The organism is Pseudomonas sp. B21-012, from assembly GCF_024749305.1.
Taxonomy (GTDB): domain Bacteria; phylum Pseudomonadota; class Gammaproteobacteria; order Pseudomonadales; family Pseudomonadaceae; genus Aquipseudomonas.
This window is the reverse complement of sequence record NZ_CP087197.1, coordinates 5,588,552-5,645,132: the sequence shown is the minus strand read 5'-3', so window position 1 is coordinate 5,645,132 and position 56,581 is coordinate 5,588,552. Positions and strand designations below refer to the sequence as shown.

47 protein-coding genes (2 of these 47 cut by a window edge) are annotated in these 56,581 nt (G+C 63.1%); 17 read left to right on the top strand and 30 right to left on the bottom strand.

Features of this window, described 5'->3' with window-relative positions:
* From LOY37_RS25965 to LOY37_RS25940, 6 genes are all read right to left on the bottom strand, one after another.
* A protein-coding gene (locus tag LOY37_RS25965) for a response regulator transcription factor (protein WP_026001197.1) crosses the window boundary here: on the bottom strand, positions 1 to 643 show its 5' portion. 14 nt of this gene lie to the left of the window's left edge; the window shows 643 of its 657 coding nt (coding positions 1-643); its start codon is at positions 641 to 643; the stop codon falls past the left edge of the window.
* Positions 644 to 764: 121 nt separating this feature from the next.
* Positions 765 to 1,577, bottom strand: a complete 813-nt coding sequence (locus LOY37_RS25960) for a protein-glutamate O-methyltransferase CheR (protein ID WP_258716019.1) — start codon at positions 1,575 to 1,577, stop codon at positions 765 to 767.
* Between the two features lie 287 nt (positions 1,578 to 1,864).
* Complete coding sequence (locus tag LOY37_RS25955) at positions 1,865 to 2,344, bottom strand: glycine zipper domain-containing protein (RefSeq protein ID WP_176794206.1); 480 nt, start codon at positions 2,342 to 2,344, stop codon at positions 1,865 to 1,867.
* 210 nt (positions 2,345 to 2,554) lie between these two features.
* The gene (locus tag LOY37_RS25950; RefSeq protein WP_258716018.1) at positions 2,555 to 4,891 is read right to left on the bottom strand and encodes an FdhF/YdeP family oxidoreductase; all 2,337 of its coding nucleotides are present in this window, start codon (positions 4,889 to 4,891) and stop codon (positions 2,555 to 2,557) included.
* Positions 4,888 to 5,727, bottom strand: a complete 840-nt coding sequence (fdhD, locus tag LOY37_RS25945; protein ID WP_045201171.1) for a formate dehydrogenase accessory sulfurtransferase FdhD — start codon at positions 5,725 to 5,727, stop codon at positions 4,888 to 4,890. The genes LOY37_RS25950 and fdhD overlap by 4 nt, the downstream gene beginning before the upstream one ends.
* A 95-nt stretch (positions 5,728 to 5,822) precedes the next feature.
* Positions 5,823 to 6,710 (bottom strand): LysR family transcriptional regulator, encoded by an 888-nt coding sequence (locus LOY37_RS25940; protein WP_045201172.1) that lies wholly within the window; start codon positions 6,708 to 6,710, stop codon positions 5,823 to 5,825.
* An 84-nt stretch (positions 6,711 to 6,794) separates the two neighbouring features.
* On the opposite strand from LOY37_RS25940, the gene lysM reads away from it, so the two are divergent.
* A complete protein-coding gene (gene lysM, locus LOY37_RS25935) occupies positions 6,795 to 7,235 on the top strand; it encodes a peptidoglycan-binding protein LysM (RefSeq protein ID WP_258608515.1) in 441 nt (146 codons plus the stop codon).
* Here lysM and yrfG read toward each other — a convergent pair whose 3' ends face one another.
* Positions 7,236 to 7,898, bottom strand: coding sequence for a GMP/IMP nucleotidase (gene yrfG, locus LOY37_RS25930; protein ID WP_258608513.1), 663 nt, complete (start codon positions 7,896 to 7,898; stop codon positions 7,236 to 7,238). It lies immediately after the preceding gene.
* Between the two features lie 79 nt (positions 7,899 to 7,977).
* Between yrfG and nudE the strand changes: the two genes are divergently transcribed.
* Both nudE and cysQ read left to right on the top strand, forming a co-directional pair.
* A complete protein-coding gene (nudE, locus tag LOY37_RS25925) occupies positions 7,978 to 8,544 on the top strand; it encodes an ADP compounds hydrolase NudE (RefSeq protein ID WP_038998207.1) in 567 nt (188 codons plus the stop codon).
* Positions 8,541 to 9,368: a 3'(2'),5'-bisphosphate nucleotidase CysQ gene (gene cysQ, locus LOY37_RS25920; RefSeq protein WP_093378418.1), complete on the top strand. Its 828-nt coding sequence runs from the start codon at positions 8,541 to 8,543 to the stop codon at positions 9,366 to 9,368. Before nudE ends, cysQ begins: the two co-directional genes overlap by 4 nt.
* On the opposite strand, the gene LOY37_RS25915 is transcribed toward cysQ, so the two are convergent.
* The 7 genes from LOY37_RS25915 to rfbB are packed head-to-tail and all read right to left on the bottom strand — an operon-like array spanning position 9,357 to position 16,433.
* On the bottom strand, positions 9,357 to 9,812 hold the full coding sequence (locus LOY37_RS25915) for a YiiD C-terminal domain-containing protein (protein ID WP_045201176.1): 456 nt from the start codon (positions 9,810 to 9,812) through the stop codon (positions 9,357 to 9,359). The two genes, cysQ and LOY37_RS25915, sit on opposite strands and share 12 nt — an antisense overlap.
* Positions 9,809 to 11,218, bottom strand: a complete 1,410-nt coding sequence (locus LOY37_RS25910) for a sigma-54 dependent transcriptional regulator (protein WP_093378425.1) — start codon at positions 11,216 to 11,218, stop codon at positions 9,809 to 9,811. Before LOY37_RS25910 ends, LOY37_RS25915 begins: the two co-directional genes overlap by 4 nt.
* Positions 11,215 to 13,029 (bottom strand): ATP-binding protein, encoded by a 1,815-nt coding sequence (locus LOY37_RS25905; protein WP_258716017.1) that lies wholly within the window; start codon positions 13,027 to 13,029, stop codon positions 11,215 to 11,217. The genes LOY37_RS25910 and LOY37_RS25905 overlap by 4 nt, the downstream gene beginning before the upstream one ends.
* A 35-nt stretch (positions 13,030 to 13,064) precedes the next feature.
* Positions 13,065 to 13,940 (bottom strand): dTDP-4-dehydrorhamnose reductase, encoded by an 876-nt coding sequence (gene rfbD / locus LOY37_RS25900; protein ID WP_258716016.1) that lies wholly within the window; start codon positions 13,938 to 13,940, stop codon positions 13,065 to 13,067.
* On the bottom strand, positions 13,937 to 14,482 hold the full coding sequence (gene rfbC / locus LOY37_RS25895) for a dTDP-4-dehydrorhamnose 3,5-epimerase (protein ID WP_045201180.1): 546 nt from the start codon (positions 14,480 to 14,482) through the stop codon (positions 13,937 to 13,939). Before rfbC ends, rfbD begins: the two co-directional genes overlap by 4 nt.
* Entirely contained in the window at positions 14,482 to 15,354 is an 873-nt protein-coding gene (rfbA, locus tag LOY37_RS25890) for a glucose-1-phosphate thymidylyltransferase RfbA (RefSeq protein ID WP_045201181.1), read from the bottom strand. Before rfbA ends, rfbC begins: the two co-directional genes overlap by 1 nt.
* Positions 15,351 to 16,433, bottom strand: coding sequence for a dTDP-glucose 4,6-dehydratase (rfbB, locus tag LOY37_RS25885; RefSeq protein WP_045201182.1), 1,083 nt, complete (start codon positions 16,431 to 16,433; stop codon positions 15,351 to 15,353). The genes rfbA and rfbB overlap by 4 nt, the downstream gene beginning before the upstream one ends.
* Before the next feature lie 214 nt (positions 16,434 to 16,647).
* On the opposite strand from rfbB, the gene LOY37_RS25880 reads away from it, so the two are divergent.
* From LOY37_RS25880 to LOY37_RS25865, 4 genes are all read left to right on the top strand, one after another.
* Positions 16,648 to 19,557, top strand: coding sequence for an aminotransferase (locus LOY37_RS25880; RefSeq protein WP_258716015.1), 2,910 nt, complete (start codon positions 16,648 to 16,650; stop codon positions 19,555 to 19,557).
* Between the two features lie 170 nt (positions 19,558 to 19,727).
* Positions 19,728 to 20,606, top strand: a complete 879-nt coding sequence (gene aguB / locus LOY37_RS25875; protein ID WP_093378447.1) for an N-carbamoylputrescine amidase — start codon at positions 19,728 to 19,730, stop codon at positions 20,604 to 20,606.
* A gap of 20 nt (positions 20,607 to 20,626) precedes the next feature.
* On the top strand, positions 20,627 to 21,733 hold the full coding sequence (gene aguA / locus LOY37_RS25870; RefSeq protein WP_195885252.1) for an agmatine deiminase: 1,107 nt from the start codon (positions 20,627 to 20,629) through the stop codon (positions 21,731 to 21,733).
* A gap of 184 nt (positions 21,734 to 21,917) precedes the next feature.
* A complete protein-coding gene (locus LOY37_RS25865) occupies positions 21,918 to 22,118 on the top strand; it encodes a hypothetical protein (RefSeq protein ID WP_045201186.1) in 201 nt (66 codons plus the stop codon).
* Positions 22,119 to 22,189: 71 nt separating this feature from the next.
* Here LOY37_RS25865 and LOY37_RS25860 read toward each other — a convergent pair whose 3' ends face one another.
* Entirely contained in the window at positions 22,190 to 24,292 is a 2,103-nt protein-coding gene (locus tag LOY37_RS25860) for a TonB-dependent siderophore receptor (RefSeq protein WP_258716014.1), read from the bottom strand.
* 246 nt (positions 24,293 to 24,538) lie between these two features.
* On the opposite strand from LOY37_RS25860, the gene LOY37_RS25855 reads away from it, so the two are divergent.
* Together LOY37_RS25855 and LOY37_RS25850 are read left to right on the top strand one after the other, a co-directional pair.
* Complete coding sequence (locus tag LOY37_RS25855; RefSeq protein WP_123565248.1) at positions 24,539 to 25,228, top strand: DsbA family protein; 690 nt, start codon at positions 24,539 to 24,541, stop codon at positions 25,226 to 25,228.
* 228 nt (positions 25,229 to 25,456) lie between these two features.
* Complete coding sequence (locus LOY37_RS25850) at positions 25,457 to 26,758, top strand: OprD family porin (RefSeq protein WP_045201189.1); 1,302 nt, start codon at positions 25,457 to 25,459, stop codon at positions 26,756 to 26,758.
* 30 nt (positions 26,759 to 26,788) lie between these two features.
* On the opposite strand, the gene LOY37_RS25845 is transcribed toward LOY37_RS25850, so the two are convergent.
* Both LOY37_RS25845 and LOY37_RS25840 read right to left on the bottom strand, forming a co-directional pair.
* Positions 26,789 to 28,453 carry an FMN-binding glutamate synthase family protein gene (locus tag LOY37_RS25845; RefSeq protein ID WP_258716013.1) on the bottom strand — a complete coding sequence of 555 codons (1,665 nt, stop codon included), beginning with the start codon at positions 28,451 to 28,453 and terminating at the stop codon, positions 26,789 to 26,791.
* A gap of 114 nt (positions 28,454 to 28,567) precedes the next feature.
* Entirely contained in the window at positions 28,568 to 29,470 is a 903-nt protein-coding gene (locus LOY37_RS25840; RefSeq protein WP_213602969.1) for a LysR family transcriptional regulator, read from the bottom strand.
* Positions 29,471 to 29,567: 97 nt separating this feature from the next.
* Between LOY37_RS25840 and LOY37_RS25835 the strand changes: the two genes are divergently transcribed.
* The 3 genes from LOY37_RS25835 to LOY37_RS25825 all read left to right on the top strand — a co-directional run bounded on the left by LOY37_RS25835 (position 29,568) and on the right by LOY37_RS25825 (position 32,943).
* Positions 29,568 to 30,770: an MFS transporter gene (locus LOY37_RS25835; RefSeq protein WP_045201192.1), complete on the top strand. Its 1,203-nt coding sequence runs from the start codon at positions 29,568 to 29,570 to the stop codon at positions 30,768 to 30,770.
* An 8-nt stretch (positions 30,771 to 30,778) separates the two neighbouring features.
* Positions 30,779 to 31,603: a hypothetical protein gene (locus LOY37_RS25830; RefSeq protein WP_045201193.1), complete on the top strand. Its 825-nt coding sequence runs from the start codon at positions 30,779 to 30,781 to the stop codon at positions 31,601 to 31,603.
* A gap of 125 nt (positions 31,604 to 31,728) precedes the next feature.
* Entirely contained in the window at positions 31,729 to 32,943 is a 1,215-nt protein-coding gene (locus tag LOY37_RS25825; protein WP_258608490.1) for an MFS transporter, read from the top strand.
* Here the strand turns inward: LOY37_RS25825 and LOY37_RS25820 are convergent.
* The 13 genes from LOY37_RS25820 to tssA form a co-directional block, all read right to left on the bottom strand.
* Entirely contained in the window at positions 32,914 to 34,068 is a 1,155-nt protein-coding gene (locus LOY37_RS25820; protein ID WP_258716012.1) for a lysozyme inhibitor LprI family protein, read from the bottom strand. The two genes, LOY37_RS25825 and LOY37_RS25820, sit on opposite strands and share 30 nt — an antisense overlap.
* A gap of 86 nt (positions 34,069 to 34,154) precedes the next feature.
* Positions 34,155 to 34,490 carry a hypothetical protein gene (locus LOY37_RS25815; RefSeq protein ID WP_093378468.1) on the bottom strand — a complete coding sequence of 112 codons (336 nt, stop codon included), beginning with the start codon at positions 34,488 to 34,490 and terminating at the stop codon, positions 34,155 to 34,157.
* 2 nt (positions 34,491 to 34,492) lie between these two features.
* Entirely contained in the window at positions 34,493 to 38,788 is a 4,296-nt protein-coding gene (locus LOY37_RS25810; protein WP_258716011.1) for an RHS repeat-associated core domain-containing protein, read from the bottom strand.
* A gap of 12 nt (positions 38,789 to 38,800) precedes the next feature.
* Positions 38,801 to 39,235: a DUF1795 domain-containing protein gene (locus LOY37_RS25805; protein ID WP_258716010.1), complete on the bottom strand. Its 435-nt coding sequence runs from the start codon at positions 39,233 to 39,235 to the stop codon at positions 38,801 to 38,803.
* Between the two features lie 15 nt (positions 39,236 to 39,250).
* Positions 39,251 to 41,194, bottom strand: coding sequence for a type VI secretion system tip protein VgrG (locus LOY37_RS25800; protein ID WP_258716009.1), 1,944 nt, complete (start codon positions 41,192 to 41,194; stop codon positions 39,251 to 39,253).
* A gap of 23 nt (positions 41,195 to 41,217) precedes the next feature.
* On the bottom strand, positions 41,218 to 43,896 hold the full coding sequence (gene tssH / locus LOY37_RS25795; RefSeq protein WP_258716008.1) for a type VI secretion system ATPase TssH: 2,679 nt from the start codon (positions 43,894 to 43,896) through the stop codon (positions 41,218 to 41,220).
* Positions 43,889 to 44,938, bottom strand: a complete 1,050-nt coding sequence (tssG, locus tag LOY37_RS25790) for a type VI secretion system baseplate subunit TssG (protein WP_258608479.1) — start codon at positions 44,936 to 44,938, stop codon at positions 43,889 to 43,891. The genes tssH and tssG overlap by 8 nt, the downstream gene beginning before the upstream one ends.
* Positions 44,902 to 46,761, bottom strand: a complete 1,860-nt coding sequence (gene tssF / locus LOY37_RS25785) for a type VI secretion system baseplate subunit TssF (RefSeq protein ID WP_258716007.1) — start codon at positions 46,759 to 46,761, stop codon at positions 44,902 to 44,904. Before tssF ends, tssG begins: the two co-directional genes overlap by 37 nt.
* Complete coding sequence (gene tssE, locus LOY37_RS25780) at positions 46,758 to 47,273, bottom strand: type VI secretion system baseplate subunit TssE (protein WP_093378493.1); 516 nt, start codon at positions 47,271 to 47,273, stop codon at positions 46,758 to 46,760. Before tssE ends, tssF begins: the two co-directional genes overlap by 4 nt.
* Before the next feature lie 106 nt (positions 47,274 to 47,379).
* Positions 47,380 to 47,868 carry a type VI secretion system tube protein Hcp gene (locus LOY37_RS25775; RefSeq protein ID WP_038998241.1) on the bottom strand — a complete coding sequence of 163 codons (489 nt, stop codon included), beginning with the start codon at positions 47,866 to 47,868 and terminating at the stop codon, positions 47,380 to 47,382.
* 81 nt (positions 47,869 to 47,949) lie between these two features.
* A complete protein-coding gene (tssC, locus tag LOY37_RS25770; protein ID WP_010221276.1) occupies positions 47,950 to 49,443 on the bottom strand; it encodes a type VI secretion system contractile sheath large subunit in 1,494 nt (497 codons plus the stop codon).
* A 15-nt stretch (positions 49,444 to 49,458) separates the two neighbouring features.
* The gene (gene tssB, locus LOY37_RS25765) at positions 49,459 to 49,974 is read right to left on the bottom strand and encodes a type VI secretion system contractile sheath small subunit (protein WP_010221277.1); all 516 of its coding nucleotides are present in this window, start codon (positions 49,972 to 49,974) and stop codon (positions 49,459 to 49,461) included.
* 95 nt (positions 49,975 to 50,069) lie between these two features.
* On the bottom strand, positions 50,070 to 51,101 hold the full coding sequence (tssA, locus tag LOY37_RS25760) for a type VI secretion system protein TssA (protein ID WP_258716006.1): 1,032 nt from the start codon (positions 51,099 to 51,101) through the stop codon (positions 50,070 to 50,072).
* A 393-nt stretch (positions 51,102 to 51,494) separates the two neighbouring features.
* Between tssA and tagH the strand changes: the two genes are divergently transcribed.
* The 5 genes in view from tagH to tssM are tightly spaced (at most 36 nt apart) and all read left to right on the top strand, a layout consistent with a single transcriptional unit that may run on beyond the window.
* Entirely contained in the window at positions 51,495 to 52,826 is a 1,332-nt protein-coding gene (tagH, locus tag LOY37_RS25755; RefSeq protein ID WP_258716005.1) for a type VI secretion system-associated FHA domain protein TagH, read from the top strand.
* A 36-nt stretch (positions 52,827 to 52,862) separates the two neighbouring features.
* The gene (gene tssJ, locus LOY37_RS25750) at positions 52,863 to 53,360 is read left to right on the top strand and encodes a type VI secretion system lipoprotein TssJ (protein WP_258716004.1); all 498 of its coding nucleotides are present in this window, start codon (positions 52,863 to 52,865) and stop codon (positions 53,358 to 53,360) included.
* 15 nt (positions 53,361 to 53,375) lie between these two features.
* Positions 53,376 to 54,710, top strand: a complete 1,335-nt coding sequence (gene tssK / locus LOY37_RS25745; protein ID WP_093378512.1) for a type VI secretion system baseplate subunit TssK — start codon at positions 53,376 to 53,378, stop codon at positions 54,708 to 54,710.
* A 6-nt stretch (positions 54,711 to 54,716) separates the two neighbouring features.
* Complete coding sequence (locus LOY37_RS25740; RefSeq protein WP_258716003.1) at positions 54,717 to 56,027, top strand: DotU family type VI secretion system protein; 1,311 nt, start codon at positions 54,717 to 54,719, stop codon at positions 56,025 to 56,027.
* Positions 56,024 to 56,581, top strand: partial view of a type VI secretion system membrane subunit TssM gene (gene tssM, locus LOY37_RS25735; protein WP_258716002.1) — the 5' portion only. Its footprint extends 2,946 nt past the window's final position; 558 of the gene's 3,504 nt are visible here — the first part of the coding sequence; the start codon lies at positions 56,024 to 56,026; its stop codon lies beyond the right edge, outside the window. Before LOY37_RS25740 ends, tssM begins: the two co-directional genes overlap by 4 nt.

The window sequence follows — 56,581 nt, the reverse complement described above, 5'->3', positions numbered from 1 at the left end:
GGATGATGCCTTCGCGTACGGCAAACAGCACCAGGCCGGGTACATCGTGAATCTGCAGGCGATGCATGATCTGCGAGCGGTGCGCCTCGATAGTCTTCACGCTCAGGCCGAGGCCGTCGGCAATCGAGCGGGTCGACTCGCCGCGGGCAATCAAGCGCAGGATTTCCAGCTGGCGCGCAGTCAACTGCATCGTGGTGCTGCCGCTGGGACGCTTGCGGCTGTGCTTCACCGCCTGGCCAATGACCATCGGCAGCACCGCTGACGACAGGTACTGGCCGCCGTTTTTCAGTGCCTGCAGGGCTTGCTCCAGCTCCAGTACGGTGGCGCTCTTGAGCAGAAACCCGTGAGCACCCAGCTGCAGGCAACGCATGACGAAGTCCAGCTCCGAGCGCGACGAGAGCATCAATACATGGCTTGAGGGCACGCGCAAAAACAGCTCACGCAGGATCTGCTCGCTGTCGAGGGTGTCGGCGGTCATGTCCAGCAGGATGATGTCGGGCTTGAGCTTCTCGGCCAGGGCGACAGCGGTCATGCCGTCGCCTGCGTCACCGACTACGGCGTATTGTTTTTTTTGTTCGAGCAGCGCTCGCAGGCCCGCTCGAAAGAGCGGCGAGTCATCGGCAAGTAGTATTCGGCAAAGCATGGGTTCGAGCCTGTTTCGCAAAAGAAGAGGGGCGGCAGGTTTGCTCGGTCCGGATGAGCGCTGCCGCGCGGTGGCGCGATCAGTATCGGGGGCCTGCCGCAGGTCCCGACAGCGCCGGCCATCATAGGCGTTCGAACACCGAGGGCAGGATCGGCCGCAAGGGCAGGTCGAGGCCGTGGATGCTCTCGCTATGCCCGATCAGCAGCAGGCCACCCGGGCGCAGGCAGGCCAGCAGGCGATGAACCACGCGCTGCTTCTCATCCTGACTGAAGTAGGTCAGCAAATTGCGCAGAAAAATCACATCGAACAGGCCCAGGTCGGTGGGCAGCGACTGGATCAAGTTGATCGGGCGAAACCGCAGGCGCTCGCGCAGGGACGTAATCATGCGCATGCGCCCGGCCATTTCGCCGACGCCGCACAAGCAGTAGCGTTGCAGCCAGCCTTCGGGAAAGTAACGGGCCTGGGTGACGTCATAGATGCCTTCGCCTGCCTGCTCGAGCAGGTTGCGGCTGACGTCGCTGGCCAGCACGCTCCAGTCGTCGTTCACGGCGTGTTCGCTGGCGACCATGGCCAGGCTGTAGGCTTCTTCGCCAGAGGCGCAGGCAGCGCTCCAGAGCCTTAGCGGGCGGGGCATGTCGCGCAGCCACTGGGCGAGGAACTCGAAATGGCGATGTTCGCGGAAGAAGTAGCTGTCGCGAGCAACCAGCAGGTCGAGCACCCGCTGTTGTTCCTGCTGCTGATCAGGCTGTTCGACCAGATGCAGGTACTGTTCGAAGGAGGCCAGTTGCAGGTGCCGCAGGCGCTTTCCCAGGCGCGCTGCCACGGCGGCGCGGCGGTCGGCGGCGAGGAACACGCCGGTGCGCTGGCTGACCAGGGTGCGAAAGCGCAGGAACTGGGCTTCGCTCAGCAACGGAGGGCGGCTGCCGGCAGGCATCTCACACCCCTCGTGCACAGGGCAATCGGGCCGTCTTTGCGTGATAGCTGCGCATTCCCTGCGTCCATTGGCTGATTGGGAACGGCCGATGATAGCTACTGGCTATAACCGCCAGAATCGGGGTTGCCCCTAGGCCACAGGTGGCTGGCAAGCAGAAGGGCATTCAGGGCCTGCCGGGACTGGCCGGAAGATCGGCCTGCAGGGCTTGATCGGTAACGCGCGGGGTGATGCAGCGATCCCTGCCCATGGGGGCAGGGACTAGGAGTTTGGCTTAAGCCCGAAAGGCTTCAGCGGTGACGCCAGTGCTTTTTGTGCTTGCGGTGGCCGTAGTGGTGGCCACGGTCGTAGTAACGACGGTCGTCGTAGCCGCGACGGTAGCGACGGTCATCGCGCTCGTCTTCATCGGCCTTGTTGCCCATGTAGTTACCCAGCGCGCCGCCGGCACCACCGCCTGCGGCCGCACCGATATAGCTACCGGTGGTGCCGCCCATGCTGCGGCCGACCACGTTGCCGCCGGCTGCGCCCAGGGCACCACCGATTGCGGCTTCACCGCGCTGGCGCTTGTCGGCACCGACCGCACTGCCGGCTGCGCCACCCAGGCCCGCACCGATTGCACCGCCGGTGCTGCCGCCGATCGACTGACCGACCACCGAGCCCAGTACCCCACCCAATGCGCCGCCAATACCGGCTTCGGTGGTGCCACCTGCCGAGGCAACGCCGCTGAGCAGGCCAAGAGACAACAACAGAATCGAGGAGTACTTCATCAAGAAAGCCTCATAGGGATGACGAGGCGATCCTGAGGCTGGGGAGGGGGGCTGGCAAACGAAATCCGACGAGTAACACGAGTTGTACACAATTTTCTAAGTTACTGTTTTCACTGTGAAACTTTATCGTTTTTTGCGTGTCTGAGCTTACTTGGAACGCGGCCCTGACAGTGATGTCAGGGCCTTTTTTGTGCCTGTTTGCCGCCGATTCTGTCAGAGGATCCGGGCGTTGTCGCTGGCAGGTTGCAACTGGATCGCGACGAACTTGGAGGTCGGCGTGTGGCTGCCATCGCCCACGCTCTCCAGCGGTACCAGCGGGTTGACCTCCGGATAGTAGGCCGCCGCCTGGCCGGCCGGAATATCGAAGGCCAGCAGGGTGAAGCCCTTGACCCGCCGCTCGCGACCATCGCTCCACAACGAGACGATATCGGCCTTGTCCCCGGGGTGGAAGCCCAGGCGGACGATGTCGGCCTCATTGGCGAACAGCACGTTGCGCTGGCCCTTGACCCCACGGTAGCGGTCATCCAGGCCATAGATGGTGGTGTTGTACTGATCGTGCGAGCGCATCGATTGCATGATCAGGTCCGGCACCTGGCCGCTGGCGCGCACACGCTCGTGCAGCAGGTCGTCCGGCAGGGCGTTGGCCTTGAAGTTGGCCCGGCCGCTGGCGGTCTTCCATTGCCGCTGGCCGGCGCTGTTACCCAGGTAGAAGCCGCCCGGGTTTTGCAGGCGCTGGTTGAAGTTGTCAAAGCCGGGGATGGTCTGGTCGATCAGGTCGCGGATGCGCCCGTAATCGGCGATCAGCCAGTTCCAGTCCACAGGCTTGGTACCGAGGGTGGCGTTGGCAATCCCGGCGATCACTGCAGGCTCTGAGCGCATTTGCCGCGACAGTGGCTGCAACTGGCCATTGGAGGCGTGGACCATGCTGAACGAGTCTTCCACCGTTACTGCCTGCGGGCCTTGGCCCTGCAGGTCGATATCGGTCCGGCCCAGGCACGGCAGAATCAGCGCCTGCTTGCCATGCAGCAGGTGGCTGCGGTTGAGCTTGGTGCTGATCTGCACGGTCAGCGCGCAGTTGCGCAGGGCCTGGGCGGTGCGTTCGGTGTCCGGGGTGGCCTGGGCAAAGTTGCCGCCCAGGGCGATGAATACCTTGGCCTGGCCGTCGGCCATGGCGCGGATCGCCTCGACGGTGTTGTGGCCATTGTGGCGCGGTACCTTGAAGCCGAAGCGGCGCTCCAGGGCGTCGAGCAGGGCCACCGGCGGCCGTTCGTTGATGCCCATGGTGCGGTCGCCCTGCACGTTGCTGTGGCCACGCACCGGGCACAGGCCGGCACCGGGAACGCCGAGGTTACCGCGCAGCAGCATCAGGTTGGCGATTTCCTGGATGGTCGCCACCGAATGGCGATGCTGGGTGATGCCCATGGCCCAGCACATGATGACCTTCTTGGCCCTGCAGTACATGCGCGCGGCTTGCTCGATCTCGGCCAGGGTCAGGCCCGATTGCGCGGTGATCTGCTCCCAGGAGGTGGCGTCGACCGCGGCCAGGTAGCCCAGTACGTCCTGGGTGTGCTGGTTGAGAAAGTCGTGATCGAAGATCGCCGGGGCACCACTGGCCTGGGCTTCACGCTCCCACTGCAATAGGAACTTGGCCATGCCGCGCAGCACCGCCATGTCGCCGCCCAGGGCTGGGCGGAAGTAGGCGGTGTTGGTCGGGCGGTCGCCGTTGGTGAGCATTTCCAGCGGGTGCTGCGGATGCTGGAAGCGTTCCAGGCCGCGTTCTTTCAGCGGGTTGACGCAGACCACCTGGGCGCCGCGCTTGACCGCTTCGCGCAGCGGTTCGAGCATGCGCGGGTGGTTGGTGCCGGGGTTCTGGCCCCAGACGAAAATCGCGTCGGCATGCTCGAAATCGTCGAAAGTCACCGTGCCTTTACCGACCCCGACACTCTGCCCAAGTGCCACGCCACTGGCCTCGTGGCACATGTTCGAGCAGTCGGGGAAGTTGTTGGTGCCGTAGGCGCGCACGAACAGTTGGTACAGGTAGGCCGCCTCGTTGCTGGCCCGGCCGGAGGTATAGAACTCGGCCTGGTCCGGGCTTTCGAGCTGTTGCAGGTGTTCGGCGATCAGGGCGAAGGCGCCATCCCAGTCGATTGGTTGGTAGCGGTCGGTGCTGGCGTCGTAGACCATCGGTTCGGTCAGCCGGCCCTGGTATTCGAGCCAGTAGTCGCTCTGGGCCAGCAGCGAAGTGACGCTGTGGCGGGCGAAGAACGCGGCATCGACGCGGCGCTTGGTCGCTTCCCAGTTCACCGCCTTGGCGCCGTTTTCGCAGAACTTGACCATGCCGCTTTCCGGCGAGTCGCCCCAGGCGCAGCCAGGGCAGTCGAAGCCGCCGTTCTGGTTGGTCTTGAGCAGCGCGCGGATGTTCTTCAGGGCGTTGTCGCTGCCGATCCAGGCCTGGGCCACGCTACGCAGCGCGCCCCAGCCGCCAGCGGCGCCGTGGTAGGGTTTGTAGCGGGGCACAGGCTTGTGGTCGGCTTGGTGATGCAGGCTCACGTTCGGTTCTCCCGCACGGGGCTGAACACCCGTGGTGCGCTGTGTTTGGGCAGGTGAATAAGGTTGAGGTTGTGCCGCCGTGCCCACTGCAGGGCCAGGCCGGTAGGCGAGGACAGGCTGACCAGGGTCTGGATGCCGGCGCGCAGCACCTTCTGGATCAACTCCAGGCTGCAGCGGCTGGTGACGATCGCCAGGCCGCCGTCGAGGCTGATGTGCTGGCGCACCAGGGCACCGATCAACTTGTCGAGGGCGTTGTGCCGGCCGATGTCTTCGCGGCCCAGAAGGATCTCGCCCTGGTTGTTCATGAACAGTGCCGCATGCACCGCGCCGCAGTGCTGGCCCAGGGGCTGGAAGGCATCCATGCGCTGGCGCAGGCCGGCCAGCCATTGCGCGGGTGGCAGCGGCGCACCCGGCAGCACGGCAAGGTCGGGCAGCGCCTGCTCCACCGCCTCTACACCGCACAGGCCACAGCCGCTGGTGCCGGCCAGTTGCCGGCGTTGGGTCTTGAGGTTCCAGAAGGCGCGGTTGGCGATCTCGACTTCGGCATGCACGGCAGAACCGTTGCCGGTGAACTTGACGTCGTAGATCTCGTTGGCCGAAGCGATGATGCCGCTGCCGATGCTGAAGCCGACGATAAAGTCTTCAAGATCAGTGGGGCTGACCAGCATCACGGCCTGGCTGATGCCGTTATAGGCGATCGCCAGCGCGACTTCCTCGGCCAGTGCGGTATGGGCCTGGCTGTCGTCGTCAAGGTGGCAGTAGTCGTAGGTGTTGCTGGCCGCGGGCGCAGTCACAAGCGGGGTGGACGCCGCACAGGCCGGGGGTTTAGTGCTCATCAGCAGAGGTACCGGCGGCTGTTCAGCTTTAAGCCTAGGCTTGCGCTCGGGTATCGTCTAATCGCTAATGCTGATGCTTTGATAGACGGCGTCGATCAAGCCTCGCCGCGCAGCGCTTGATATTCGCCCAGGCACACCTCGGCCAGGGCCGAGCGCGGCGCCGTGCGGCGCATGATCAGGCCCAATGGTGCCAGGGTGCAGGCCTGTTCGATCGGTTGCAGGCGCAGCCGTTCGGTGAGCACTTCCAGCCCTGCCGCCAACGGCATGATCGCGCAGCACAGGCCGCCGCTGACGGCCTGGGCCAACTGATGGACGGCATCGGTCTGCAGCAACAGCTGCGGGGTCAGGCCGCGGCTGTGGAAGTTATGGTCGATCGACTGGCGAAAATGCATGCCGGCGGTGAGCAAGCCCAGCGGCAGTTCAGTCAGCTGTTGCCAGCTTAGGGGCTGCTCGTCGAAGCGGAAATGATCTGGATCATATAAAAGCCCCATGCGCGTCTCGCCCAGCGGCAGCGCCTGGAAGCGTTCGTGGTCGAGCCGGTCAAGGTATGACACGCCCAGGTCCAGCTGGTTGCTGGTCAGCTGTTCGAGGATCTGCTCGGAGCTCAGGGCGCTGAGTTCGAAGCGCAGTTCCGGGTGCTGCTGGTGCATGCGCCGTAACAATGGCAAGGGGTCGAAGCTCGACAACGGCACCACGCCCAGGCGCAGGGTACCGACCAGGTGGCCACGGCAGGCGGCCGCTTCGGCGTTCAGGCCATCGTAGGCGGCGATCACCGAGCGCGCCCAGGCCAGCACCCGCTCGCCCTGGGCGGTGAAACCCTCGAAGCGCTGGCCACGGTTGACCAGGGCCAGGTCCAGCTCTTGCTCCAGGTTGCGCAAGCGCATCGACAGGGTTGGCTGGGTCACATGGCAGCGGGCGGCGGCCTGGCCGAAGTGGCGGGTTTCATCCAGGGCGATGAGGAATTTGAGTTGTTTGATGTCCATCGTCGCTCCACGGCGCAAAGCAGGCGAAGCATTCTAACCTGTCCTAGACTCCAGGCTCCGAGATTCATCACCAAGGAGAGCGGTATGAGCATTTTCAGTTTCATCAAAGAAGCCGGCGAGAAAATCGTCGACCTGCTGACGCCGGGTAATGCCAATGCCGGCGAGCAGTTGCAGAAGCACGTGGAGGCGGTTGGACTCGGTAACCCCAACGTCAAGGCTACCGTCGATGGCGACAAGGTCACGGTGACCGGCGAAGTGTCCAGTCAGGAAGAGAAAGAGAAAATTCTCCTGGCGCTGGGCAACATTGCCGGTGTGGCGTCGGTAGATGATCAAATTACTGTCACCGGCCCGGTTGTTGCGGCTGCTCGCTTCGTCGTCGTGAAGAAGGGCGACACCCTCAGCGCCATTTCCCTGGCCGTGTACGGCAATGCCAACCAGTACAACAAGATTTTTGAAGCCAACAAACCGATGCTCAAGCACCCGGACAAGATCTACCCGGGCCAGACCCTGCGCATCCCCGAGTAATCACAACCCTTCGAGCAACGCCCGGTAGTCGTCCACCGCGGCGAACTCTTCGGTATCCCGCGGCCCTTTGCGGCTATCGGGCTGGCGCACCGCAAGCAGGTGCGCCACGCCGAAGTCGCGGGCGCTGCGCAGGATCGACAAGGTGTCGTCGATAAACAGGCTGCGTTGCGGGCTGAAGCCGATATCGGCCTGCAGGGCGCTCCAGAACTGCGGGTTCTCCTTGGGGTAGCCGTAGTCATGGGAGCTGATCAGGCGCTCGAAGTAAGGCGCCAGCTCCACCCGCTCCAGTTTCAGCGACAGCGAATCGCGATGGGCGTTGGTGATCAGGATCACCCGCTTGCCGGCCTGTTTGATCGCCTGCAAAAAGGTGTCGGCATCCGGGCGCAGGGCGATCAGGTGGGCGGTCTCACGCTTCAGCTCGCGCACCGGGAGGTTCAGCTCGCGGCTCCAGAAGTCCAGGCAGTACCAGTTCAGCGAGCCGGCGTGCTGCTCGAACAGCGGCTGCAGCTCGAGCTCGGCCATGGCCCGGCTGATGCCGTGCAGTTCGGCGTAGCGCTGGGGCAGCTGCTCGAGCCAGAAATGGTTGTCGAAGTGCAGGTCGAGCAGGGTGCCGTCCATGTCCAGCAGGACGGTATCGATGGTGGACCAGGCTAAAACGGGCATATGAAATTCTCGAACAGTCATTAGGCAGCGGCCGGGCAAGCCACGGTATAGTAACCCGTTCACGCCAAGGAGCCGCCCCATGCGCCAGAAACCCACCGTCCTCTCTCGCGAGATTGTCGCCAGTAGTCGCCTGTTTCGCGTCGAAGCCGTGCAATTGCGCTTTGCCAACGGCGCCGAGCGCACCTATGAGCGCCTGGTCGGGCGCGGCAACGGCTATGGCGCGGTGATGATCGTGGCGATGCTCGACGCCGAGCACGCGGTGCTGGTGGAGGAGTACTGCGGCGGTACCGACGAGTACGAGCTGTCGTTGCCCAAGGGCCTGATCGAACCGGGCGAAGACGTGCTGGCGGCGGCCGACCGAGAGCTCAAGGAAGAAGCAGGTTTCGGTGCCCGGCAACTGGAGCACCTGACCGAGCTTTCGCTGTCACCGGGTTACATGAGCCAGAAGATCCAGGTGGTGCTGGCCACCGACCTCTACGAGGAACGCCTGGAAGGCGATGAGCCCGAGCCGATGCGTGTCGACAAGATCAACCTGCGCGAGCTCTCGGCCCTGGCCCAGCATCCGCAGTTTTCCGAAGGCCGGGCCCTGGCGGCGCTGTATCTGGTGCGCGACTTGCTGAGCCAGCGTGGGGTGTTCCCGCTATGAACGATATTGAACTGATGCAGCACGTGGTGGAGCTGGCTCGCCAGGCGGGCAAGGCCATTTTGCCGTTCTGGCGCGCCGATGTGGCGGTGACGGCCAAGGCCGACGAATCGCCGGTCACCGCCGCCGACCTGGCTGCCCATGACGTCATTGCCGAGGGTTTGCGCGCCCTGGCGCCGCAGATCCCGGTGTTGTCGGAAGAGGACTGCGATATTCCCCTGGGCGAACGGCAAGGCTGGCAGCGCTGGTGGCTGGTCGATCCGCTGGATGGCACCAAGGAATTCATTGCCGGCACTGAAGAATTCACCGTCAACATCGCTCTCATCGAGCAAGGCCAGGTGGTGTTTGGCGTGGTGGCGATTCCCACCAACGGGCGTTGCTATTACGGCGGCAAGGGCTTCGGGGCCTGGCTGGCGGAAGCGGGCGGCGTGCCCAAGGCCATCAGCGTGCGCAACGCGCCGACTGCGGGTGAGCGATTTACCGTGGTTGCCAGCCGCCGGCACTCCAGCCCGCAACAGGAAGCCTTGCTGGCCGGCCTGAGCCAGTCGGTAGGGGAGCTGGAACTGGCCAATATCGGCAGTTCGCTGAAGTTCTGCTTATTGGCCGAGGGCGTTGCCGATTGCTACCCGCGCCTGGCACCGACCTCGCAGTGGGACACCGCAGCAGCCCAGGGCGTGCTCGAAGGCGCCGGCGGCGAAGTGCTTGGCCTCGATGGCCAGGCCTTCGTCTACCCTGCGCGCGAGTCTTTGCTCAACCCGTTCTTCCTGGCCTTGCCGGCGGCCGCGCCATGGCGCGACAAACTGCTGCAGCAAGCCCTAGCGGTGTAACACGTACTGGCCGCTGAATAGCACGGCAGCCTCGCTGCTGCCGGCATTGCTGACCTGGGTGTGCAGGTTCAGCCGCGCCCGGCCCCGGCGCTGATAGGTGGCGATGAAACGCTCCCAGACCTTCTCCTCCGGTGCCGCGCAGGTGGCGATGGCTGCGCCGGTGACCGGCAGCGGATAGCTGATCTGGCCTTCCTGGATGACGATATGCCCGTCATCGACCCCTGCTTCGCGCAGCCTCAGGTGCAGCCAGCCCCAACCGACCAGCACCGCCGCGCAGTACAGGCTGCCGCCGAACATGGTGCTCTTGTGGTTGACGTTGGCCTCCAGCGGTAGCTGCAGGCGCAGGCAATGTTGCTGCCAGTCGAGCACCTGCAGGCCCATTTGCCGGGTCAGCGGGATGTCGCTGTGCAGTACCGATTCGAGGTAGTGGCTGTCCGTGCTCATGGACGGTTGTCCTCCAGGTCATCGCTGTGATGGTTGTCGCCGAAGCTCAGGCCGTGTTTACGCAGCTTGTCGTGCAGGGTCTTGCGCGGGATGCCGAGGGCCTCGGCCAGGCTGCGTAGCGAACTGTGCGAGCGCGCTAGTTCCGCGGCGATCAGCGAGCGTTCGAACTGCTCGACCTGTTCGCTGAGGTTGCCGCTGCCGATGCTGGCCACGGGACCGTCGGCCGCAGGCGGCAGGTCACCGTCCAGGGCCAGTTCCAGGCCCAGGGCGAAGCGCTCGGCAGCGTTTTGCAGCTCACGGACGTTGCCCGGCCATTCATGGCGCAGCAGCAACGCCCGTTGCGCCGGTTGCAATGCCGGCACTGGCAGGCCGTGGCGCTCGCCGGCGGCGTGGGCAAAGTGTTGGAACAGCACCAGGATGTCTTCGCCGCGCTCGCGCAGCGGCGGAATGCGCAGTGGTGCGACGTTCAAGCGGTAATACAGGTCGGCGCGAAAGCGCCCCTGGTCAGCGGCCTGGCGCAGGTCTTCCTTGGTTGCGGCAATGATGCGGATATCCAGCGGGATCAACTGGTTGCCGCCCAGGCGCTCGACTACACGCTCCTGCAGCAGGCGCAGCAGCTTGACCTGGACATCCAGGCTCATGCTTTCGATTTCATCGAGGAACAACGTGCCGCCGTTGGCGAATTCGAATTTGCCGATGCGACGCTTCTGCGCGCCGGTGAAAGCCCCTGGCTCGTGGCCGAACAGCTCGCTCTCGACCACCGATTCGGCCAGGGCGCCGGCGTTGATGGCCACGAACGGGCCGTCGCGGCGGCTCGACAGGTCGTGCAGGGCGCGGGCCACCACCTCTTTGCCGGCGCCGGTTTCGCCAAGGATCAGCACATCGGCGCGGGTGCCGGCCAATGCGCCAATTTGCTCGCGCAGGCGCAGCATCGGCGCCGAGTGACCGACCAGGCGCGTGCTCAACTCCTGGCGATCGCTCAGGGCCAGGCGCAGGCTGCGGTTGTCCAGCACCAGGCGGCGCAGGGCCAGGGCGCGGCGCACACTGTCGAGCAGGGCATCGCTGGCGAAGGGTTTCTCCAGAAAGTCGTAGGCGCCGGCACGCATGGCCTGCACCGCCAGCGGCACGTCGCCGTGGCCGGTGATCAGCAGCACCGGCAGCTCCGGGTCTTGGGCGTGCAGTTGCTGCAGCAACTCGAGGCCGTCGATGCCAGGCATGCGGATATCGCTGACCACCACGCCCGGCCAGTCGCGCTCGATGCGCCCGGCCAGGCCCTGGGCGTCGCTCAGGGGCAGGATCTTCAGCCCGGCGAGGTCGAGGGTCTGGCTCAGCGCCTGGCGCAGGTGCGGGTCGTCGTCGACCAGGATCACCTGCGTGCGGCTGTCGATGAGCGGCTCGGTCGTCATGCCGATGGGTCCTCCGAAGTGGGTAGGGTGGCGCCGGGCTTGGCGATGCGCAGTTGCAGGGTAAGCAGGGCGCCGCCTTCCGGGTGGTTGCCCAGCAGCAGCTCTCCGCCCAGCGCCCGCATCAAGGTATCGCAGATTGCCAGGCCCAGGCCAAGGCCCTGGGTGCGCGTCTTGGTGGTGAAAAACGGCTCGCGGGCGCGGGCCAGGGCCTGGCTGCTGAAGCCCGGACCGTTGTCGCGTATGTACAGGTAGACGTTGCCATCGCGCTGTTCGGCACTGAGCCAGAGTTTGCGTGGGTTGGCTTTTTCGGTCAGCGCGTCGAGGGCGTTGGCCAGCAGGTTGCCGAGCACCTGGCGCAAGCGGGTTTCGCCGGCCTGGACCCACAGGGTTGCCTCTGGCAGGTCGCGCACCAGTTCCACGGCCATTGCCCGCCGACGCTTGGCCAGCAGCGCCAGTGCATCGTCCAGCGCCGGCTGCAGGGCCACGCTTTCCGGGGCGTGGCGGTCGCGGCGGGCGAAGGCACGCAGATGGGCGATGATCGAGGCCATGCGCCCGGTCAGTTCGCTGATCAGCTTAAGGTTGCTGCGGGCATCGTCGGTGCGCTGGTGATCGAGGAGGATCTCGGCGTTCTCGGCATAGCTGCGGATCGCCGCCAGCGGCTGGTTGAGTTCGTGGCTGATGCTTGCCGACATGGTGCCCAGTACCGACAACTTGCCGGCCTGCACCAGCTCGTCCTGGGCGCGCACCAGTTCTTGCTGGGCCTGTTCGCGTTCCAGCACTTCTTCCTTGAGGCGGCTGTTGAGGCCTTCGAGGTCGGCAGTGCGCTCGATCACACGCTTTTCCAGCTCCTGGCGGCCGTGGGCTTCAAAGTCGATGCGGTCCATGTAGTGGCGGCGCCGCTGCATGATCAGGCCAAGCAGCAGCATTACTACCAGCAAGGCGGCGCCGCCGATGGCCACCACCGTGCGTACCGAGCGGTCGATCAGCGTGCGCGGGGCGAGGATGCTGACCTGCCAGCCGGTCTCGTCGATGGCCTGGGTCTGGGTCAGCCAGGCCTTGGGGTCGAGGGTCAGCGGCTTGGGTGACTGGGTCGGGTAGGGCTGGATGGCAACGATGGCTTCGCGCTCGGCGTCGCTCAATGGCCGGGTGGCACGGAAGCGCCAGTCGGGGCGCGAGGTCAGGATCACCACGCCGTTGTGGTCGGTCAGCAGCAGCTGCTCCGGGGTCTTGCCCCAGAGGGTTTCGGTATGGTCGAGATCGACCTTGACCACCAGCGCGCCGATCACCTGATCGCGGTCGCGCACCGCGGCGGCGAAGAAGTAACCACGCTTGGCCGAGGTAGTGCCCTGGCCGAAGAAGCGCCCCAGGCGCCCGGCAATGGCTTCGCTGAAATAAGGGCGGAAGGCAAAGTTGCGGCCGATGAAACTGTCGTGCTTGTCCCAGTTGGAGGCCGCCAGGGTGTTGCCGTTGGCGTCCATCAGGTACATGACTTCGGCGCCGGTCTGGGTGGCGATGTCCTTGAGCAGGCGGTTGGCGTTGGTCAGGGTTTCCAGGCGCAGCGGGTCGGCCAGCACTGCGCGCAGGGCCGGCAGGTCGCCGAGGATCTGCGGCAGGGTTTCGTAACGGTGCAGGGTGCCGAGCAGGTTGGCGACGTAGAGGTCGAGGGTCTGGCGGTTCTGTCCGGCCAGTTCGTCCTGGTAGTAGCGCTCGGCGAGGTGCTGCAACGGCCACAGCAAGGGTGCCAGGCACACGGCGAGGATGGCCAGGCTGCGCCAGCGAGGGCGGCGGGGTACGGGTGGAGTTATGTTCATCGCAACTGCGCCAGAATGATCTGGCGCATTATGCGCTACTTCAGGCAGTCGATCAGCGCCTGCTGCCAGTGCGGCTGGCTGACGTGCCACTCACGTTGCAGGCGGCTGCAATCGAGGCGCGAGTTCAGCGGGCGGCGAGCCGGGGTCGGATAGTCGCTGGAGGCGATTGGCAACAGCTTGGCGCAGGACAGGCCTTGAACCTTGAGTTGCTCGCCAATGGCCTGGGCAAAACCGAACCACGAGGTCTCCCCTTGCGCGGTCAGGTGATAGACACCCCAGGCACCGGCCTGGCCAGTCTGCCAGCGTTCGATCAGGGCACGGGTGCTGTGGGCGATGGTGCCCGCCCAGGTCGGCGCGCCGATCTGGTCGGCGACGATGCGCAGCTCGGGCTTTTCCTGCAGCAGGCGCTGCATGGTCAGCAGGAAGTTGCGTCCGTGGCGTGAGTACACCCAGCTGGTACGCAGGATCAGATGCTGGCCACCTACCGCGGCAATCGCCTGTTCGCCGGCCAGCTTGCTGCGTCCGTAGACGCCGAGCGGGTTGGGCTCGTCGTCCTCCGTGTAAGGGGTGGCCTTGCTGCCATCGAACACGTAGTCGGTGGAGTAGTGGATCAGCGGGATGCCAAGCTTCGCGGCTTCCTCGGCAAAAATGCCAGGGGCCTGAGCGTTGATCGCAAAGGCCAGATCCGGCTCGCTTTCGGCCTGATCCACCGCAGTGTGGGCCGCGGCGTTGATGATCAGGTCGGGCTTGAGCTGCTGCACCTGGCCACGGATGGTTTCGGGATGCGCGAGGTTGAGCTGATCACTGCCCAGCACCTGCAACTGCGCCAGGTCGCCCAGCTGCTGTTGCAGCGCCTGGGAAACCTGGCCGTTGCGGCCGGCGATAAGGATGCGCGGTTGGCTGTGCTTCACGGGAACAGGTCTGCCTCATGCAGGAACTTGCCGACCTGGTCCTTGGCTGAAAGCACCGGTGCGCTTTCAAGTTCCCAGTCGATCGCCAGGTCCGGGTCATCCCAGCGGATGCAGCGCTCGGCAGACGGCACATAGTAGTCAGTGGTCTTGTAGAGAAACTCGGCGAAGTCGCTCAGCACCAGAAAACCATGGGCAAAGCCCTTGGGAATCCACAACTGGCGATTGTTCTGGGCCGAAAGCCTGACACTGACCCAACGGCCAAAGGTCGGTGAGTGGCGGCGGATATCGACGGCCACATCCAGCACTTCGCCTGCAGTTACCCGCACAAGCTTGTCCTGGGTATGTTCAACCTGGTAATGCAAACCGCGCAGCACATTTTTTTGTGAGCCGGAATGATTGTCCTGAACAAAGTGGGCATCGATGCCTGTTGCTTCCTGGAACGAGCGCTCATTGAAGCTCTCGAAGAAAAAGCCTCGTTCATCACCGAAGACCTTCGGCTCGATCACAAGAACATCAGGCAGCGCGCTGGCTGTTACTTTCATTAACGTTTCCCTACGAGACCGAACAGGTACTGACCGTAGCCGGTCTTGCCGAACATCTTGCCTCGCTCCAGCAGATGCGCTTCATCGATCCAGCCCTGCTGGTACGCGATTTCTTCAAGGCAGGCGACCTTGAGGCCCTGACGGTGTTCGATGGTCTGCACGTATTGCGATGCTTCCAGGAGACTGTCGTGGGTGCCGGTGTCCAGCCAGGCGAAACCGCGCCCGAGCAACTGGACATTGAGGTCGCCGCGCTTGAGATAGGCGTTGTTGATGTCGGTGATTTCCAGCTCGCCGCGTGGCGAAGGTTTGACCGCCTTGGCGATCTCGACCACGTCGTTATCGTAGAAATACAGGCCTGTCACTGCGTAACTGGACTTGGGTTGTGCCGGTTTCTCTTCGATGGAAAGGGCGCGGCCTTCATCGTCGAATTCGACGACGCCGAAACGCTCCGGGTCCTTGACCCAGTAGCCGAACACGGTGGCACCGGCACCCTGCTGGGCTGCCTTGCGCAACTGCGGAGTGAAGCCCTGACCGTGGAAAATGTTGTCGCCCAGGATCAGGCAGACCGAATCGTTGCCGATGAACTCTTCGCCGATCAGGAAGGCCTGCGCCAGGCCGTCCGGAGAGGGCTGCTCGGCATAGCTCATTTCGATACCGAACTGGCTGCCATCACCCAGCAGTTGCTTGTAGTGCGGAAGATCCTGCGGGGTGGAGATCAGCAGGATTTCGCGAATACCGGCCAGCATCAGTACCGAGATCGGGTAGTAGATCATCGGTTTGTCGTAGATCGGCAGCAGTTGCTTGGAAACACCCAGGGTGATGGGGTGCAGGCGGGTGCCGGAGCCGCCCGCCAGGACGATACCTTTGGTCATGCAATCAGATCCTTGAATTCGCTGGCGCCCAGGCGCTGGCCTTGATAACTGCCGTCTTGTACCCGCTGGCACCATTGCAGGTTGTCCAGGTACCACTGTACGGTCTTGCGCAGGCCGGTTTCGAAGGTTTCTTCGGGAACCCAGCCCAGTTCACGCTCGATCTTGCTGGCATCGATCGCGTAGCGCTGGTCGTGGCCAGGGCGATCCTGAACGTAGGTGATCAGGTCGGCGTAGTTGGCAATGCCAGCCGGACGTTGTGGCGCCAGCTCTTCGAGCAGGGCACAGATGCCGCGTACGACGTCGATGTTCTTCTGCTCGTTGTGGCCGCCAATGTTGTAGGTCTCGCCAACTTCGCCTTCGGTTACCACCTTGAGCAGGGCGCGGGCATGGTCTTCGACGAACAGCCAGTCACGCACCTGCAGGCCGTTGCCATACACAGGCAACGGCTTGCCTGCCAGGGCATTGAGGATCACCAGCGGAATGAGTTTTTCCGGGAAGTGGAATGGGCCGTAGTTGTTCGAGCAGTTGGTGATCAGTACCGGCAGGCCATAGGTGCGCTGCCAGGCGCGGACCAGGTGGTCGGACGCAGCCTTGCTGGCGGAGTAGGGCGAGCTTGGTGCGTAAGGCGTGGTTTCGGTGAACAGGTCATCGACGCCATGCAGGTCGCCATACACTTCGTCGGTGGAAATGTGATGGAAACGGAACGCCGTGCGCTCATCGGCCGGCAGGCTCAGCCAGTAGGCGCGAGTTGCCTCGAGCAGGCTGTAGGTGCCGACGATATTGGTCTGGATGAAGTCCGAAGGGCCGTCAATCGAGCGGTCGACATGCGACTCTGCCGCCAGGTGCATGATTGCGTGGGGCTTGAAGCGCTCAAGCACAGCGCTAACGGTGGCCTGATCGACGATATCCGCCTGGACGAACTCATAGCGGGTGTCGGTCGCGATACTGGTCAGCGATTCCAGATTGCCTGCATAGGTCAGTTTGTCGAGGTTGAGCACTTCGTGCTCGGTATTGGTGATCAGGTGACGCACCAGCGCCGAGCCGATAAAGCCGGCCCCGCCGGTGATAAGAATTCGCATGTCGGACTGCCTTTCTTCCGTAACTGACATTGAACTTAGGGTGCACAGCTTGTGGCCGGGTGCAGGCAGGCGCAAGCAAAAAGCGCCGAACAGTCCTTCTTACCCGGGCTGCTCGATGAAACTGAGCAAATGTTGCGCAATTTTAGCCGTTATTCTTGCCAACCGGCACAAGCAGTGGCGATATAGGCAACAAAAAAAATGAGGTCCCCTGCCCATGTCGCTCAGTACCCTGATCCATCGCTCCAGCCAGCCATGCCCTGAAGTCAGTGAACAGCAGGCCGCAACCCTGTTGCGGGAACACTTTGGCCTGAGCGGCTCATTGCAGGCATTGGGCAGCCAGCAAGACCTGAATTTTCTTATCGATTCGGACCATGGGCGCTACGTGCTGAAGGTTTGCCATGGCGCCTATGCCGAGCAGGAACTGCAAGCCCAGCATGCCGCCCTCGGCTTCCTGCGCGATCAGGGGCTGCCAGTGCCTGCGGTGCAGGCTGCCCGATCCGGTGAGCAACTGTTGACGGTGACTGTCGACGGCCAACCGCTACGCGTGCGCTTGCTCGACTATATAGAAGGCCAGTCACTGACCCGCATCAAGCACATGGAGCCGCGCCTGGTAGCTGAGCTCGGCCGCCTGTGCGCGCGGGTCGACCAGGCTCTGGCCAGTTTCACCCACCCGGGCCTTGAGCGCACATTGCAGTGGGATCCGCGCCATGCCCAGGCGTTGATCGATCACCTGTTGCCGATACTGGATAACAACCCGCAGCAAGCCAGGGTAAAAGCCGCCGCAGATCAGGCCTGGGAACATCTGCAGCCGTTGATCAACGATCTGCCATCGCAAGCCGTGCACCTGGACATCACCGATGACAACGCCGTATGGGCGCGCGATGAGCAGCGCCAGTGGCAACTGCAGGGGGTCATCGATTTCGGCGACCTGATGCACACCTGGCGCATTGCCGACCTCTCGGTCACCTGCGCGGCGTTGCTGCACCACGCCGAAGGCGATCCCCTGCGCATCTTGCCGGCGATCGAGGCTTATCATGCGCTCAACCCGCTGAGCGCCGCCGAACTCAACGCCTTGTGGCCATTGGTGGTGGCCCGCGCTGCGGTGCTGGTGCTAAGCAGCGAGCAACAACTGAGCGTCGACCCGGGCAACAGCTATAGCCGGGACAATCTGGCCCATGAGTGGGAAATTTTCGACGTCGCTACCAGTGTGCCGTTCGAACTGATGCAGGCGGCGATTCTGCAGTCGAGCGGGCATGAGCTGCCTGCGCTGGCGCTGGAAGGCTCGGCGCCCCTCCTGCCGAACCCGGTGGCTGCCCAGGTGATTGGCGTGGATCTTGGTGTGCTCAGTGAGCATTACCAGGCCGGCAACTGGGAGCAAGCCGGCATTGACCAGCGCTTGCTGGCGCAGCAGGCCAGTGCTTCAGGCGCTGCCAGCAGCCTGTATGGGCAGTATCGTCTGTCGCAGACCCACATCGACAATCCCGCGGAACCTGCGACGTTCGCCCTGCATGTCGAACTGCATCTGCCTTGCGCCACGGTGCTCCAGGCACCTTGGGCCGGGACCTGGCACCAATATGGCGAAGACAGCGGCTGCCTTGAGGGCCGTGAATGCAGCCTGTGGTTGCACGGGCTGGATCAGACGCCGGCCGACGGGCAGGCATTGGCCATCGGACAGTCTCTGGGCGCCACTGGCGCAGTGTTGACGGTCCAGTTATGCCGGGTGGCCGGCTTGTATCCACCAGCTTTTGTCGTGCCTTCGCGGGCCCAGGCCTGGCAGGCATTGTGCCCCTCGCCGCAAGCCATCCTCGGCTTTGCCTGCGACGCCGAACCGCTGGTCGATGCCCAGGCTTTGCTGGCTCGGCGCGATGCCAGTTTCGCCCGCTCGCAAAAACACTATTACCAGCAGCCGCCGCATATCGAGCGCGGCTGGCGCAACTACTTGTTCGACATGCAGGGGCGGGCCTACCTGGACATGCTCAACAACGTTGCGGTGCTCGGCCACGGGCACCCGCGCATGGTCGCCGAGTCGGCGCGGCAATGGTCGTTGCTCAATACCAACTCGCGTTTTCATTATGCCGCCATCGCCGAATTCTCCGAGCGCTTGCTGGCCCTGGCACCGAGCGGCATGGACCGGGTGTTTCTGGTCAACAGTGGCACCGAGGCCAATGACCTGGCGATCCGCCTGGCCTGGGCCTACAGCGGTGGGCGTGACCTGCTGAGCGTACTTGAGGCCTATCACGGCTGGTCGGTGGCCACCGATGCGATTTCCACCTCCATCGCCGACAACCCCCAGGCCTTGAGCACCCGGCCGGACTGGGTTCACCCGGTGATCGCGCCCAACACCTATCGCGGCGCCTACCGTGGCGCCGAGAGCGCCGCCGACTATCTGCGCGACGTCGATGCCAAGCTCGACGCGCTGGCTGGCGAGCAGCGGCAACTGGCCGGGTTCATCTGCGAGCCGGTGTACGGCAATGCCGGCGGCATCTCGTTGCCTGCGGGTTACCTGCAGCAAGCCTATGCCAAGGTGCGGGCGGCGGGCGGGGTATGCATCGCCGACGAAGTGCAGGTCGGCTATGGCCGGCTGGGCACCTGGTTTTGGGGTTTTGAAGAGCAGGGCGTGGTGCCGGACATCATCACCATGGCCAAGGGCATGGGCAACGGCCAGCCACTGGGCGCGGTCATCACCCGCCGCGAGATTGCCGAGGCGCTGGAAGCCGAGGGCTATTTCTTCTCCTCCGCCGGCGGCAGCCCGGTCAGTTGCCGAATCGGCATGGCCGTGCTTGATGTCATGGAAGAAGAAGGGCTATGGGACAACGCCCGGGAAGTCGGCGGCTACTTCAAGTCACGGCTGCAACAATTGGTCGATAAACATCCGCTGGCGGGTGCCGTGCACGGCTCCGGCTTCTACCTGGGGTTGGAACTGGTGCGTGACCGCCAGAGCCTGGAGCCGGCCAGTGCCGAGACTACCCTGCTGTGCAACCGCCTGCGTGACCTGGGTATCTTCATGCAGCCTACGGGCGATTACCTCAACATCCTCAAGATCAAGCCGCCGATGTGCACCACCCGCGCGAGCGTGGACTTCTTCGTCGACAGCATCGACCGGGTACTGTCGGAAGACCTGTAACCCTTGAGCTAAAGCCGGTTAATCCGATTGTTATCGAATTAACCGGCTTTTTTACGCCTGATATTTTCTATTTGTCACTTTTAAAGCCGATATTTATCGGATATAAATGCCTCCATTATCACCAGGGTGGCCTGGCCTTGTTGGCCCGAGCACCTGCCGAGGAGGAATGCATGAGCCGCACTGTCACTGTTGCCGCCACCCAGATGGCCTGCTCCTGGGACCGCCAGGGCAACCTGGAAACCGCCGAACGGCTGGTCCGCGAAGCGGCTGCCAAGGGCGCGCAGATCATCCTGATCCAGGAACTGTTCGAAACCCCGTACTTCTGCCAGAAGCCCAATCCGGACTACTTGCAACTGGCCACAGCGGTTGAAACCAACGCCGCCATAGGTCATTTCCAGAAGCTCGCCAAAGAGCTGCAGGTGGTGCTGCCGATCAGCTTCTACGAGCTGGCCGGGCGTGCGCGTTTCAACAGCATCGCGATCATCGATGCCGACGGCAGCAACCTCGGTGTGTACCGCAAGACCCACATTCCGGATGGCCCCGGCTACCACGAAAAGTACTACTTCAACCCGGGCGACACCGGCTTCAAGGTCTGGCAGACCCGCTACGCGAAAATCGGCGTCGGCATCTGCTGGGACCAGTGGTTCCCCGAGTGCGCACGCAGCATGGCCCTGCTCGGCGCCGAGGTGCTGTTCTACCCGACCGCCATCGGTAGCGAGCCGCACGACCAGAGCATCTGCTCGCGCGACCACTGGCAGCGTGTGCAGCAAGGTCATGCCGGTGCCAACCTGATGCCGCTGGTGGCCAGTAACCGTATCGGCCGCGAACAACAGGACGGCTACGACATCACCTTCTACGGCTCCTCCTTCATCGCCGACCAGTACGGCGAGAAGGTTCAGGCGCTGAACGAGACCGAGGAGGGTGTGCTGGTGCATACTTTCGACCTCGATAAACTTGAGCACACCCGCAGTGCCTGGGGTACTTTCCGCGACCGTCGTCCGAATCTGTACGGCCCGCTGAAGACCCTCGACGGCGCGCTGCAATCCTGAAAGTTCAGCAAGGATCCTCTATGAAAACGCTTACCAGTACCCCGCGCGCCGACGGCTTCCACATGCCTGCCGAATGGGCGCCACAAACCCAGGTCTGGATGGTCTGGCCCGAGCGCCCGGACAACTGGCGCCTGGGTGGCAAGCCGGTACAGGCTGCCCACGTGACCCTGGCCAAGGCCATCGCCCGTTTCGAGCCGGTGACCGTTGCCGTCTCGGCCGCGCAGTACGACAACGCCCGGGCGCGCCTGGACCTGCCGAACATCCGCGTGGTGGAAATCAGCAACGACGACGCCTGGGTGCGTGATACCGGCCCGACCTTCGTCATCAACGACAGCGGTGAAGTACGCGGCGTCGACTGGGGTTTCAATGCCTGGGGCGGCTTCGAGGGTGGCCTGTACGCGCCGTGGAACCGCGACGAGCAACTGGCCAGCAAGGTGCTGGAGATGGAGCGCTGCCAGCGCTACCACACCGAAGGCTTCGTGCTCGAAGGCGGCTCGATCCATGTCGATGGTGAAGGCACCCTGATCACCACTGAAGAATGCCTGCTCAACCACAACCGCAACCCGCACCTGAACCGCGAGCAGATCGAAGCCATCCTGCGTGACCACCTGGCCGTGGACAGCATCATCTGGCTGCCCGATGGTCTGTACAACGACGAAACCGACGGCCACGTCGACAACTTCTGTTGTTACGTCCGCCCGGGCGAAGTGTTACTGGCCTGGACCGATGATCCGCAAGACCCCAACTATGCACGCTGCCATAGCGCACTTGAGGTGCTGGAAAACAGCCGTGACGCCAAAGGTCGCGCCTTCACCGTGCACAAGATGCCGATTCCGGGGCCGCTGTTCGCCACTGAAGAAGAGTGCGCCGGGGTCGATCCGGTGGCCGGCAGCCAGGAGCGCAACCCGTCGGTGCGCCTGGCTGGCTCCTACGTCAACTTCCTGATCGTCAACGGCGGCATCATCGCCCCGAGCTTCGACGACCCGGCAGATGCCGAGGCTAGAGCGATTCTGGCGCGGGTGTTCCCTGACCATGAAGTGGTCATGATCCCCGGGCGCGAGATGCTCCTGGGCGGCGGCAACATCCATTGCCTGACACAGCAACAACCGGCGCCAGCCAAAGGCTGAAGTGCACTAAGAAAACAGCCCGTCGATTGACGGGCTTTTTTATGCGTGGACGACGACCGGCATAGTCTTCTGGCACACCTCTTGTATTTGTTTTGCATTGTATTTCAAACAGATAGACCAGCATGGTTCTGTCACAAAGTTTGAGTAGGTTAGCCGCTCACGGCCCCAGGGAGTACGTGTCGAAATGAATGCAGCAAGTGAGCCGGCTTCGCCCCCATCAGCGGTGAATCACGAGTCCCTCCAGCGCGTGGCGCAGTGGTTGAAACACCATGGAGCAAACCGGGTCAGGAAGGCCGATCAGCGTCGCTCGTTGCTGGCGCGTTATCCGGCAGGCCTGCTGAGCGAGGCAGAGCTGGAAGCGTTGCTGGGTGATGGCAGCCGCTAGAGGGTTCGGCAGCAACAATGAAAAGGGCGGCATTGCCTGAACAATGCCGCCCTTTTTTTATTGCCTGGTGTTTAGAAGCTGTAGGTGCCGGTCACGATCAGGCTGCGCCGGTCGCCAAACTGGATCTGCGCGGCGCTGGTGGCCGAGCTGTAGTAGGTTTTGTCGGTAATGTTGTTGAGCGCCGCGCGCAGGTCCCAGTCCTTGGTACGAAAGCCTGCCAGCGCGTCCCAACGGCCATAGCCGGGCAGCACGGCGGTGTTCTGGTTGTCGGCATAGCGCTCGCCGACCAGGGTCAGGCCGGTTTCGCCGTACCAGCCCATTTCCGGTTTCCAGGTAACGAACAGGCTGGCGTTGCGCTTGGCAACGTTGCTCACGCGGTTGCCTTCCTGGCCGTTGTTGTCCTCGACGATGGTTGCATCCTGGATACCGATACCGCCGCGTACGTACCAGTTGCCAACGATGTTGCCGGTGGCGGTCAGCTCGACGCCGCGTGAGCGCTGCAGGCCGCTGAGCAAGGTGATGCCCGGGTTGTTCGGGTCGCTGGTGCGGCGGTTGTAGAGCTCCAGCTCATAAACCGCCAGGGTGGTGCTCAGGCGTTCGTCGAACCAGTCGCTCTTGACCCCGACTTCTTTCTGCCGGGTCTGTTCCGGGCTGGTTTCGTTGGTATTGCCGGCCGCACCCGGGGTAATGCCGATCAGGCCGCCGCCGACTGGCGAGAAGGTCTTGCTCCAGGAGGCATAGAAGGAGTGTTCCTTCCACGGCGAATAGACCACGCCCAGACGCGGGCTGGTGCTGTTGCTGTCCTGCTTCTCGGAGATACCGCGGACCTTGTTGGTGGTTTGCACTTCGAACTGGTCGAAACGCACCCCGGCCAGCACTTGCCACTGATCATTCAGGCGCAGTTGGTCCTGAAGGTACAGGCCGCGGCTGTCGACCACGGTGTGGTTGTTGCTGGAGACCACCATGGTGCCGTTGTGCTGCAGGTTACGGTTGGGGTTGTTCAGGTCCAGGCCCGGCACCGGGCGAGCGCCTGCGCCGGAAGTCGCTGCAGTGTAGAGGATCGGATCGCGGCGCTGGTTACCGAACTCAAGGCCGGTGAGCAGGGTGTGCTGCAGGCCGAAGGTGTCGAAATTGCCTTCCAGTTCCAGGTTGTTGAACAGGTTGCGGGTGTTCAGGTCCTGCTGCCAGCGCTGGCGGGTAACCTGGTTGGTGGTGGCGTTGTAGCCGGTCAGGTAAGTGTTGTCGAAATCGCTGTTGAGCTTGAACAGGCCCAGGGTGTGGCGCACTTGCCAGGTGTCGTTGAGCTGGTAGTTCAGGCGCGAGCGCAGCGATTGCGCCTTGTCGTCGATGAAGTCGCGCTGGGTATCGCCGTAGGTGGTGTCGCGACCAACGTCGGCCGGGCGGCCGTTGACGCTGGGGATGCCGCGATCGGGGGTACGGTTGTAGCGGCTGTACTCGTATTGCACCAGCCAGTTCAGCTGCGGGGTCAGCTGCCAGCTCATCGAGGGTGCGAACAGCTGGCGGCTGCCGTCGATGCCGTCGCGGAAACTGTTGTTGTCCTGGTTGCCCATGTTCAGGCGCAGGCTGATGTTGTCGCTCGGGTCGGCGCTGAGGTCGGCATACAGGCTGCGCAGGTCCTCGCTGCCGCCCTGGGCCTCGATGCTGGAACGGCGGCCGGCTTCCGGCATCTTGCTCACCCGGTTGACGATCCCGCCCTGGCTGCCACGGCCATAGAGCACCGCGGCAGGGCCCTTGAGCACCTCGACCCGCTCGATATTGTGCAGGTCGCGCACGTATTGGCTGTCGTCGCGGATACCGTCGAGGTAGAAGTCGTTGCTGGCATCGAAGCCACGGATGCGCACGCTGTCAAAGCGCGTATCGGCGCCGCTGCTGACGTTGGGGATGCCGCTCAGGGCTTTGCCAAGGTCGTTGCTGCCGTAATCCAGCACGTTGCTGGTCTTCACCGAATCGATAGCCTGCGGCACGTAGCGGGCGGGCGTGGCGGTACGGGTTGCGGTGCTGACTTCACGTACCCGTGGGTCATCGCGTTCACGGTCAGACTCGGCGGTAACCGAGACTTCGGGCAACGTGGTGGTGGCAGCAGTGACCAGCCCTGAGCTGAAAAACAGCGACAGGCCCAGGGTCAGGGGAGAGAGGCGGCAGGGGGCAAGCATGACGGACATCCGGGTATTTATTAGAGTGAAGAAATTTTGCGCGAATGATAATGCTTGCCATTTACTAACGTTAATTGTTTCTGGATCTATCGACGAGCTGTTTGTTTCAAAATATTTCTGTCTATCAGCCTTTAGTTTTAGCGGTGAATTTGTACTGTTTTTCGCAACAAAGCTGTAACCCGTGCAGCGTTTTTCGCAACCTTCATCCGGCCTAACCTGACGTCATCATTTTTTCAGGAGGCGCTCATGCCGGTACAAACCACCCTTCACTATGTGTTCGATCCGCTGTGCGGCTGGTGCTACGGCGCCGAGCCGTTGATCAATGCGGCCAGCGGGCTGATGCCGGTTGTGCTGCACGGTGGCGGGATGATGGCCGGAGCCAATCGCCAGAAGGTCTCGGCGCAGTTGCGCGACTTCGTCATGCCCCATGACCGGCGTATTGCCGAGTACACCGGGCAGCCCTTCGGCCAGGACTACTTCGAGGGCCTGTTGCGTGACAACGACGCCGTCTTCGATTCACAGCCACCCATAGCGGCGATCCTGGCAGCAGAGCAGCTCGCCGGGCGTGGCCTGGAGTTGCTGGCGCGCTTGCAGCGTGCGCACTACGTCGAAGGCCGGCGGATTGCCGATGATGGCGTGCTCAAGGCCATCGCCGCCGAGATGGGCCTGCCTGCACCCGCCTTTGCCAGTGCATTGCGCGATGTGGATACCCAGAGTCATATGCGCACCAGTCGTGCGTTCATGGCCAGCGTCGGTGGCCAGGGCTATCCAACCCTGGTGCTGGAACGCGAAGGGCGGCTGCAGGTCATCGACATCGGTCCTTTCCTCGGCAAGCCTGAGGCCTTCGTGCATTGGCTGGACAGGGAGTTCTATCTGAGCGCGGAGAAAGATGCCGCAAACGCGGCGTTCTGTGCTGCGGATGGCTGCGATCTGTAAGCAGAAACACTTACTTTTCACGAATTTTTGACATGCTGATCCGCACACGGATAGGATTCGGTCAACGCCTGTAGGCCCATCGGCCAAGAGTCCAGAAAAAAAGGCCCGCTGCGAACACTCGCAGGCGGGCTTTTTATTTTCAGACCCGTGAGCGTCAACCCACGCAGGGGGCGTGGTTTTTGGCGTTTGGTCGCAGAGCGTCTTTGACTAAGTAATAAGGAAAATAAAATGTTGAAAACCAGGATCAGTCTGGTCGCGCTGGGGCTTATGGCCGCGACTCAGGCTATGGCCAATGACCAGGCCGAGGCCAAGGGCTTCGTAGAAGACAGCAAAGCCAGCGTTCTGCTGCGCAATGCCTTCATCAATCGTGACAAGAAGCACCATACCAACGACCAGAGCGAGTGGGGCCAGGCCTTCATCGGCAAGTTCTCCTCCGGCTACACCCAGGGCACCGTTGGTGTCGGTGTCGACGCCTTCGGCCTGTACGCAGTGCGTCTGGACGGTGGTAAAGGCCGCAACGGCGGTGGCGGTATCGACTTCTTCAAGCCGGCGGACGGCGACTCGCCGACCAACCAGCAGAACTCCCCGCACAACCTGGCCCGTGGTGGCGCAGCAATCAAGTTCCGCATCTCCAACACTGTACTGAAGTACGGTGACCAGATGCCTGAGCTGCCAGTGCTGCAGTACGACGACGGTCGCCTGCTGCCAGAAAGCTACACCGGTACCCTGATCACCTCCAAGGAGATCAAGGGCCTGGAACTGAACGCCGGTCGTTTCACCCAGGAAGCCCGTAAAAGTGCTGAAGGCCGTGACAGCGGTGGCCTGAAGTCGATTAACGTATTCGGCGGCAGCTACAAGTTCAGCGAAAACCTCTCGGCTTCGCTGTACACCTCCGACGTCGAAGACGTGCTGAAGAAGCACTACCTGGGCGTGAACTACGTTCACCCGATCGCCGACGACCAGTCGCTGACCCTGGACTTCAACGGCTACAAGTCGGACATCGACAAGAAGTACGTCGCTGCCGCCGACCTGACCGGTGACTCCAACACCATCTGGAGCCTGGCGGCTACCTACGCCTTCGGCCCGCACTCGATCACCATCGCCCACCAGCGCAGCACTGGCGACACCGGTTATCAGTACGGCTTCTACCAGAACGCCGGTGGCGTGGGTGACGGTGGTTCGACCATCTACCTGGCCAACTCCTACTGGTCCGACTTCAACGCTGAAGACGAGCGTTCCTGGCAGCTGGGCTACGGCCTGGACTTCGGCGCCTTTGGCGTACCGGGCCTGACCTACAAAGTGGCCTACGTGCGTGGTGACAACATCAACACCCACGGCTTCGGCGAAGGTAAAGAGCGCGAAATCTTCAACCAGTTCAAGTACGTGGTTCAGGAAGGCCCGGCCAAGGACCTGTCCGTCAAACTGCGTAGCTCGTTCCTGCGTACCTCCGAAAGCGTTCGTCAGAACGGCTACAACGACGACGGCAACGAAGTTCGCGTGTTCGTCGAGTACCCGATCAGCATCCTCTGATAGCTGTCTGGTGTCTCCAGCAACCCCGGCCTAGGCCGGGGTTGTTTGTTTTCGCCGCACCGCAGGTTTGATCGCCTGCACCTCGCCGCTCTCCGGCTCGAAGCTGTCGCTGCGGGCCATGCGCCACATCCGTGCATAGAATTCACTGTCGATCGAGCCGCTGAGCAACTCACCGGGCTTGAGGAACACATGCAACTGCGAAAACAGGCGGATCTCGCTGGCGCTGATGCGCCGCACCAGGTGCTTGGGCTTGAGCTCGGCCGGGTGATCCAGGCCGGCAGCAGCCAGCATTTCGGCCAGGGCATGCAGGGTGTTGCGATGGAAGCTGTAAACCCTGTCGGCCTTTTCCGGCACCACCAGGGCGCGTTGGCGTAACGGATCCTGGGTCGCCACGCCGGTCGGGCATTTGTTGGTGTGGCAGCTTTGCGACTGGATGCAGCCGATGGCGAACATGAAGCCGCGGGCCGAGTTGACCCAGTCGGCGCCAATGGCCAGCACGCTGGCAATGTCGAAGGCGCTGACGATCTTGCCGCCGGCACCAATGCGAATCTTGTCGCGCAGGTTCAGGCCCACCAGGGTGTTGTGCACGAACATCAGCCCTTCGCGCATCGGCACGCCGATGTTGTCGCTGAACTCCCGTGGCGCGGCGCCGGTGCCGCCTTCCTTGCCGTCGACGACAATGAAGTCCGGGACGATGCCGGTAGCCAGCATGGCCTTGGCGATACCCATGAATTCCCACGGGTGGCCAAGGCAGAACTTGAAGCCCACCGGTTTACCGCCAGACAGCTCGCGCAACTGGCCAATGAACTGCAGCAGTTGCACGGGGCTACGGAAGGCGCTGTGCGCCGCCGGTGAGATGCAGTCCTGGCCCATCAGCACGCCACGGGTGGCGGCGATTTCGGCGCTGACCTTGTGCCCAGGCAGGATCCCGCCGTGGCCGGGTTTGGCGCCCTGGCTGAGCTTGACCTCGATCATTTTCACCTGTGGGTCGCCGGCCTGTTCGGCGAAACGCTGCGGATCGAAACGACCCTCCGGGGTGCGGCAGCCAAAATAGCCGCTGCCGATTTCCCAGATCAGGTCGCCACCGTGCTCGCGGTGATGGGGGCTGATGCTGCCTTCGCCGGTGTCATGGGCGAAGCGGCCACGTTTTGCGCCCTTGTTCAGCGCGGCAATGGCATTTGCACTGAGTGCCCCAAAGCTCATCGCCGAGATATTGAAGATCGACGCCGAGTAAGGCTGGCGGCACTGCGGGCCGCCGATGTTGATGCGAAACGAGGCAGGGTCGGGGGTTTCGACCGGCAGCATGGAGTGGCTGATGAATTCGAAGCCCGGCCGATACACATCATTGAGGGTGCCGAAGGCTTTTTCGGCACTTTCATTCTTCGCCCGTGCATACACCAGCGAGCGCTGGGCCCGGGAGAACGGCAGCTTGTCATCGTCACCTTCCAGCAGGTACTGGCGGATCTCCGGGCGGATGGTTTCGATCAGGTAGCGGATGTTGCCCAGGATCGGGTAGTTGCGCCGCACCGCGTGGTGGCTCTGGCGCAGGTCATTGAGGCCGACCAGGCTGAGCAGGGTGCTGATCAGGGTGAAAGGCCATAGCCAGGGGTGGGCAGAAACAAACGGCAGGCTGGCAAAGGTGAAAACAATACAGCCGACAAGGCAGGCGTAGCGGCTGGGAAGCGAAGCTTTCATGGATCTTCCGCTGATATGAGAGATCCTTCCTAGGATAGGCAAAGCGTCCTGCCAGAAAACCAGTGGTTTCGGTAAAACACTTTTATCCCGGGCGTGCTTGCCAGAGGGCCGTGCTCATGCGCAGGGTGTGGTTGCCCGGGCAAGTATTTGCAGAAACGCCTCGGCTGCCCGCGAGCGCCGCTGGCGGTGGCTGATGGCGAGCAGGTCGATGCTGGCGGCTGCTTCTTTCAGGGGCCGGTAGCACACGCCGCGTTGGTTCAAAGCCCGGGTGCAGGCAGGCACCAGGGCAATGCCCTGGCCAGCGGCTACCAGGGCAATGATCGAAGTGATCTGCCGTCCGCGCGGGCCCCGCAGCAAGGGCAATTGGCAATGCTGGAACAAGCGCTCGATGGCATCGTTGAGCCCGGTGCCTTGCTCGTCGGTGTACAGCACCACAGGATGCGCTTGCAGCTGGGTGAGGCTGATGGTGTCGAGTGCGGCCAGCGGATCGTTCGTGGCCAGTGCCACCAGCAGCGGCTCCTGGTCGAGTGGCTGGACGTGCAGCTCCGTGAACTCCTGGGGTGGCAACAGCCGACTGAGGCCGATTTCCAGGGTGCCTTCGACGATGTTGCGCCATTGCGCGCTGGAGGCTTCTTCAACCAGGGTCAGGCGAACCTGCGGGTAGGCGTGGGAAAACTGCTGGATTGCCTGGGTGAAGTGGTCACTCAAGGCCACCGAGCTGGCATAGCCGATGCTCAACTGCCCGGCTGTGCCGGCGGCCAGCTTGGCGGCGAAGCTTTCGCTGCGTGTCAGTTGCTCCAGTACCCCGCGGGCGTAAGGCAGGAACTGCTGGCCTTCGCCGGTCAGACTGACTGCACGGCTGCTGCGCTCGAACAGGCGAAAACCCAGCTGGCTTTCCAGGGCCGAGATCTGCCGGGTCAGTGCCGGTTGCGCCAGGTGCAGGCGCTGCGCGGCGCGGCCGAAATGCAGGTCGTCGGCGACGGCAATGAAATAGCGCAGCTTTCGCACATCGAGCATGTTGCACCTTGAGGTATCAATCGGTCGGAAATCGGTATTGGCCAGTGCCAATGACCGCACCTTATAAACAATACTCGTCACTGTAACGAGTTTTCCCATGCAATCGCGCCTGTCTGCCGCACGAATCGCGATGTTCCTCTGCGGATGCGCCGCGTTTCTGCCGCTCTACGCTACCCAGGGCATCCTCGCCGAGCTGGCGCAGAGCTTCGCCGTGGATGCGCGGCACGTCAGCTGGAGCATCACCGCCACGACCCTGGCCGTGGCCTTGGTCGCGCCCTTCGTCGGCGTGCTGACCCGGCGCTGGAGCCAGAAGACCGTGCTGGTGGCGGCAACTCTGTTGCTCAGCGTGCCGGGCTTGATGCTGGCAGGGGCCAGTGACCTGAACAGCCTGCTGTTCTGGCGCTTTGTCCAGGGCATGCTGATCCCGGTGATCTTCGCCACCAGCGTGGCTTACGTCGGCGAGCGCTGGCAGGGGGCGAAAGTCACCGAAGTTACCAGCCTGTACGTCGCCGGGACCATTCTCGGCGGTTTCGCCGGGCGTTTTCTGACCGGGGTCATGACCCAATACCTGGGCTGGCGCGAAGCGTTCATCCTGCTGGCGTTGCTGACCGTGCTGATCGGACTGAGCATTCACCGGCTGCTGCCCAGCGGCGCGCGCCTGATCGAAATCACCATCGCCAACAGTCGTATCAGCATGCTGCGCAACCGACCGTTGCTGGCGGCCTATCTGGTTGGTTTCTGTGTGCTGTTTTCGCAGATCGCCACCTTCACCTATGTCGGCCTGCACCTGCTGGCCGCGCCGTTCAACCTTGGCGTTGCCGCGCTGGGTTCGGTCTATGCAGTGTTTTTGCTGGCGCTGGTGGTCACGCCGATTGCCGGCAAGCTGGCCAGCGCCAGGCCGCCGGCGCACTTGGTGGTATTCGCCGGGGTACTGGGGCTGCTGGGCTCGATGCTGACCTTGCTCAGCAGCCTGTGGTGGATCGTGCTGGGGCTGGCGCTCAGTTCCACCGGCGTGTTCCTGGCCCAGGCGGCGGCCAATGCCTTTGTTACGTCCACTGCCAGGCACAACAAGGCCGGCGCGGTGGGCTGCTATCTGACGTTCTATTACCTGGGCGGCAGCGTCGGTGCGCTGTTGCCGGCGCTGCTGTGGCAGCGCTGGGGCTGGTCAGGCTGTGTGCCGCTGATCATGGCCGCGCAGTTGCTGGTGATGCTGATCGCCTGGTTCGGCTGGCAGCCCACCGATTCCACCGACAAGAACGCGTTCAAAGAAACCGCTGACCCCTCCATTACAAGGACGTAAATACGCCAATGAACACCGTGATAGCCCTGCACAGCAAGCTGCTTTCGATCGTCGAGCCGGTCCTCAATGACATGCCGGCCAGCACCCTCAAGCACGCGTTGTTCGAAGCCTTCTGGGCGGTAGAAGAAGAGCTGATGGAGATTGAAAAGGCCTTTGCCCTGTTGACTGAGCGCAAGCATTCACCGGCAGTGCTGCGCAAGTTCTTCGCCAGCTGGTCGAAAACCAACAACTCCGCGGCCAGTGTCTCGGGCCTTGCCAACCGCCTGACCCTGCTGGCCCGCTCCGACGCCGGCTCCATGGCTGCCGACCAGCTGTATCGGGCCTGCGGCAGCCTGCAGCGGATCACCGATGAAGACCTCGGGGCCCTGGGCAATACCCTGCACGCCGATTTGTTCTACAACATGGCGACGCCCCTCTGCGGTGATGATCAGTGGATGCTCAAGGCCAACTGCCTGCCTTCGGCCCAGTCCTTCAAGGACTGGACCGATCGCCAGCGCCTGCGCGAGCGCGACCTGCTGCAAGGCCTGCTGACCACTCTGGTGCATGAGGTTTATACCCACGGCGAGGTCGAGTTCATCCATCCGTTGTTCAAGCAGTGGTTCGTCCGTGACATGGGCATACCGGCAGAGCGCGCGCGGGCAACGGTGGCCTGGGTCACCGTGCACACTGGCGGCACCGAGAGCAATCACTTTGCCCACGCGGTGGCGGCGGTCGAGCAGTTTGTCGAAGCCATGCAGATCAATATCGACCAGGCGGCGGCGCGAGAGATTTTCGAGCACTACCTGCGGTTGAAGGCTGGCGTGATGAAGGAATGCGCCGAGCTGTTGCACTGACCGCTGGATAGGCCGCGCGCAGGCACAGTTCGCTGCCGGCTGAACCCAACTCCGGCAGTTTTATAACGGTCGTGGAGCTAGGCCATGCTACAAGGCAGCTCCACTTCGCCGAGTGACCTCCGAGCATGTCCGCCATCCGTACCGAGCAAGCTGCCCCAGGCTTTGGCCTGCTGTGCCTGGCCAGCTACCTGCTGTCGTTGTCCTATGGCTCGACCTTCCTGTTGTCGCTGTTGGTCAGCAGCCGTGGCGGCAACGAGCAGGATGCCGGGCAGATCATTTCAGTTGCCATGCTTAGCACCATCGTCGCCGTACTTGGCAGTGGCCATCTGGCCGACCGCTTGGGTTCGGCACGAGCCATCGCCCTGTCGGCGCTGAGCCTGGTGGCGGCTTGCCTGGGCTTCGCCCTGGTGCCTGGCACCGGCGCGGGCTTGATGCTCTGCGGCCTGATGCTGGGCCTGGGTTGGGGGGCTTTTTACACCCTGGGCCCGATCCTGGTGGCCGAGCGGGTCGAAGCCCAGCGGCGTACCCACTGCTTCGCTTTGCTCTCGGGCAGCATGATGAGCGGTATCGGTTCCGGGCCGCTGGCGGGCAAGCTGGCAGCGCTGTTGCAACTGCCGGTGCAGACGGCGTTCTACACCGCCGCGGGTGCCGCAGTCGCGGGCCTGCTGATCTTCAACCATCTAGCCCGCCAGCCACGGCACGCCACTCAGCCGGTTGGCATCAGCCGCCGCGCTGGCGCAACCGTACTGGCCTCGCCCGCCCGCTGGCCGATTCTCATGGTCGGCCTGGGCGGCGCGATCTTCGGTGGTCTGGGCAGCTTCCAGACCTCTTATGCCGCCGGGCGCGGCCTGGATTACTCGCTGTTCTTCATCGGCTTCATGAGTGCAGCCATCAGTTGCCGTTTGCTGATCGCCGGCTGGGTGGTCAAGCGTGATGCCTACCGTGCCTCGTGCCTGCTCTCGGGCTTTATCGTGCTCGCCGTGCTGGCGCTGGGCTGGTGGGTACAGGGCAACCTTGGCTATCTGCTGGCCGCAGCGCTGCTGGGGGTTGGATACGGTCTGAACTATTCGGTAATCAACGGCCTGGCCGCCAACCAGGCACCGCCCGGGCATACCCCGCAGGCCTTGCTGCTATTTAGCCTGGCGTACTTTCTCGGGGTGTTCGGCTTTCCCTGGCTGGCCGGGCAGCTGATCGTCAGCGGCGGCACCGAGGCGATGATGCTGTGCCTGCTGCTGGTGGCGTTGCTCAACTGGGCGGTCAGCCTTGGCCGCCTGTTCGGGCGCAGGCGCGCCCGTAGCGTTGCGCAGGCGTTACTGGTCCGGGGCGATGGCAAACATTAACTGGTCGGCTTCCAGGTAAACGATCGCCTCGCGGCCGATGACATCCACCGGGCGAGCGGCAACTGCCTCATGCTCGGGGACGATCTTCTCCAGGCGCTTGGTCACCAGGTCAACCCTCCAGATGCAGGCGAAGCCGCCGTTGTTGTCGAAGTACAGGACCGGCCGGGTCGGGCTCCAGGTCGGGTTGACCAGGCTCCAGCCGCCGGCATCCTTGTCCATCACCCGGTCGTAGGGGTTGCTGTCGCCGGTAAGGTGCGGGTAATAGATCAGCAGGCCGGAGTTGTCGTGGTTGAGGTCGCCGCTGATCTGCGCCTTGGCGAAACGCTTGCTGTTTGACTCGGCCGCGTACAGTTGCGTTGAAGGTTGCGGCGCGGCCTTGGAGCCCAGTGTGTAGGCCATGCTTTGCTGGGCCTCGCCGCTCATCTTCTGCCGGTAGTAGAACACCCCGTCAATGATCCCGGCATAGCGCCGGCCCTGATCGTTGGCGGTGATACTGTTCCAGCCATCAAAGCGCACATTGCGCGCGAACGGGTGCAGGCCAGGGCGTGCATCGGAGTATTCGTAGAGGGTGCCGATCGGGCGGCTGTCATAGATATTGCCGGGGTTGCTGCCTTCGTCATCCTGCTTTTCGGCGACGAACAGCACCACGTTCAGCACGCCATCAAGGGTGGCGACGTCCACCAGATAGACAAAACTGTCTTCACTCATGTCGGCGACGGTGGCCAGGGGGAAGCGCTGCCACGGTTCATCCTCGACCTGGGTATAGCGCTGGTCGCGGGGCAGGGGCTGCAGGCTTTTGGGATCCACCTGGGAAAGTGCCGGTACTGGCGTCAGCAGTTTGATCTGCTGGTCGTAGGCGACTTCCAGGCACGCGGCGGTCTCACAGCGGTTACGTACCTCACGCAGCCAGAAATTCTCCAGCTCACGAAAGATCTTGCGGTCCTTGAGCGGTTTGTAGCGCTCGTTGAGCGTGTCGTCCTTGGCCGACAGCGATGGCGTGGTGCAGATCGCGGTTTCCAGCAGGGTGCTGGCCTTGCTGCAGTCAAAGCCGGCGGCAAGGGTCGCGGGGCTGTGCAGGCAGGCAGCGAACAGGGCAGCAGGAAGCAAGCGCGCGGCGGCTTTCATCGGACATCCATGTGAGGTTGAGCAGGGTGCGGATGATACGTCAGCAAGGGCCATTGCGGAATCTGCCGCAGCAATGTGCCTGGGGTTCATTGGCCGTTGAGTTGTGCGCTCAGGTAGCAATGCAGCTGCTCTGCAATGATCTCTGCGTGTGCAGATTTGACGATCAGGTTAAAAAAATAATATTGCTCGAACAGAGGCTCGATATCGATCTGAGGCACAAGGTAGAACGCAACATAACTTGTGTAGATCGCTTTCACTGCTTCGGAAATTTCTTCGAGGTCCCCTGACAGATTGGTAATGTCGTAGAAAACATTCTTGTACGTTTCATTGATGTCGCTGATCTCTATGTAGGGCGCCTGCTGCCGCTCGCACTGTTCCCAGTGGCTCTTCTGATTTTTGCTGTTTCGATGGGTGTAGTTCATCTTCAGTCCTTTATCTTGAAGTCAGTGACGTGGGTCATTTTCCCTTTAGGATCGAGCTTGGCCATGTAGTGGACGTTGACCCCGTTTACTTTACGCTCCATTTTTGACCAGCCCTTGCCTTTGAAGTGAGGGTCTCCGATCTGGTCGGGCTTGATGATCTCTATCCCGTTTTCCGGATGTTTCTTGACATGATCCAGAGCGAACTCTTCGTTGCGGTTCCGGGGTCTGGTGCGCCCCGTTGATTTGCTTTTTACCCGTCGGGGTTTTCGGAAGCTGCATTTCTTCTTCCAACCCAGCGGGTCGATCCAACCGAGCGGATTCGGTGCGTATTGATAAAGGTTGATGCCCCCCAGCAGGCCGATGGGATCGGGTGTGGTGAAGCGTCCGATATCAGGATCATAGAAGCGAAACGTGTTGTAGTGCAGTCCGCTTTCCCGATCCAGGTACTGCCCTTGGAACCTGAGATTCTGCTCTTCGAGGTAATATCCTTCGCGGGTTTCCTGCAGGGTGTTACCCCATACCAGATAGCGCGCCTGCCAGAGAACGTCACCCTTGAATTCGGTCAATTGCTCTGGCAAGCCGTTAAGGTCGTTGTGGTAGTAGCGCACGTGTTGTTGTGCGCCAGCGCCGTCGACCCGCGCCAGAGGCTCATGGCTGTCCTGATCATAGAGATAGAGACTGGTTCGGCCATGCTGCTGCTCCAGCAAAAGGCGCAGTCCATCCCAGGTAAAACGGGTCTTTTCCAGGAGATTGCCAGCATCGTCGTGCTGGCTTTTTTCGACGCGTCGACCCAATGGGTCATAACGCATGTTCAGCACCCGTTCTCGGCCGCCGATATGGCTGCGGACCTGGATCAAGCGGTGTTCTGCGTCGTAGCTGAACCGTTGCACGCCGTGGCGGCTGCTACGTTTTTCGATCATCCGACCAAAGGCGTCGTAGCGATACCGCTTGTCTTGGTAAGAAAGCAAACGATTATGGCGGACAAGGCCCTTTCCGAGCTCTGAACCGTCGAGCAGATTAGCCGCGGCATCGTAGGCAAAGACTTCGCTCTGGCCCTGACCTGTGTTCTGGCTGGCCATGATGCGAGCGCTGGCATCGTAATGCAGCAGTTGCTGGTGCTGGCCTGCAAGATCCTGATTGAAACGACCGATCAAATTGTCGGCAGGATCGAAGTCAAAGCGTTGTTGAACGGGCGCTGGTAGCTGTGGCGGCTGCTGGAGTGAACGACGCAGCCGGGAGCGCAGGCGGCCGCTACGGTCGTACTCGCTGCGGGTGCAGAGCTGTCCCTGGGAGCGAAAAACTTCTCGATGCAGGCGGTCGCGCTCGAAGTCACAGATCACCTGGCCATCGAGATTGAGCTGGTGCAGATGGCCACTGCCATAGTAAAGACGATTTAGCCAGCGGCCGTCGCCCAGTCGGGTCTGGGTCAAATTGCCAAGTTCATCGTAGCAGTGCTGCAGTAAGCCGGCCTGACTGCAGTCCTCAACAAGCTGTCCGAGTTCGTCATAGCCGAATTCCAATTGTTCGCTGTTGCCGCTGGTATCGGTGAAACAGATGGCGACCAGGTGATCAAGTGCGTCGTAGCTGTACTCGGTTAGTCCATCGTCAGTGCGTTTTTGGATTACCCGGCCGGCTGCATCCAGTTGGTAGTGGTGACAGATCGGTTTGAGTGTCGGCTCGTTGTCGTCGGGTGCCGGGGCATAGGTCTGAGCCGTAACGTTGTTCAGCGCATCATAGTGATAACAGCGGGTGCTTGAATCCAGATACTGCTGCTGGGTCAAGCGATCTCCTTGATCCCAGGCGAAGCGATAACGCTCACCATTTTCGTTGGTCAGCGTGAGCAAACGGCCGTAGGCGTCATAGCCGTACTGAACTTTGCGCCCGTGCGGATCGATGCGCAGGTGCAGCTGACCGCGACGGGTATAGAGGAACTGGGTGGTGTGCCCGGCCGGGTCGGTATGGGTACTGAGCTGACCGTTGCAGTGATACTGGTAAAGGTCGCTGCGCCCATCCGGTAACCGTCGCAGTTGCAAGCGGCCTCGTGCGTCGTATTCATATTCGGTACGTTCGCCGAGGGCGTCGGTGACAGATTGTAGATGGCCACGACGGTCATAGTTCATACGGGTGGGATAGCCCGAACAGTCAACCTGCTCACTGAGCAGGCCGTAATCATTCCAGCGCAAGTGTTGGCGCTTGCCTGTAGCGTCGATCACCTCTACCACTTGGCCTCGTTCGTCGTAGCGATAGCGAGTTATGTTGCCTTGTGGGTCGGTTTCACTGCTGCAGTTGCCGCGCTGATCGTAGCGATAGCTTCGCCGATTGCCTGCGTAGTCGGTCTCTACTCGGGGTAGAGACCAATGCTCCAGCCATAGGGTTGACTCGCTGCGCCCGAGTGGGTCGATGCTTTCGCACAGGTTGCCGGACTCATCGTACAGGTATTGCCATTGCCCACCTTGCGGGTCGGTGGCAGCGAGCAACTGGCGCTCGTCGTTCCACTCGAAGCACCAGGTGTGGCCGAGGGCGTCGGTGTATTGGGTGATCTGGTACTGCGGGTTCCAGTGGCGGCTGCTGACCCGTTGCAGGCTGTCGGTGATCCGGGTGATGCCGGCCTCGATGTCGTAGTCGAAACGATACTCGTCGCCATCATCGGTCCAATGCCGAGCGACGCGCCAGTTGTCGGCAGCGCGAGTCCATTCGTAGAAGCAGCGCAGGCCGCTGGGCAACTGGTGCTCGACCATGCGTCGGCCCTGGTCGTAGCTGAAGCTGCGTTGCAACTGGCCATTGGCGTCGCGCACCTGGGCCAGGTCGCCGTTGTCGTCATAACCATAACTGACCAGCAGTTCGGATGCGCCGTCGCTATACAGGCGCTCGAGAGAACTGATCCGCCCTGGCCATTGAGTGCTGTAATACAGTTGTACCTGGATCAAGTCGAAGGTATCGCGCAGCCCGGTCAAACGACCACTGGCGTCGTAATCAAGATAGATGCGGTTATCGTTGCGGTCACCCAATTGCGCCAGGCGCAGGTGCAGTGGGTCGTTCGGAGTCGGCTGGAACAGGCGATACAATCCGTCGGTACGCTCGATCAGCAGTTCACCGTTATGCTCGCGGCGTACACTCAGGCCTTCACCTGCGCTGAAGACGGCATCGCCCCGGGGTATGTGGCCCATGTCGATAATACGCGCCTGATCGTCGGTAAACAGCACTCGCTCGCCGCCTTGCGGGTGTAGTTCGATCCTGACAAATACCTCGTAATCGACGCTCCAGCCCGCACCGAAAAGGCCATCGTGGCGGGTGTCACGGCTGCTGTAGAAGCGCTGCCACTCCAGCGGGATCAAGCCGGGCAAGCTGAAGTCCAGATCATCGTCGTCAGCAAGAACCTTGGCCCCGGTGGGGCTATGGACCGGATGCGCAGAGCCGGCTACAGCGGATGTCAACGCACCTGCTACCTGCTCGGTCAGGTAGGTAGCAACGCCGCCAATTACCATACAGCCCAGTTCGCTGTAGAACTTGCCGCCACGCCCGCGCAGCAGCATCAAAGCGGTAATCGCCAGGCCGATGCCCGGGGTCTTGCCACTGCGAATCTCGCGGACCACGATCGAGCCGCCGCCAATGCGCACGTTACTGGAGATCAGCCCGGCATCGACAATCACCGCCTCGCAGGTGCTGCGATCGCCGCTGCGGCAAGCCGGATGGCCGTTGATGGTGACCTTGCTCGAACCTTCGGCCAGGTACTGCGGCGGCATTGGCGGGTGCTTGCTGCAGAGGATCTTGTCGTCGTCGGCAGGCTCGGTGTTTGGCGCGGGGCTGGCGACCGTGGGCCGCCACATCTGCGAGAAAAAGCCCTTGGCCATGTCGAGGAAGCTTTCTTCTTCCTCTTCGGCCGGCGGCTGGGCGGCATCACTGCCGGCGGGTGCCGCCGCGGCGACGATGACGCCAGCAGCGCGGGCGGCCGGTTTGCCATTGGTGTGGGTGTTCTTCGAGCCAGTGAGGATGTTGGCCTGCACCGAGGGCGGGAACAGAAAATTGCCGATACCCTCGCATAAACTGCTTAAACCCTTGTCGGCCCCGGTCTTGCTCATGGCCACGCCGACCACGATACCGACCACCGCGCCGAGCACGAAGCAGCCGAGGCCGCCGGTGACCACGGTAAGCCCCAGCGCCGCAGTCACCGCCGCGGTGGCCAACATGCCGATGGCGACGTTGGCGGCCACTTCCAGCACACCGCCGACGATGTCGGCCATCATCGAGGTGTGCATCAGCGCATCGCCCTGGCGGGCGGCCCAAAGAGCGTCAGACATGCAAGGTGCTCATCAGGCCAGGGTGTCGAAGTTCAGTGATTGCTTGATCGCCGCCCAGTGCGCAGCCTCGGCATCACCCAGCGGTTGGGCCTTGACGTAACTCAGGGCGAACATCTTGCGCGTGCCGGGCAATACCAGGGCAAGCTGGTACTGGTAGACCTTCTCGTTGCCTTTGCTGAACTGGCTGCGCAGTTCGATGCCTTCCACCGTCTGCTCGGCACCCAGGTGCACGGCCTGGCCCGGCTGGAAGCGCAGGTCCTTGACTTGCTGTTGCAGGCGCTCGAGCTGGCCGTCGAAGTTGCTTTGCAGGGTTTCGCCGTCGGCCAGCAAGCTGCGGCTGATGATCAGCGAGGTGCCGAGCTTGGCAAAGCGCAGGATGTTGATGCTGGTGTCTTGCACTTCGGCATCGGGCAGGGCGAGCTGGAATTCGTTGAGGCGATAAGTCATGACGCGCAAATCTCTTTATTGGCTGGCTTTGGGCTTGGGGAAGATCGCTTCCACGGCGCCATCGATGGTGCCTTTGACGCCTTGCCCGTCCGCAGTGGCGCCGGGGGCGCCGCCGATGTTCAGGTCCAGGGTGCCGCCGGTGTTGAACTGGGCATTGCCTTCGGCGTTGAAGTTGAACTGCACGCCGGTGAGGTTGATCTGGCCGCTGGCGTTGAGTTCGAGCACGCTCTTGCCGCACACCAGGCGCAGGTTTTCGCCGACCTCGATCAGGTAGCTGCGGCTGATGCTGTCGGTCTTGGTCGAGCCAACCAGCAGGATGTCATCGCGCTTTACTGCGCGAATACGGTCTTCGCCGATGGTTGCCACTTCACTGAAGTCCACCACCTTGTTGCGGTTGTGGCCCACCCAGTGGCTCTCGTCGTTCTCGACTTCGATGTCCTGGTTGCGCTCGGCATGGATGTACAGCTGCTCGGCGCCTTTCTTGTCCTCCATGCGGATTTCGTTGAAGTTCGCCGGCGTGCCGCCTTTGCTCGAACGGCTTTTCATCCCGCTCTGGGTCGCATTGGCCGGCAGGTCGTAGGGCACCGTCTGCTCGGCGTTGTACACCCGGCCGGTGATGATCGGCCGGTCGGGGTCGCCTTCAAGAAAGCTGACGATCACTTCCTGACCGATCCGCGGGATCTGCATCGAACCCCAGTTCTTGCCGGCCCAGGCCTGGGACACGCGAATCCAGCACGAGCTGTTCTCGTTGGACTGGTCATGGCGGTCCCAGTAGAAGTGCACCTTGACCCGACCATACTGGTCGGTCCAGATCTCTTCCCCGGCCGGGCCAACCACGATGGCGGTCTGCGGGCCCTTGACCTGCGGGCGCAGGGTGCTGGCCAGGGGGCGGAAGCTCTGCTGCGCATCGATGCAGCTGAGGTTGCTTTCGAACTGTGCATTGCCGCCGCCGGCGCCGGTTTCCAGGCGCTCCTGGACGATGTAATAGCGGGCACCGACGATCAGGTATTCGCGATTCTGGTCCTGGCGGCTGAAGCCGCTCATGCTGAACAGGTTGCCTGCCGCCAGGCCGCGGGCATTGCCGCGCAGTTCGATGCGTTCATGCAGGCTTTGCAGCGCTTCGATACGGGTACGGGCGTAATGCTCGCCGTCCTCACTCTGCACATAGGTGCCGGGGTAGTCGTACAGCGGGTAGTCGCCGGCGCTGTGCGGGCGCGGCATTTGCGAGCGCACGTCGATGCGCGCGCTGGGGCGCTGGAAGTCGTAGTCGTTAAGCTCCAGCGAGCCGGACTGCACCTCCTGGGCCAGGTGCCAGTCGTTGAGGTGGTCACGCTCGCGGTGCTGACCATCAGGCGGAAAGTACGGCACCGACTCGTAGCCCGGCACCACCTGGTGGGCGCCATAGGCATCGGCCAGCACCAGCACGTGGCGGTCCTTTTCGTGGCGGAAGTAGTAGTAGATGCCTTCCTGTTCCATCAAGCGGCTGACGAAGTCGAAGCTGGTCTCGCGGTACTGCACGCAGTACTCCCACTCGCGATAGGGGCGGCTCAAGCTGTCTTCGAAGTCGGAAAACCCCAGGTCGCGAAATACCTGCTTGATGATCTGCGGGATGCTCTGGTTCTGGAATATGCGGCAATCGGAGGTCTTGCTCAGCAACCACAGCCACGGCCGCAGGGTCACCCGGTAACTGGCGAACTGGCCGCGGTCGATGCTCTGGCTGCAGCGCGACACGATGCCGTGAAAGTACCGCGAGCGGCCCAGGTCCAGTTGCAGGCTGAGGCTCATGGGCTTGCCCAGCAACTGGTTGAGGTCGATGGACGAGTTGTCCGAGGTCAGTTGCAACTCGTAGTCGAACAGCCGCCCCAGCTCTTCGCCGCCGCCCATTTCCGCCAGGATCAGCGCATCTGGGCCCAGCGGGCTGTTGATCTGCGCCAGTCGGGTGAATTGCTTGAATAGCATCGCTTATCTCGTCAAACGCGCCATCACGGCGCGTCGCTGAAGTGGTAGTGCAGGTCGTGGTCGCGGCGGCTGATGCGCACCCCGGCCAGGGCCTTGCCTTCGAGCATGCGGGTGAGGAACTCGCGGCTCATGTCCGGCAGCAGGCTGTTGGTCAGGATCGCGTCGATCATCCGCCCACCGCTCTCGGTCTCGCTGCAGCGCGAAACGATCAAGTCGACCACTTCGTCGTCGTAGTCGAAGGCCACTTTATGGGTGGCTTGCACGCGCTTGCGGATGCGTTCGAGCTGCAGGCGGGTGATGGCCTTGAGCATCTCGTCGCTGAGCGGGTAGTAGGGGATGGTCACCAAGCGGCCGAGCAGCGCCGGCGGGAAGATTTCCAGCAACGGTTGGCGCAAGGCAGTGGCGATAGCCTCGGGTTCGGGAATGTTCTGCGGATCCTTGCAGACCCGGGAAATCAGCTCGGTACCGGCGTTGGTGGTGAGCAGGATCAAGGTGTTCTTGAAGTCGATCACTCGGCCTTCGCCGTCTTCCATCACGCCCTTGTCGAACACCTGGAAGAAAATTTCGTGCACGTCCGGGTGGGCTTTTTCCACCTCGTCGAGCAGCACCACGCTGTAGGGCTTGCGCCGCACCGCTTCGGTCAGCACGCCACCTTCGCCATAGCCGACATAGCCGGGCGGGGCGCCCTTGAGGGTCGAGACGGTATGGGCTTCCTGGAACTCGCTCATGTTGATGGTGATGACGTTCTGCTCACCGCCATACATGGCCTCGGCCAGAGCCAGGGCGGTTTCGGTCTTGCCCACCCCGGAGGTGCCGGCGAGCATGAACACGCCGATCGGTTTGTTGGGATTGTCGAGGCCGGCGCGGGAGGTCTGGATACGCTTGGCGATCATCTGCAGGGCATGGTCCTGGCCAATGATGCGCTTGGCCAGGTGCTGGTCGAGCTTGAGCACGGTCTCGAGCTCGTTGCGGGCCATGCGTCCGACCGGGATGCCGGTCCAGTCGGCAACCACCGAGGCCACCGCCTGATAGTCGACGGTTGGCAGGATCAGCGGGGTTTCACCTTGCAGGGCGCTCAGGCGCTGCTGCAGCTCGATGAGTTTTTCGCGCAGCTCATGGCTCTGTTCGCTGCCGGTGTCGCGGTCGACCACCCCAACGTTTTCGCGCAGCTGCGCGCGGGTGGCCAGCAGCTCGTCGACCAGGGCCTTCTCTTCGGCCCAACGGCTTTCCAGTTCGGCCAGGCGCTCGCGCTCGGTAGCCAGCAAGGTTTCAGACTGTTGCTGGCGGTTGCCGATGGCGATACCGATGGCCTGCTCGCGGGCGATGATCTGCAGCTCGGTTTGCAGTGCCTCGATGCGTCGACGGCTGTCGTCGACCTCGGCCGGTACCGCATGCAGGCTGATGGCGACACGGGCGCAGGCGGTGTCGAGCAGGCTGACGGACTTGTCTGGCAACTGGCGCGCCGGGATGTAGCGGTGGGAGAGCTTGACCGAGGCTTCCAGGGCTTCATCGAGGATCTGCACCTGATGGTGCTGCTCCATGGTCGAGGCCACGCCGCGCATCATCAGCAGTGCCTTGTCTTCGCTCGGCTCGGCGACCTGCACCACCTGAAAACGCCGGGTCAGGGCCGGGTCTTTCTCGATGTGCTTCTTGTACTCGGCCCAGGTGGTGGCGGCCACGGTGCGCAAGCTGCCACGGGCCAGCGCGGGCTTGAGCAGGTTGGCAGCATCGCCGGTGCCGGCGGCACCACCGGCACCGACCAGGGTGTGGGCTTCGTCGATGAACAGGATGATCGGTCTGGGCGAGGCCTGCACGTCCTCGATGACCTGGCGCAGGCGCTGTTCGAACTCGCCTTTCATGCTCGCCCCGGCCTGTAGCAGGCCGACATCCAGGCTGCGCAATTCGACGTCCTTGAGCGATGGCGGAACATCGCCGGCAACGATGCGCAGGGCAAAGCCTTCAACCACCGCGGTTTTGCCCACCCCGGCTTCACCGGTGAGGATCGGGTTGTTCTGCCGGCGACGCATGAGGATATCCACCAGTTGGCGAATCTCTTCGTCGCGACCAACGATCGGGTCGAGCTTGCCGCTGCGCGCCTGCTCGGTGAGGTCGACGGTAAAGCGCTTGAGCGCTTCCTGCTTGCCCAGGGCGCTGGGGGCCATGGCGCCGCTGGCTTCGCCCGGCACGGCGCCGGCATTGAAACCGTCGCTGGCGCCCAGGGCGTTTTCCGGTGAGTCGCCGACGTACTCGTCAAAGCGCTCGCTGAGGGCTTCGACCTTGATCTTGGCAAACTCCGACGACAGGCCGAGCAGGGCATTGCGCAGGCTCGGAGTCTTGAGGATGCCGAGCACCAGGTAACCGGTGCGCACCTGGCTTTCGCCGAACATCAGGCTGCCATACACCCAGCCACGCTCCACCGCCTCTTCGACGTGGGACGACAGGTCGGTGATCGAGGTCGAGCCGCGCGGCAGGCGGTCCAGGGCCTCGGTCAGTTCGCGGGCCAGGCGCGCTGGCTCCAGGTTGAACTGGCGAATGATGCGGTGCAGGTCCGAGTCCTGCAGTTGCAGCAACTGATGAAACCAGTGGGCCAGTTCCACATAGGGGTTGCCCCGCAGTTTGCAGAACACCGTGGCGGCCTCGATGGCCTTGTAAGCGACGCTGTTGAGCTTGCCGAACAGCGCGGCGCGGCTGATTTCACCCATGTTCCGGACTCCTTGTGGATTGCGATGCGCGCGTCTCGGCGTAGTACCGAGCCAGTGTCAGGTCGCTGGCATCGTGTTGCGGGCGGCCGAGCCAGGTATCGAAACCCAGGCGTCGGCCAGTGTTGAGTTGCAGGGCGGGTATTTCGTCCTGCTGCAGAATCAGTTGCAGGTCCCAGTCCAGCTCGTGCCCCTGGTGCTCGGCGACCCAGGCCACCAGCTCGGCGAAGGCACTGCCATCGGGCAATAGCGACAGGTATTGCTCCAGGCTCAGCGGCCCCAGGCAGATGCGGAACTTGTGCTGGCGGTCCCAGACATGGCTGCCCAGGCACACATCCATGCCCAGCTGATTGGCGCTCGCGCCCAGGCGGCTGCGTTCAGGCAGTTGCAGCCACTGGCCAACGTATTCCTCGATGCTTACCGGCACGCCGAAGTAGGCCCCGAGAATACCGCGCAGGCCATCCGGATAGCGGGTCTGGGCGGCGAGGTGGCCGCTGTAGTGCAACTTGGCGGTATCCGGCAACGGGCCCTGATTACGCAGCGCCGGGGTGCCGCGCCCGCTCAGGGCGGCCAGGCGGGCGGCCCAGTAGTCGTCATCGGGCCGGTCATGGCTGACCGTCGGCCGCGCTTCGGCCCAGGCCCGGTAGAACAGGCTCAACAGACGGTGATGAAAGACATCGAGAAAGCGCTTGCTGGTGCTGTCGGCGTTGTTGCGCTGGCGCTCGCGCATGTACTCGGTCAGGTGCAGCGGCAAGGGGCCGTTGGGGCCGCCGAGGCCAAAGAAGAACTGCTCCAGGCGCGCCGGGCCCTGATCACTGGCAGGCGTCAGCGCCGCCAGGGTGGCCGGCGCAAACGCACAGTCGAGCTGCTGGCCAAGGCGCACCGGATCATCGGCCAGGCGCAGCGAATGGCCGAAGCGTGGCAGCTGCGGCGACTCGCATTGCAGCCGGCGCAGGGCCTGGAAGAAATCGTAGTTCCAGGGTTCGGCCTGCATTTCGCTGAGGATGTTCACAGGGTCGGACGGCGTCCGGGCTTGGCTTTCCATCGCATGATCTCGCCGCGTTCGGTGGTACGGAGCACCGTCTCGGTAAAGCTGTTGATCGACACGTAACGTGCCAGGAAGCGCTCGAAGACCGCACCGAGCAGGAACACGCCAGTGCCGCGAAAGGCGTTTTCGTCGAATTCCAGGGTGATCTCCAGGCCACGGCCAAAGACGATCGGCCCCGGCATCGGCAGGCGTCGCGTGCAGGCCTTGCTGCTGACCTCGCGCAGGCCGTCGATCTGCAGCTGCAGGGCGGCGTCGTGGCTGTCGCCGTACAGGCGCAGCAACTCGCGCAGGGCGGCGGCGCCCTGGCCTTGCTCGGTCAGCGACAGGTAGTTCAGCGACAACTGGCTGATCAGACGCCAGGCCTTGTTGTCATGGGCATGGCTGGCCCGTGGCCGGCTTGGCCCGGCCAGGCAGCGAATGGCGGCCACCGGCGCGCTGTCGGCCAGGGTGAAATCACTGCGGCCATCGCCGACGTTCATGAACAGCGCCAGGTCGCGGTTGGTGCACAGGGCGCTGACCCCCAGTTGGCGCAGGTCGTGGCGGTAAGGCGCTTGCTGGCCATCGACCAGGCTGATGAAGGTTTCGCTGCCCATGTAGGTCGAGCGGGTGCCGTTGCGGCGCTGCTCGCTGGAGAGCATGCGCGGCTCGCGGCGGACGATGTAATAGGCCTGGTCACGGCCGTAGCGCGACGGGTCGCGGACCGCATAGAAGGGCAGGAAAGCCTGGTCGGGGCCGGTGCCGTGGCCGGTAACGCTGCTCAGTGAATGGATCTCGAAATCCGTTGGCCGGGTGCGGTCGGCGATCACATGGTGCTCGTTGACCCGGTCGCTCAGGTGAATGCGGTCGACCCGGCGCGGGAACAGGTTGATCGCCGGGGTGCAGAAGGGCACGAACTGCTCGACGCCGACGCTGCCTTCCAGGCTCTGGTCGTAGCGTTCGAACAGCACGATCAGCTCCAGCTCCTGACCATCGCAACGCTTTACTGCGCGATCCAGTTCGGCAAATTCTACGAACAGAAAACGCTGCGGCAGGGCGAAGTACTCCTGCAGCAGGCGGTAACCCTGGAATGCCTGCGGCACCACCGGTAGCGCCGCCTCGCGGTCATCGAAGCCGCAAGGGCGCAGGGCCGAGGTCGGGATGCGCTCGACCCAGTCGCTGCCAGGCTGGCGCGCGAACACCGCACAGGCGTTGCCCAGCAGCTGCTCGTACAGGCGAAACGGCAGTTCGTCGGCGCCGTTCAGGTACAGCGGCAGGCTGCTGAGGTCGAGGGCGTTGAACGGTAGTTCGGCGCCGGTACGCAAGGTAATGCGCAAGCCGGCGCGGGCCTTCGGTTCGCTGGCGGCCAGGCGCCCGAGGCGGGCTGCCGGGTTGCCGAAGTATTCCGCCTGGGCGACTTGCAGCGGCCACAGGGTAACGGGATGGGCACTGCGAAACTCGCAAGGCGTTTGCGAATCGCGACCAAGGGTGGCGCGCAGCACGCTGCCACGCGGCAGGGTGAAGCCGGCACTTAGCGAACCTTCATCTGGATCGGCCTGCATCTGCACCACCGTCATCGACGGCGTCGGCGCCAGGTAGTGCGGGTAGGCGATCTCCAGCAGGTTGTGGGTAAAGGTCGGGTACTCGGCATCGAGCTTGAGTTGCACCCGTGCGGTCAGGTAGGCAAAACCTTCGAGCAGGCGCTCGACATAGGGGTCGGCGCAGTCGATACCGGACAGGGTCAGGCGCCCGGCGATCTTCGGGTATTCCCTGGAAAATTCTGCCGCGCTTTCGCGGATGTGTTGCAGTTCCTGGTTGTACAGCTCGAGCAGGCGCGGGTTCATGGACGTCTCCGGCGCTCGGCGGGGGCCACCCGGACATGCCCGGATTCCAGGTCAAGGTCGGTACGCAGCAACAACGGCAGTGCCGCCGGCTGGGCCCACAGGTCGCCTTCGATCTCGAAACTCAGGGCGTTGTTGTTCATCTCCCCCGGTGCGACCTGGGCGCGCACCCGCAGGCTGCTGCGCAGGATGCGTGGTTCGAAGGTGGCGATGGCCTGGTAAATGATGCTCTCCAGTGCGCTGATATCAATGTTCGAGGCGCTGTTACCGGCCAGTGCCGGCAGGCCGTAGTTGACCACCGAAGTGCCGGCCGGGGTGTTGAGGGTGGCGGCCGCATCGAGCAGTGAAGTGGTGTTGAGCAGCCAGGTGAGGTCGCGCAGTACCGAGGCCTTGAGCTGGCTCAGCGAAAGCACGCGCTTGTCGTTGGCTTCTTGCAGGTTGCCGGGCTCGTCGTCGGTCAGACGATCGAGCAGCGAAGGCTGCAGACGGTCACGTGCAGCGATTTCGGCTACCAAGGGGCGGCTCCGGTGGTGATATGCGTGAGTGCGTTATCCCTATCGCGGGGCAAGCCCGCTCCTACAGGGTGGGAGCGGGTTTGCCCCGCGAAGAGGGCGAAACGCATCAGATCTTGACGTTCTGGCGCACGTTCCAGCCGTACTTGACCGGGCCGCCGTCTTTGGTGCCGTCAGCTTTCTGCGGCTGGTAATCGACCGTGACTTTGCCGAAGTTCAGGGTGACGTTTTCGGTCAGGCGGTCATCGCCGCCCGAGCCACCGGTGCTCAGCGAGCTGATCAGCACTTCTTCGAGGTTGATGATCAGGTACTCGACCTGGCTCTCGCCACCGGCCTTGCGCACGGTCAGCTTGACCTTGTCGATGTGCTTGCCGCTGGAGCAGTGCATCATCAGGTTGGGGCTGGATTTGTCGACGTACTTGGTCAGCGACAGGTCCTGGATGTTGACCTTGCCGGCGCCGCCGCCACCACCCATGTGCATGTTGCCGGACTGGGCCATGCCCCAGCTCCAGTTCAGTACATCGATTTCGTCCTTGTGGGCCTTGTCCATGGACTCGCCCTTGATGTCGCCAATCTTGATGAAAATATCAACTGCCATGTTGTCTCCAGAGTGTGGCATCTACCACATTATTTTTTCAGTGCACGCCCCGCAGCACGGGGCGTTCTAGCGAGCCTGGGCTCAGGCGCCCTTGGCCGACGGCAACTTCGATACCAGGCGCAGCGACACGGTCAGCCCTTCGAGCTGGTAGTGCGGGCGCAGGTAGAAACGCGAGTTGTAGTAACCCGGGTTGCCTTCGACTTCTTCGACCACCACTTCGGCAGCTGCCAGTGGGTGCTGGGCCTTGGTGGTTTCGGTGGAGTGGGCCGGATCGCCATCGACGTAGTTGAGGATCCAGTCCTGCAGCCAGCGCTGCATCTCGTCCTTCTCTTTGAACGAGCCGATCTTGTCGCGCACGATGCACTTCAGGTAGTGAGCGAAGCGGCAGGTGGCGAACAGGTACGGCAGGCGCGCGGCCAGGTTGGCGTTGGCGGTGGCGTCCGGGTCGTCGTACTCGGCAGGTTTTTGCAGCGACTGGGCGCCAATGAAGGCGGCGAAGTCGGTGTTCTTCTTGTGCAACAGCGGCATGAAACCGTTCTTCGCCAGTTCCGCTTCACGGCGGTCGGAGATGGCGATTTCAGTCGGGCACTTCATGTCCACGCCACCGTCATCGGTAGGGAAGGTGTGCGCCGGCAGGTTCTGCACTTCGCCACCGGACTCGACGCCGCGAATCCGCGAGCACCAGCCGTAGTACTTGAACGAGCGGTTGATGTTCACCGCCATCGCGTAGGCGGCGTTGGCCCAGGTGTACTTGGCGCTGTCGGCGCCATCGGTGTCTTCTTCGAAGGCGAAGGCTTCTACCGGGTCGGTCTTGGCGCCATACGGCAGGCGCGCCAGGAAGCGCGGCATGGTCAGGCCGATGTAGCGCGAGTCTTCCGATTCACGCAGCGAGCGCCAGCCGGCGTACTCGGGGGTGGTGAAGATTTTGGTCAGGTCGCGCGGGTTCGACAGCTCCTGCCACGAGCCCATGCCCATCACGGTCGGCGAGGCCGCAGCGATGAACGGCGAGTGCATGGCGGCACACACCTTGGACAGCTCGCCGAGCAGCTCGACGTCCGGTGGCGACTGGTCGAAGTAGTAGTCGCCGACCAGGCAACCATACGGCTCGCCGCCGAACTGGCCGTACTCTTCTTCGTACATCTTCTTGAACAGCGGGCTCTGGTCCCAGGCTGTGCCCTTGAATTTCTTCAGGGTCTTGTGCAGGTCGGGCTTGGAGATGTTGAGCACGCGGATTTTCAGCTGCTCGTCGCTCTCGGTGTTGTTGACCAGGTAGTGCAGGCCCCGCCAGGCGCTTTCCAGCTTTTGGAACTCGGGGTGGTGGATCACCTGGTTGACCTGGGCGGTGAGCTTGGCGTCGATGGCGGCAATGATCGATTCGATCGACTTGATCGCGTCATTGGACACCAGGTCGGTTTGTGCCAGGGCCTGTTCGGCCAGGGTGCGCACCGCAGTTTCGACGGCCTCGCGGGCGCGCTCGGTCTTGGGTTTGAATTCTTGCAGCAGCAGCGAAGCGAACTCGCTGGCTTGCTCGGTGGCCGCTGGCTGGGCCTGGGTATCACGCATCGGATCGGTCATGAGGCTTTGTCCTGATTAAGCGTTCGGCTCGGCATCCTGGGGCTTTGGCGCGCTGGCCAAGGCCTGGAGCAGGGCCGGATCCTTGATGGCTTTCATGATGATTTCTTCGGCGCCGGTCTTGCCGTCCATGTAGGTCAGCAGGTTGGCCAGCTGGGTCCGCGCTTCGAGCAGCTGGTTCAGCGAATCGACCTTGCGCGCCACGGCGGCAGGGCTGAAGTCGTCCATGCTCTCGAAGGTGATATCCAGGCTCAGGTTGCCTTCGCCGGTCAGCTCGTTGGGTACGTGGAACGCCACCCGTGGCTGCATGGCCTTGAGGCGCGAGTCGAAGTTGTCGACGTCGATTTCCAGGAACTTGCGCTCGGCGACCGGGGCCAGCGGCTCGGCAGGCTTGCCCGCGAGGTCGGCCATGACGCCCATGACGAAAGGCAGCTGGACCTTCTTTTCGGCGCCGTAGAGCTCGACGTCATACTCGATCTGCACCCGCGGCGCGCGATTGCGCGCAATGAATTTCTGAGAACTGGGGTTCGCCACGTTGTTCCTCCTGGTCGCAGGTGCGACGGTATTGGCGTCATCGATCGTTGCCGGTAACGGTGTTGCGTATGTGCGTTGGGTCAGGCCCGCAGGCCTCAGTCAGCTTCGGGTCCGCGCAGGGTTTCGAACTGCGACAGCCCATCGGGGATCAAGTCGCGGACGATCGCGGCAAAATCGGCGTTGACCAGATTTTTCGCGCGGTTGAGCAGCACCGGCAGCGGGCTCGAGGGCTCGTGGCGGGCGTAGTACTTGAGAATTCGGTCAAGGCTGCGCAGTACTTCGTCGCGGCTGGCGATATCGGCCGAAGCGCGGGCGATGGCGGGCGCGGGGGCGGCCTCGGCAACCGGCGGCGAGCTGTCGGCAGCGCTGCTGGTTTCGCTGGCGTCGTTGGCGGCCTGCTCGCTGGCCGGCGCATGTTCGGCAAGAATCTGCGCGGCCTGGCGCAGCGGCTGCTTGAGCGCGCTCAGATCAACTCCGCTGGCCGATCCGACCTGCTCGTTGACGAATTGCTCGATTGCCTCGGCGGCCTCGCGGGCTTGCTGTAGCGCCTCGCGGGTGGCCTGCAGTTGCTCGCCATCGCTGTCGCGCAGGGCGCCGCCGAGTTCGTCGGCGTTGAGCGTCTCGCTGGCAAAGTGCTGCAAACCGCTGGCGTGCAGGGCTGCGCGCAGGCTGACCGGGCCGAAGGCGCGGGAGCGGGTCAGCAGGCTTTCGCGCAGCAGGGCGATGTTGGTCTCGCAGACCAGACCGGCGAGGGCGTTGATACGCACTGTCGGGTCGTTGTCGTCATCGGCGTCGAGCTGCGGATGGACCTGCGGCCAGTACTGGCGCAACAGCTCGTTGATCAGTTGCAGAGTGTTGGCCAGGCCGGCAATGCCGTGCAGGGCGAGGGCACTTTGCAAGAGGAAATGAGTGACGCGAAGGTCTTTGCTGCGTTGCAGCAGGGCGGTGCAGGACTGTTCGATCTGCCGCCACTGCGGAGCTTCGGCAGGCTGGATGGCATCGCCCATGACACGCTCGGGCCGGCCTTGGGCATCACGCTCCAATTGCAGGAAGTCCGGGTCGTATTCAAGGTCGTCGCCGCAAGGAAAGTTTTCCGAAACGGCAGCGAGCAAATGCGCTGAGTTCACCAGATATCGATCTCCGTATCGTCCCGTGGTGGGGGTGGCTAATGTGTGCTAGTTGGTTTTGTGACATAGCGCACATAATTTGCTGAGTTGTCCTTAGTTGATATCAAAGTGATATCACGCCTGTTCAGCAAGTTGCGCATTTTTGGTTTATTTCCAATTGGCTGTCAAGGTAAGCTAGCGGCCCATCGTGACCTGCATACTGGGCCGTACAGGTTTATTGACTTGTTGGTCAGGGTAGCGGTGGATGTCATTTGAAACTGATGAACATCAGCGAAAAGTGAACGAAATTCGGACATTCAGTAGACTTTTTCAGGGATTGGAAGCGAATCGTGGCAAGTGTGGCAGGCCTCCAGCGGGCCCACAGGCGATTCGGGATGTTGCTAAGGAGGCGTGATGTCGCTGAGTCTTACTATTACCAGTTATCACAAGATTACCCCTGGCCAATGTCCTGAAAAGTTCATCGAGTCAGGTGCCATCAGTATTGGGCGCGGCCCCGATAATGATTGGGTGCTGCCCGATCCGGAGCGTCTGGTTTCTTCGCAACATTGTGTAATTCAATATAAAGACGGCCGTTATTACCTGACCGATAACAGCACTAATGGTGTCGAATTAATTCACGCCGGTATTCGCTTGCGTCGCGGTAACAGTGAGCTGTTGATGGATGGCGAAGTCATCCGTATCGGCGAGTACGAAATCCAGGCACGGATCGATTCAAGCTTCAAGATTGCCGATGGCAACCCGCACGCTGCTGACGCCGCCAACAGCTTCGAGGCGCTGATGGCCAACCAGGCCGGTGCCGCTGCGAGCCCCCAAAATGCTGTTGCGCCAGCGTTGATCCAGGGCGCGTCGAGCAATGCCACCTTGCCGGACCTGTTCGATTTTCTTGCACCGGCGAGCATTGCGCCGGTGACCCGCGCCGATCACGTGCCTGCCCAGCAGCATGATTTTCGCCCGCCAACGCCCGTAGCGTCGACGCCTGAGCCGGTACCGGCAAGCCCTGGAGTGATTCCCGAAGACTGGGACCTGTTCGCCGAACCGGTGCCGGCGGCGCCCGCGCCTGTCGTTGTAGCTGTCGAACCAGCCATGCCCGCACCCATGCCCGCGCCTGTCGAGGCCTCGGCGCAGGCTGGCGACTCCAGTGTGCTGGCCCAGGCGTTCCTGCGCGGTGCGGGGCTTGAACATCTGCGTATCGACAGCGCCCAGGTCGAGGCGCAGATGGAAGCCCTTGGCCGCAGTTATCGCTTGATGGTCGAGGGCCTGATCGATGTGTTGCGTGCGCGCAGCAGCCTCAAGGGCGAGTTCCGCATGCAGCAGACGATGATCCGCCCGGCAGAAAACAACCCGCTCAAGTTCGCGCCCAATGCCGATGAAGCGCTGCTGTTGCTGCTGCGCCATGGCAACCACGCGTTCATGGCGCCGGACCAGGCGGTACGCGACAGTTTCGACGACTTGCGCGCGCATCAGCTGGCAGTGATGGCCGGTGTTGAAGCGGCGATCAAGCACCTGCTCGGGCGCTTCGAGCCGGCGCAGCTGGAATCGCGGCTCGGCGAACCGGCAGGCCTGTCGAAGCTGTTCGCAGGTTCGCGCCAGGCGCAGTACTGGCAGCAGTTCACCGAGCTGTACAGCAAGATTTCCCGGGAAGCCGAAGACGACTTCCAGGACCTGTTCGGGCGCGAATTCAGTCGCGCCTACGAGGAGCACGGCGCGCGTCTGCAGCGCTCCTGAAACAAACGGAAAGTGCCACGTCATTGAGGACGCAGGATGATTCGAACAATGCTGATGGCAGCGGTAACCACACTGCTGCTCAGTGGTTGTAGCAAGGATGAAGTCGCAGCACCGGTCCAGCCCGAGGTGGAGGGGCCTACCAGCGTCACCTTGTATTTCAGTGCCGCCGCCGGGCTCAACCCGGGCGCCAACGGCCAGGCCGCGCCTGTGCGCGTGCGCATTCTCGAACTGAAGAACAGCGCAGGTTTCAGCCGCGCCGATTATTTTGCCCTGGCCGAACGCGGCTCGGCGACCCTGGGCGCCGACCTGCTAGATCAGGACGAAGTGCTGGTGCAGCCCGGTGAGCAAGTGCGCATCGACCGGCCGTTGAACCCGCTGACGCGCCAGATCGGCCTGGTGGTCGGCTACCGCGAAATCGACCAGGCGCAATGGCGCAGCCTGCTGCCAGTGCCGCCGCTGGACTACCAGATCAGCCTCGATGTTCGCGCTGTGCGCAGCGCTGCCCATACCTCCCCAACCAGCACCGCCCAATAGGCGATCGGAGAAGCCATGTCCTGGAACAATCGTGTGGTCTGGTCGGAAGGCATGTTCCTCGGAACCCAGCACTTTCAGCAGCATGACCGTTATCTCGAAAACCTTATCGATGCCCGCAGCCGGCCGCTGTCGGCGGGCGCCTGGGGCTTCTCCGAGCTGCTGGTCGACCAGGGCCTGCTGGCCCAGGGCAAGCTGGCCATCGTTTCTGCCCGCGGGCTGCTGCCCGATGGCACGCCGTTCAACATCCCCCACGATGACCTGGCGCCCAGCCCGCTGAACATCGACGACAACCTGCGTGATGGCCTGGTGTACCTGGCCTTGCCGCTCAAGCGCGCCGGTGCCCGCGATACCGTGGACGAAGGCGAAGCCGCGGGTGGCGCGCGTTATGTCAGCCGGGTGGCCGAAGTGCGTGACGACAACGCGCCGTTCGAGAACCGCGCCCCGGTCGCCCTTGGCTCCCGTGCGCTGCGCTTGATCACCGCCGAAGAAGGCCTGAGCGACTATGCCGCGCTGGGCCTGGTACGTATCAAGGAAAAACGCGCTGACCGTGCCCTGGTGCTGGATGACAGCTATATCGCGCCGGTGCTGGATGTATCGGCGAGCAAAAGCCTGTCGGCATTTCGCAGCGAACTGCTGGGCCTTTTGCATCAACGCGGTGAAGCACTGGCCGGGCGGGTGGTGGCCTCCGGTGCCGGTGGTGCTTCGGAGATCGCTGATTTTATGCTCCTGCAGCTGGTCAATCGCGCGCAACCGCTGGTTGAGCACCTGAGCCAGTTGAGCCCGCTGCACCCGGAGCGGCTGTACAGCGAGCTGGTCAGCCTGGCCGGTGAGTTTGCCACCTTCTGTGCCAGCAACCGCCGCCCGGGTGAGTTCCCGGTGTACCAGCATGACGACCTGGCGGCGAGCTTTGCCCCGGTCATGCAGGCGCTGCGCGAAGCCCTGTCGATGCTGATCGACAGCAAGGCCACGCCGATCCCGATTGTCGAGAAGGCCTATGGCATTCATGTCGCCATGCTTGCCGACCGCAGCCTGCTCGACAATGCCAGTTTCATTCTCGTGGTGCGTGCCGACGTACCGAGCGAAACCCTGCGCGGGCGCTTCGCCCAGCAAAGCAAGATCGGCGCGGTCGAGCACATCCGTGACCTGGTCAACCTGCAGCTGCCGGGCATCGGTCTGTTGCCGCTGCCGGTGGCACCACGGCAGATCCCGTTCCATGCCGGCTCCACCTACTACGAGCTCGATCGCGGCAGCGAGCACTGGCAGCAACTGCAGAACGCCGGCGGCTTTGCCTTCTACGTCGCAGGCGAGTTCCCGGGGCTGAACCTGGCCTTCTGGGCCATCCGAGGATAAGCCGCAATGCAGCCTAACGACCCGTCGGCGCCACCGGCCAACGACCGCACCCAGTTCATGCCGCGCCCCGGTGGCCGCGGCCCGCAGGCCGGTACGCCGGAGCCTGTGGCGGCGCCGTCGATGCCAGCGCAGCCGCTAGCCGCTGGCCAGGCGCTGGGCCTCAACCCGCTGGAAAGCGCCGCCGGGCCATTGTTGGCCTTGCTGACCCGCTTGCGCAGCACCATCGCCCATCCGGCCCCGGCCAGCCTGCGTGCGCAGTTGCTGGCTTATCTGCGTCAGTTCGAAGAGCGCGCCGAAGCCGCCGGTGTGGCCCGTAACGAAGTCATGCTGGCCCGTTACGCGCTGTGCACTGCGCTCGACGAAGCGGTACTCAGTACGCCGTGGGGCAGCAGCAGTGATTGGGGCAAGCAGAGCCTGCTGATCACTGTGCACAACGAAGCCTGGGGCGGCGAGAAGGTCTTCCAGCTGCTGGAGCACTGCCTGCAGAGCCCGCGCGAACGCCTGTACCTGCTGGAGTTGCTGTACCTGTGCATGTGCCTGGGCTTCGAGGGCCGTTACCGGGTTATCAACGGTGGCCGCGCCCAGCTCGAAGCCTTGCGCGAACGCACTGCTGCCGCTATCCGCAGCGCCCGGGGTGAGTTCGAGCGCGAACTGTCGCCGCACTGGCGCGGGGTCAGCGTCAGCCGAGATCGGCTGTCGCAGTTCATCCCGCCCTGGGTGGGCCTGGCCATCGCCCTGGCGTTGCTTCTGGCTCTGCTGTTTGCCCTGCGCATGATGCTCGCCGCCGACGCGGAGCCTGTGTTCAAGAACATTCATGCCCTGGGCGAAATCCCGGTGCAGGCCATCGACCGTCCGGTGACCCAGCCCAAGCCGGTGGAACGCCCACGCCTGGCGGGTTTTCTGGCCAGCGATATCAAGGCCGGGCGGGTCAGCGTCGAAGACGCCGTCGACCGCTCGGTGGTGACCATCCGTGGCGACGAATTGTTCGCCTCGGCCAGCACCAGCATCAACGACAGCCTGCAGCCACTGATGCTGCGCATTGCTGACGCCATCGGCCAGGTCAAGGGCCAGGTGCGCATCACCGGCCACAGCGACAACCGGCCGATCGCGACCTTGCGCTTCCCATCCAACTGGGCGCTGTCCCAGGCCCGCGCCGAGCAGGTGCTGCAGATCCTGGCCGCCAAGACCGGCCAGCCCGCGCGCTTTACCGCGCAAGGCCTGAGCGACACCGAACCACTGGCAGCGAACAACACGGCCGAAGGCCGGGCAAAGAACCGCCGGGTTGAAATCACTGTATTGGCGGAGGGGGTCGAGTGAAGGCGTTTTTCGGATTTGTCATTCGCTGGGTCATTCCGCTGCTGGGCCTGATCGCCCTGAGTCTGATCATCTGGTTTGTCGGCCCGCTGTGGGACATGCTGATCCCGGCAGGGCGGCGCTGGGCGCTGATTGCCCTGCTGTTTGCAGTGTGGCTCGGCTATCGCCTGTGGTGCTTCATCGAGGCCCGCCGCCAGGCGGCAGAAGTCATGCGCAGCCTGGCTGCAGAAACAGCGCCTGACCCTGCCAGCGTGGCCACCGCCGAAGAACTGGCAACTCTGCGCCAGCGCATGGACGAGGCCCTGGCCCTGCTGAAAAAGGCGCGCCTGGGTGGCGATGAGCGGCGCAACCTGTACGAGCTGCCGTGGTACGTGATCATCGGCCCGCCGGGCTCGGGCAAGACCACGGCGCTGGTCAATTCCGGCCTGCACTTTCCGCTGGCGGCGCAGCTTGGCGCCGGGGCGATTCGCGGCGTCGGCGGCACGCGCAACTGCGACTGGTGGTTTACCGACCAGGCGGTGTTGCTCGACACCGCTGGCCGCTATACCACCCAGGAC

What these genes read in the sequence shown, in the direction of transcription:
- LOY37_RS25960 (WP_258716019.1), bottom strand. Translation starts at nt 1,577, where the DNA reads ATGCCTGCCGGCAGCCGCCCTCCGTTGCTGAGCGAAGCCCAGTTCCTG.
- fdhD (WP_045201171.1), bottom strand. Translation starts at nt 5,727, where the DNA reads ATGAGCACTAAACCCCCGGCCTGTGCGGCGTCCACCCCGCTTGTGACT.
- LOY37_RS25940 (WP_045201172.1), bottom strand. Translation starts at nt 6,710, where the DNA reads ATGGACATCAAACAACTCAAATTCCTCATCGCCCTGGATGAAACCCGC.
- lysM (WP_258608515.1), top strand. Translation starts at nt 6,795, where the DNA reads ATGAGCATTTTCAGTTTCATCAAAGAAGCCGGCGAGAAAATCGTCGAC.
- yrfG (WP_258608513.1), bottom strand. Translation starts at nt 7,898, where the DNA reads ATGCCCGTTTTAGCCTGGTCCACCATCGATACCGTCCTGCTGGACATG.
- nudE (WP_038998207.1), top strand. Translation starts at nt 7,978, where the DNA reads ATGCGCCAGAAACCCACCGTCCTCTCTCGCGAGATTGTCGCCAGTAGT.
- cysQ (WP_093378418.1), top strand. Translation starts at nt 8,541, where the DNA reads ATGAACGATATTGAACTGATGCAGCACGTGGTGGAGCTGGCTCGCCAG.
- LOY37_RS25915 (WP_045201176.1), bottom strand. Translation starts at nt 9,812, where the DNA reads ATGAGCACGGACAGCCACTACCTCGAATCGGTACTGCACAGCGACATC.
- LOY37_RS25910 (WP_093378425.1), bottom strand. Translation starts at nt 11,218, where the DNA reads ATGACGACCGAGCCGCTCATCGACAGCCGCACGCAGGTGATCCTGGTC.
- LOY37_RS25905 (WP_258716017.1), bottom strand. Translation starts at nt 13,029, where the DNA reads ATGAACATAACTCCACCCGTACCCCGCCGCCCTCGCTGGCGCAGCCTG.
- rfbC (WP_045201180.1), bottom strand. Translation starts at nt 14,482, where the DNA reads ATGAAAGTAACAGCCAGCGCGCTGCCTGATGTTCTTGTGATCGAGCCG.
- rfbA (WP_045201181.1), bottom strand. Translation starts at nt 15,354, where the DNA reads ATGACCAAAGGTATCGTCCTGGCGGGCGGCTCCGGCACCCGCCTGCAC.
- rfbB (WP_045201182.1), bottom strand. Translation starts at nt 16,433, where the DNA reads ATGCGAATTCTTATCACCGGCGGGGCCGGCTTTATCGGCTCGGCGCTG.
- LOY37_RS25880 (WP_258716015.1), top strand. Translation starts at nt 16,648, where the DNA reads ATGTCGCTCAGTACCCTGATCCATCGCTCCAGCCAGCCATGCCCTGAA.
- aguB (WP_093378447.1), top strand. Translation starts at nt 19,728, where the DNA reads ATGAGCCGCACTGTCACTGTTGCCGCCACCCAGATGGCCTGCTCCTGG.
- aguA (WP_195885252.1), top strand. Translation starts at nt 20,627, where the DNA reads ATGAAAACGCTTACCAGTACCCCGCGCGCCGACGGCTTCCACATGCCT.
- LOY37_RS25865 (WP_045201186.1), top strand. Translation starts at nt 21,918, where the DNA reads ATGAATGCAGCAAGTGAGCCGGCTTCGCCCCCATCAGCGGTGAATCAC.
- LOY37_RS25860 (WP_258716014.1), bottom strand. Translation starts at nt 24,292, where the DNA reads ATGCTTGCCCCCTGCCGCCTCTCTCCCCTGACCCTGGGCCTGTCGCTG.
- LOY37_RS25855 (WP_123565248.1), top strand. Translation starts at nt 24,539, where the DNA reads ATGCCGGTACAAACCACCCTTCACTATGTGTTCGATCCGCTGTGCGGC.
- LOY37_RS25850 (WP_045201189.1), top strand. Translation starts at nt 25,457, where the DNA reads ATGTTGAAAACCAGGATCAGTCTGGTCGCGCTGGGGCTTATGGCCGCG.
- LOY37_RS25845 (WP_258716013.1), bottom strand. Translation starts at nt 28,453, where the DNA reads ATGAAAGCTTCGCTTCCCAGCCGCTACGCCTGCCTTGTCGGCTGTATT.
- LOY37_RS25840 (WP_213602969.1), bottom strand. Translation starts at nt 29,470, where the DNA reads ATGCTCGATGTGCGAAAGCTGCGCTATTTCATTGCCGTCGCCGACGAC.
- LOY37_RS25835 (WP_045201192.1), top strand. Translation starts at nt 29,568, where the DNA reads ATGCAATCGCGCCTGTCTGCCGCACGAATCGCGATGTTCCTCTGCGGA.
- LOY37_RS25830 (WP_045201193.1), top strand. Translation starts at nt 30,779, where the DNA reads ATGAACACCGTGATAGCCCTGCACAGCAAGCTGCTTTCGATCGTCGAG.
- LOY37_RS25825 (WP_258608490.1), top strand. Translation starts at nt 31,729, where the DNA reads ATGTCCGCCATCCGTACCGAGCAAGCTGCCCCAGGCTTTGGCCTGCTG.
- LOY37_RS25820 (WP_258716012.1), bottom strand. Translation starts at nt 34,068, where the DNA reads ATGAAAGCCGCCGCGCGCTTGCTTCCTGCTGCCCTGTTCGCTGCCTGC.
- LOY37_RS25815 (WP_093378468.1), bottom strand. Translation starts at nt 34,490, where the DNA reads ATGAACTACACCCATCGAAACAGCAAAAATCAGAAGAGCCACTGGGAA.
- LOY37_RS25810 (WP_258716011.1), bottom strand. Translation starts at nt 38,788, where the DNA reads ATGTCTGACGCTCTTTGGGCCGCCCGCCAGGGCGATGCGCTGATGCAC.
- LOY37_RS25805 (WP_258716010.1), bottom strand. Translation starts at nt 39,235, where the DNA reads ATGACTTATCGCCTCAACGAATTCCAGCTCGCCCTGCCCGATGCCGAA.
- LOY37_RS25800 (WP_258716009.1), bottom strand. Translation starts at nt 41,194, where the DNA reads ATGCTATTCAAGCAATTCACCCGACTGGCGCAGATCAACAGCCCGCTG.
- tssH (WP_258716008.1), bottom strand. Translation starts at nt 43,896, where the DNA reads ATGGGTGAAATCAGCCGCGCCGCGCTGTTCGGCAAGCTCAACAGCGTC.
- tssG (WP_258608479.1), bottom strand. Translation starts at nt 44,938, where the DNA reads ATGGAAAGCCAAGCCCGGACGCCGTCCGACCCTGTGAACATCCTCAGC.
- tssF (WP_258716007.1), bottom strand. Translation starts at nt 46,761, where the DNA reads ATGAACCCGCGCCTGCTCGAGCTGTACAACCAGGAACTGCAACACATC.
- LOY37_RS25775 (WP_038998241.1), bottom strand. Translation starts at nt 47,868, where the DNA reads ATGGCAGTTGATATTTTCATCAAGATTGGCGACATCAAGGGCGAGTCC.
- tssC (WP_010221276.1), bottom strand. Translation starts at nt 49,443, where the DNA reads ATGACCGATCCGATGCGTGATACCCAGGCCCAGCCAGCGGCCACCGAG.
- tagH (WP_258716005.1), top strand. Translation starts at nt 51,495, where the DNA reads ATGTCGCTGAGTCTTACTATTACCAGTTATCACAAGATTACCCCTGGC.
- tssJ (WP_258716004.1), top strand. Translation starts at nt 52,863, where the DNA reads ATGATTCGAACAATGCTGATGGCAGCGGTAACCACACTGCTGCTCAGT.
- tssK (WP_093378512.1), top strand. Translation starts at nt 53,376, where the DNA reads ATGTCCTGGAACAATCGTGTGGTCTGGTCGGAAGGCATGTTCCTCGGA.
- LOY37_RS25740 (WP_258716003.1), top strand. Translation starts at nt 54,717, where the DNA reads ATGCAGCCTAACGACCCGTCGGCGCCACCGGCCAACGACCGCACCCAG.